43 protein-coding genes and 1 pseudogene are annotated in these 43,954 nt (G+C 50.8%); 27 read left to right on the plus strand and 17 right to left on the minus strand.

Going from position 1 to position 43,954, the window contains the following annotated elements:
• Positions 1-219: 219 nt before the first annotated feature.
• On the plus strand, positions 220-858 hold the full coding sequence (locus IAE30_RS27780) for a TetR/AcrR family transcriptional regulator (RefSeq protein ID WP_200547428.1): 639 nt from the start codon (positions 220-222) through the stop codon (positions 856-858).
• Positions 859-1,545: 687 nt separating this feature from the next.
• Here IAE30_RS27780 and IAE30_RS27785 read toward each other — a convergent pair.
• Positions 1,546-2,139, minus strand: coding sequence for a TetR/AcrR family transcriptional regulator (locus IAE30_RS27785; RefSeq protein ID WP_004181878.1), 594 nt, complete (start codon positions 2,137-2,139; stop codon positions 1,546-1,548).
• 331 nt (positions 2,140-2,470) lie between these two features.
• Between IAE30_RS27785 and IAE30_RS27790 the strand changes: the two genes are divergently transcribed.
• The 6 genes from IAE30_RS27790 (at position 2,471) to IAE30_RS27815 (ending at position 10,182) form a co-directional block, all read left to right on the plus strand.
• Positions 2,471-3,652, plus strand: coding sequence for an efflux RND transporter periplasmic adaptor subunit (locus tag IAE30_RS27790; RefSeq protein WP_200547427.1), 1,182 nt, complete (start codon positions 2,471-2,473; stop codon positions 3,650-3,652).
• A 9-nt stretch (positions 3,653-3,661) separates the two neighbouring features.
• On the plus strand, positions 3,662-6,769 hold the full coding sequence (locus IAE30_RS27795; protein ID WP_200547426.1) for an efflux RND transporter permease subunit: 3,108 nt from the start codon (positions 3,662-3,664) through the stop codon (positions 6,767-6,769).
• A 92-nt stretch (positions 6,770-6,861) separates the two neighbouring features.
• On the plus strand, positions 6,862-7,707 hold the full coding sequence (locus IAE30_RS27800) for a universal stress protein (protein ID WP_200547425.1): 846 nt from the start codon (positions 6,862-6,864) through the stop codon (positions 7,705-7,707).
• Positions 7,708-7,719: 12 nt separating this feature from the next.
• Positions 7,720-8,367 (plus strand): TetR/AcrR family transcriptional regulator, encoded by a 648-nt coding sequence (locus IAE30_RS27805; RefSeq protein ID WP_200547424.1) that lies wholly within the window; start codon positions 7,720-7,722, stop codon positions 8,365-8,367.
• A gap of 31 nt (positions 8,368-8,398) precedes the next feature.
• Positions 8,399-9,223: a helix-turn-helix domain-containing protein gene (locus IAE30_RS27810; protein WP_200681429.1), complete on the plus strand. Its 825-nt coding sequence runs from the start codon at positions 8,399-8,401 to the stop codon at positions 9,221-9,223.
• 266 nt (positions 9,224-9,489) lie between these two features.
• Positions 9,490-10,182 carry a hypothetical protein gene (locus tag IAE30_RS27815; RefSeq protein ID WP_234472886.1) on the plus strand — a complete coding sequence of 231 codons (693 nt, stop codon included), beginning with the start codon at positions 9,490-9,492 and terminating at the stop codon, positions 10,180-10,182.
• A gap of 105 nt (positions 10,183-10,287) precedes the next feature.
• On the opposite strand, the pseudogene IAE30_RS27820 reads toward IAE30_RS27815, so the two are convergent.
• Positions 10,288-10,629: pseudogene (locus tag IAE30_RS27820) on the minus strand (SOS response-associated peptidase family protein); the annotation flags it as partial.
• 380 nt (positions 10,630-11,009) lie between these two features.
• Here IAE30_RS27820 and IAE30_RS27825 point away from each other — a divergent pair.
• From IAE30_RS27825 to zinT, 11 genes are all read left to right on the plus strand, one after another.
• Positions 11,010-11,345: an RAQPRD family integrative conjugative element protein gene (locus IAE30_RS27825; RefSeq protein ID WP_200547422.1), complete on the plus strand. Its 336-nt coding sequence runs from the start codon at positions 11,010-11,012 to the stop codon at positions 11,343-11,345.
• On the plus strand, positions 11,345-11,587 hold the full coding sequence (locus IAE30_RS27830) for a TIGR03758 family integrating conjugative element protein (protein ID WP_200547421.1): 243 nt from the start codon (positions 11,345-11,347) through the stop codon (positions 11,585-11,587). Before IAE30_RS27825 ends, IAE30_RS27830 begins: the two co-directional genes overlap by 1 nt.
• A 31-nt stretch (positions 11,588-11,618) precedes the next feature.
• Positions 11,619-12,020 (plus strand): TIGR03745 family integrating conjugative element membrane protein, encoded by a 402-nt coding sequence (locus IAE30_RS27835; RefSeq protein WP_200539408.1) that lies wholly within the window; start codon positions 11,619-11,621, stop codon positions 12,018-12,020.
• 13 nt (positions 12,021-12,033) lie between these two features.
• Positions 12,034-12,399 carry a TIGR03750 family conjugal transfer protein gene (locus tag IAE30_RS27840; RefSeq protein WP_200547420.1) on the plus strand — a complete coding sequence of 122 codons (366 nt, stop codon included), beginning with the start codon at positions 12,034-12,036 and terminating at the stop codon, positions 12,397-12,399.
• Positions 12,396-13,052, plus strand: a complete 657-nt coding sequence (locus IAE30_RS27845; RefSeq protein ID WP_200547419.1) for a PFL_4703 family integrating conjugative element protein — start codon at positions 12,396-12,398, stop codon at positions 13,050-13,052. The genes IAE30_RS27840 and IAE30_RS27845 overlap by 4 nt, the downstream gene beginning before the upstream one ends.
• Entirely contained in the window at positions 13,052-13,972 is a 921-nt protein-coding gene (locus IAE30_RS27850) for a TIGR03749 family integrating conjugative element protein (protein WP_200547418.1), read from the plus strand. Before IAE30_RS27845 ends, IAE30_RS27850 begins: the two co-directional genes overlap by 1 nt.
• On the plus strand, positions 13,962-15,494 hold the full coding sequence (locus tag IAE30_RS27855) for a TIGR03752 family integrating conjugative element protein (protein ID WP_200578545.1): 1,533 nt from the start codon (positions 13,962-13,964) through the stop codon (positions 15,492-15,494). The genes IAE30_RS27850 and IAE30_RS27855 overlap by 11 nt, the downstream gene beginning before the upstream one ends.
• Positions 15,495-15,505: 11 nt before the next feature.
• Positions 15,506-15,922, plus strand: a complete 417-nt coding sequence (locus IAE30_RS27860; protein WP_200547416.1) for a TIGR03751 family conjugal transfer lipoprotein — start codon at positions 15,506-15,508, stop codon at positions 15,920-15,922.
• Positions 15,922-18,786, plus strand: a complete 2,865-nt coding sequence (locus tag IAE30_RS27865; protein ID WP_200681430.1) for a conjugative transfer ATPase — start codon at positions 15,922-15,924, stop codon at positions 18,784-18,786. Before IAE30_RS27860 ends, IAE30_RS27865 begins: the two co-directional genes overlap by 1 nt.
• Positions 18,783-19,178, plus strand: coding sequence for a hypothetical protein (locus IAE30_RS27870; protein ID WP_200547414.1), 396 nt, complete (start codon positions 18,783-18,785; stop codon positions 19,176-19,178). The genes IAE30_RS27865 and IAE30_RS27870 overlap by 4 nt, the downstream gene beginning before the upstream one ends.
• 464 nt (positions 19,179-19,642) lie before the next feature.
• Positions 19,643-20,329 (plus strand): metal-binding protein ZinT, encoded by a 687-nt coding sequence (gene zinT, locus IAE30_RS27875; protein WP_200539415.1) that lies wholly within the window; start codon positions 19,643-19,645, stop codon positions 20,327-20,329.
• Between the two features lie 70 nt (positions 20,330-20,399).
• Here the strand turns inward: zinT and IAE30_RS27880 are convergent, their stop codons facing one another.
• The 6 genes from IAE30_RS27880 to IAE30_RS27905 form a co-directional block, all read right to left on the minus strand.
• Positions 20,400-20,921 carry a Fur family transcriptional regulator gene (locus IAE30_RS27880; RefSeq protein WP_200539416.1) on the minus strand — a complete coding sequence of 174 codons (522 nt, stop codon included), beginning with the start codon at positions 20,919-20,921 and terminating at the stop codon, positions 20,400-20,402.
• 147 nt (positions 20,922-21,068) lie between these two features.
• A complete protein-coding gene (gene aztD, locus IAE30_RS27885) occupies positions 21,069-22,325 on the minus strand; it encodes a zinc metallochaperone AztD (RefSeq protein ID WP_200539417.1) in 1,257 nt (418 codons plus the stop codon).
• A 59-nt stretch (positions 22,326-22,384) separates the two neighbouring features.
• A complete protein-coding gene (locus tag IAE30_RS27890) occupies positions 22,385-23,308 on the minus strand; it encodes a metal ABC transporter solute-binding protein, Zn/Mn family (protein WP_200547413.1) in 924 nt (307 codons plus the stop codon).
• Entirely contained in the window at positions 23,305-24,210 is a 906-nt protein-coding gene (gene aztB, locus IAE30_RS27895) for a zinc ABC transporter permease AztB (RefSeq protein WP_200539419.1), read from the minus strand. The genes IAE30_RS27890 and aztB overlap by 4 nt, the downstream gene beginning before the upstream one ends.
• On the minus strand, positions 24,207-24,935 hold the full coding sequence (gene aztA / locus IAE30_RS27900; RefSeq protein ID WP_200539420.1) for a zinc ABC transporter ATP-binding protein AztA: 729 nt from the start codon (positions 24,933-24,935) through the stop codon (positions 24,207-24,209). The genes aztB and aztA overlap by 4 nt, the downstream gene beginning before the upstream one ends.
• 205 nt (positions 24,936-25,140) lie before the next feature.
• Positions 25,141-25,644: a DUF2938 domain-containing protein gene (locus tag IAE30_RS27905; protein ID WP_200539421.1), complete on the minus strand. Its 504-nt coding sequence runs from the start codon at positions 25,642-25,644 to the stop codon at positions 25,141-25,143.
• Positions 25,645-25,724: 80 nt separating this feature from the next.
• On the opposite strand from IAE30_RS27905, the gene IAE30_RS27910 reads away from it, so the two are divergent.
• Positions 25,725-26,123: a MerR family transcriptional regulator gene (locus IAE30_RS27910; RefSeq protein ID WP_200547412.1), complete on the plus strand. Its 399-nt coding sequence runs from the start codon at positions 25,725-25,727 to the stop codon at positions 26,121-26,123.
• Between the two features lie 112 nt (positions 26,124-26,235).
• Here the strand turns inward: IAE30_RS27910 and IAE30_RS27915 are convergent, their stop codons facing one another.
• From IAE30_RS27915 to IAE30_RS27945, 7 genes are all read right to left on the minus strand, one after another.
• A complete protein-coding gene (locus tag IAE30_RS27915) occupies positions 26,236-27,423 on the minus strand; it encodes an FAD-binding oxidoreductase (protein WP_200547411.1) in 1,188 nt (395 codons plus the stop codon).
• Between the two features lie 72 nt (positions 27,424-27,495).
• Entirely contained in the window at positions 27,496-28,131 is a 636-nt protein-coding gene (locus tag IAE30_RS27920; protein ID WP_200547410.1) for an ABC transporter ATP-binding protein, read from the minus strand.
• Positions 28,119-28,973 (minus strand): ATP-binding cassette domain-containing protein, encoded by an 855-nt coding sequence (locus IAE30_RS27925; protein ID WP_200547409.1) that lies wholly within the window; start codon positions 28,971-28,973, stop codon positions 28,119-28,121. The genes IAE30_RS27920 and IAE30_RS27925 overlap by 13 nt, the downstream gene beginning before the upstream one ends.
• Positions 28,970-29,746, minus strand: coding sequence for an ABC transporter permease (locus IAE30_RS27930; protein WP_200539426.1), 777 nt, complete (start codon positions 29,744-29,746; stop codon positions 28,970-28,972). The genes IAE30_RS27925 and IAE30_RS27930 overlap by 4 nt, the downstream gene beginning before the upstream one ends.
• A 61-nt stretch (positions 29,747-29,807) precedes the next feature.
• The gene (locus IAE30_RS27935; protein ID WP_200539427.1) at positions 29,808-30,812 is read right to left on the minus strand and encodes an ABC transporter permease; all 1,005 of its coding nucleotides are present in this window, start codon (positions 30,810-30,812) and stop codon (positions 29,808-29,810) included.
• Positions 30,813-30,815: 3 nt separating this feature from the next.
• Positions 30,816-32,462 carry an ABC transporter substrate-binding protein gene (locus tag IAE30_RS27940; RefSeq protein WP_200539428.1) on the minus strand — a complete coding sequence of 549 codons (1,647 nt, stop codon included), beginning with the start codon at positions 32,460-32,462 and terminating at the stop codon, positions 30,816-30,818.
• A 34-nt stretch (positions 32,463-32,496) separates the two neighbouring features.
• On the minus strand, positions 32,497-33,213 hold the full coding sequence (locus tag IAE30_RS27945; protein ID WP_200539429.1) for an oligogalacturonate-specific porin KdgM family protein: 717 nt from the start codon (positions 33,211-33,213) through the stop codon (positions 32,497-32,499).
• A gap of 353 nt (positions 33,214-33,566) precedes the next feature.
• Between IAE30_RS27945 and IAE30_RS27950 the strand changes: the two genes are divergently transcribed.
• Positions 33,567-33,851, plus strand: a complete 285-nt coding sequence (locus tag IAE30_RS27950; protein WP_200539430.1) for a helix-turn-helix transcriptional regulator — start codon at positions 33,567-33,569, stop codon at positions 33,849-33,851.
• A 16-nt stretch (positions 33,852-33,867) separates the two neighbouring features.
• Positions 33,868-34,224, plus strand: coding sequence for a hypothetical protein (locus tag IAE30_RS27955; RefSeq protein WP_200539431.1), 357 nt, complete (start codon positions 33,868-33,870; stop codon positions 34,222-34,224).
• Positions 34,225-34,436: 212 nt separating this feature from the next.
• Here IAE30_RS27955 and IAE30_RS27960 read toward each other — a convergent pair whose 3' ends face one another.
• Positions 34,437-36,578: a TonB-dependent receptor domain-containing protein gene (locus IAE30_RS27960; RefSeq protein ID WP_200578546.1), complete on the minus strand. Its 2,142-nt coding sequence runs from the start codon at positions 36,576-36,578 to the stop codon at positions 34,437-34,439.
• A 756-nt stretch (positions 36,579-37,334) separates the two neighbouring features.
• Here IAE30_RS27960 and IAE30_RS27965 point away from each other — a divergent pair.
• The 6 genes from IAE30_RS27965 (at position 37,335) to IAE30_RS27990 (ending at position 43,258) form a co-directional block, all read left to right on the plus strand.
• The gene (locus tag IAE30_RS27965) at positions 37,335-38,204 is read left to right on the plus strand and encodes a DMT family transporter (protein WP_200539433.1); all 870 of its coding nucleotides are present in this window, start codon (positions 37,335-37,337) and stop codon (positions 38,202-38,204) included.
• 333 nt (positions 38,205-38,537) lie between these two features.
• Entirely contained in the window at positions 38,538-38,933 is a 396-nt protein-coding gene (locus IAE30_RS27970; protein ID WP_200539464.1) for a TIGR03757 family integrating conjugative element protein, read from the plus strand.
• The gene (locus tag IAE30_RS27975) at positions 38,930-39,907 is read left to right on the plus strand and encodes a TIGR03756 family integrating conjugative element protein (protein ID WP_370569513.1); all 978 of its coding nucleotides are present in this window, start codon (positions 38,930-38,932) and stop codon (positions 39,905-39,907) included. The genes IAE30_RS27970 and IAE30_RS27975 overlap by 4 nt, the downstream gene beginning before the upstream one ends.
• Positions 39,908-39,915: 8 nt before the next feature.
• The gene (locus IAE30_RS27980) at positions 39,916-41,370 is read left to right on the plus strand and encodes an integrating conjugative element protein (protein ID WP_200578547.1); all 1,455 of its coding nucleotides are present in this window, start codon (positions 39,916-39,918) and stop codon (positions 41,368-41,370) included.
• The gene (locus IAE30_RS27985) at positions 41,370-41,750 is read left to right on the plus strand and encodes a hypothetical protein (RefSeq protein ID WP_200539462.1); all 381 of its coding nucleotides are present in this window, start codon (positions 41,370-41,372) and stop codon (positions 41,748-41,750) included. Before IAE30_RS27980 ends, IAE30_RS27985 begins: the two co-directional genes overlap by 1 nt.
• A complete protein-coding gene (locus IAE30_RS27990) occupies positions 41,750-43,258 on the plus strand; it encodes a conjugal transfer protein TraG N-terminal domain-containing protein (RefSeq protein WP_200547399.1) in 1,509 nt (502 codons plus the stop codon). Before IAE30_RS27985 ends, IAE30_RS27990 begins: the two co-directional genes overlap by 1 nt.
• A gap of 27 nt (positions 43,259-43,285) precedes the next feature.
• On the opposite strand, the gene IAE30_RS27995 is transcribed toward IAE30_RS27990, so the two are convergent.
• On the minus strand, positions 43,286-43,693 hold the full coding sequence (locus tag IAE30_RS27995) for a hypothetical protein (RefSeq protein WP_200547398.1): 408 nt from the start codon (positions 43,691-43,693) through the stop codon (positions 43,286-43,288).
• Between the last annotated feature and the right edge of the window lie 261 nt (positions 43,694-43,954).

A 43,954-nucleotide genomic window follows, 5' to 3' on the forward strand; every position in this document is an offset into this window, starting at 1 on the left:
CGCGTAAGGTCGAATGGATTGCGACACGGGCTACAAGGCTGGAAGCTATCTCAAGAGGTAAAGTAGCAGACATGCTGCTTGCCGAATGTCTCAGGGCGTGAAGCAGACATATGCTCATCAAGCTTTGCAGCCTAGACAAGTTTGTCAGGTAAATCTGAGAAGGTGCTTTTAATTGTAGATTGAACGATCTACAATTAATTCTCACTTCTGGAGGATTAAATGAAAGCATCTGTTGGTAGACCCCGAGAATTCGACCCTGAAACATTTCTTAATACCGCGCTGGAATGCTTCTGGCAAAAAGGATATCGGGCAACATCAATGTCAGACCTCATGAAAGCCTCTGGCCTTGCAAGTGCCAGTATCTATAAGCTTTACCCTGATAAACGCTCAATCTATCTCGCGGCCTTACAGCAATACATGGATGAAGGTGTTTCCAGAGCAGCAGAACGCGATGCAGAGTTTTCTCCAGAAATGGCATTGCGCGAAACGTTAGAATTTGTAGCGCTTTTATCATCTTCTCCTGATGGAGAAAAAGGTTGTTTTACCATTGCCGCGGCCAGTGAACTTCTACCGGGTGATGCAGAAGTAAAAAGTAAGGTTCATCATAAATTCAACTCAATAATCAATCAGTTGGAAAAAATATTATGCAGGGGTCAGACGCAGCAGCTTTTTCGGTGCGATGAAAGCCCACGAACAATGGCAATAAGCATTTTTATGATGCTGGAAGGGATGCGAGTTTATGGGAAAATTCAGCCCGAAATTGACGAACTCAAAAAGAGTAACGAATTTATTGTCAGATCGGTGCTCTCAAACAGACATGAAGATGAGAAAGGCCTCTCCAGTCAGGCATCAACATGATGGAAGTGGGCACAATTGTTCGGCGTCGAAAAAGAAGAAGTACAATGGTTGTGCTCGAATGTGAAAATGGCATGGCTTTATGTGGTTGGGTCAATAACGGAAAGTTTTTCAAAAGACGCTTTCCATTGTCTGAGTTAAAGACATGTGTGCCTTACTCAAACTTTTGGCCTCTTACTTAAAGCCCCGGTATGCCCTTTTTCGGTGCCTGATACTGACGTCCGCTCCTTGCACAGGCTGTGTGAAAACTGCTTTGGTCGCTTAAACTGCCAAAAACAGGGTTGAAAACTGCTCTCATACGTAAAATCTGGCTCAGCCAGCCAGTTGGGCACTGCAAGATTTTACGTAGATGCGCACACTTCAGTTTTGGGGCAGGGTTTTCACACAGCCTGGGCACAAAGCGGACTGACGTAAGGCTAACGTCAGCTATGAGCGGACTGTTAAGCATGGTAAATCTCACATGCACCCTGTGGTGGGAGGTGCTCATACCATTATCTTTAATGGCCTGATACCAAAGCCTGTGAAATGCAGGCTTTGCTAAATTTCACAATTAACATCCGATGAAACGCTCAATAAGCCGAAAAAATACATGCAATTTTATCCAATGCAACCGTCAATCCTTGCGATCTACCTTCCTGCCAGGAACCTGAGAGCACCCGGAAACCTGCGTTTATAAAGGCCATTCTCTTTTCAGGTTTCGCTAAGTACGAAAGTGATCACTTTGCGTAACATATCCCTATCGAGAGCCTCTCCGAATGCGGGATTACGTACCGACCGCACAGCCATCCCTTCCAGTAAGGAGGTGATGATTTCGCATTTTGAGATGACGTCTTCTGAAGCGCCGCCCAGAATATTATAGAAATCCTGGAAGACGTCTTTATCGTATTCCTGGATCAAGTGCGCTATGGACGCATTGCGGGAAACCTCTGCTGAAATTTCCATTTTCAGCGCTGCGGTTCCTCTGTCTAAAAAGCGCTGCTCATCCGCAAGCGTGGCATCAACGAGCGCCTCGACGGCGTTTTTGGTTTTCATCGAGGATTTCACGTTAGAAATATAGGTTTCAATTTGACTCCGGTCTCTGGCGACGATTGCCTCAACGATCCCCTCTTTGCTGCCGAAGTAATGATAGATGTGACCGGAGCTCATTCCTGCTGCGGCTGAGATCTGAGACATGCTCGTTTTGTGAAATCCCTGAAGCTTAAAACACTCAACAGCAGCCTCAAGAACCTGCTCTTTGCGTCTTTTTGCTATATCAGAATCACCGCCATTTTTTTTAACAGACATACCTGAACCTTCTTGTCCTGAAAATTATCTTCGCGAAAGGTGGACATAAACATCACTGACCAGAAAATCAATTACCTAACAACGCAAGAAATTGATAAATATACATTTAAATCATATAGCACGCCGTAAAGACTAACATCATTTTCTGAATGTGTGGCGTGATTTTTGCAAAACTGTCAAGAGCCCCGCAATTAATAAAAACTTTAATCACAACTTTACATTTTTAGGTCGGTCGTTCAACCTACAACGCGCTATGCCGCAGGTTTGTGCGCTTAATCATACGCTAATAAAAGATTGGTCAACCAACCTAGATCACAATTTGGGATAAAAAATGTATTATTTTCATGATATTAAAAAAAGAAAACAGCTAGGCAACTTCATTAACCTGGCGTTAATGATCGGCGCTACGAGCCTCCTCAGCGCGTGTGATGAATCACCGGCTTCCACACCTGATGTAGAACCCCCCGTGGTAGGTGTGTATAAAGTCGAGCCCAGCAATGTCCGCATGCTGACGGAATTACCCGGACGCACCAGCGCCTATCTGATCGCGGAAGTCAGACCGCAGGTAGGGGGCATCTTATTAAAGAGGGATTTCACCGAGGGTACGGACGTAAAAGAAGGCCAGACCTTATATCATATCGATCCTGCGCCCTATAAGGCGACGCTTGCCAGTGCTGATGCAAGCCTGGAATCGGCTAAGTTACTGTTCTCACGATACAGCAAACTCGCGTCTTTAAATGTCGTCAGCCAGCAGAATCTGGATGACGCGAAGTCCCAGTATCTGCAGGCAAAGGCCAACGCCGACAATGCCAGAATTAATCTGAATTACACCGAAATTAAATCCCCGATTTCGGGAAGGATTGGACGTTCCAATGTCACCCAAGGAGCGCTGGTCACCGCCGGGCAGACAAATGAATTAGCCACGGTGCAGCAGCTGGATCCGATCTATGTGGATATTTCACAACCGGCATCGGCCCTGGTTCAGATTCGTGAGGATCTGGAAAGCGGTCGCCTCAAAAGCGATGACGAAGGGCGAGCAAAAATCAGCCTGGAATTTGACAACGGCACAAAGTACAAACAGACCGGCACTCTCCAGTTCTCCGAAGTCAGCGTCAATGAAAGCACCGGTTCGGTAACCCTGCGGGCAGTTTTCCCTAATCCTGATGGCGTTTTGCTGCCCGGTATGTTTGTGCGCGCGCAGCTGCAGCAGGGGATCCGTGAAAACGCCATTCTTGTGCCACAGAGAGGGGTGACGCGGGACACTCAGGGTAAAGCGGTCGCGTTAGTGGTGGATGCTGACAACGTTGTGGAACAGAAGAATCTTACAACGGATCAAAGCATTGACGGGAACTGGTTAATCAGTGCCGGACTCAAGCCCGGCGAGCAGGTCATTGTCGATGGTTTACAGAATGTGACTCCTGGAATGATTGTTAAGCCTGTTCAGGCTGCAAAAAATTCATCCGAAGGCAGTTTATCTAAGACGTCAGATCACAAAGATAATACGGATATTTAAGGGAGCAGCATGTCCAGATTTTTTATAGATCGGCCTATCTTTGCATGGGTCATTGCAATCATCGTCATGATCGCAGGCGCGCTTGCAATTTTAAAGCTACCCGTTAACCAGTACCCCGATGTTGCACCACCGGCAATTGGCATAACGGCTTCCTATCCGGGCGCTTCGGCGCAGACCGTTCAGGATACGGTGACTCAAGTCGTTGAACAGCAACTGAACGGCCTTGATGGCCTGCGATACATTCGCTCTGAGAGCAATTCAGACGGCAGCGTAAATATTGTTGTGACCTTTGAGCAGGGTGTTGACCCGAATACCGCACAGGTTCAGGTTCAGAACAAACTGCAGCTTGCCACACCAATGCTTCCTCAGACCGTCCAGCAGCTGGGTATCCGCGTCTATAAGTACCAGATCAACTTTATGTTGGTAGCCACGCTGATTTCAGAAGATGGCCGACTGGATAACAACGCACTGGGCGATTTGATTGTATCGCAGCTGCAGGATCCCCTCAGCCGTACGTCAGGCGTTGGCGACTTTTATGTCTTGGGCGCTCAGAACGCCATGCGTGTCTGGCTGGACCCGATCAAGTTAAACAACTACAAGTTAATGCCCAGTGACGTGATGGCCGCCATACAGGCACAAAACGTTCAGGTCTCCTCCGGTCAGTTAGGCGGGCGGCCTTCAGCAGATACCTCAAGATTAAACGCAACGGTAATCGGCAAAACACTCTTCACCAGAGCCTCTCAGTTCCAGGACATACTGCTCAAGGTAAATCCGGATGGCTCACGCGTCTTATTAAAAGACGTTGGAAACGTCATGCTGGGGTCGGATAACTATGACTTCAATGCCAAGCTGAACGGTCACCCCAGTGCGGGTATTGCTTTGCGTTTAGCCACTGGCGCGAACACCATTGACGCCGTCAGCGCCGTGCGTTCAACCCTGGATCAGTTAGCTAAAACGCTGCCGCCGGGCGTTAAAGTGGTGTATCCGTACGATACCGCTCCGGTGGTAAAAGAGTCGATTAAAGGCGTCGTGCATACGTTAGTTGAAGCGATCGCCCTGGTTTTCCTGATCATGTTCCTGTTCCTCCAGAACTGGCGCGCCACGCTGATCCCGACGCTGGCCGTGCCCGTCGTTCTGCTGGGCACCTTCGGCATCATGTCAGCCTTCGGCTTCACTATTAACATCCTGACCATGTTTGGTCTTGTGCTGGCAATTGGCCTGCTGGTTGATGACGCAATCGTGGTCGTGGAAAACGTCGAGCGAATTTTATCTGAAGAGGACATCTCGCCGGTTGAAGCGACCCGTAAATCTATGGATCAGATCTCCGGTGCGTTAGTCGGCATCGGGCTGGTGCTGTCCGCCGTATTTATACCGATGGCGTTTTTCGGCGGTTCCACAGGCGTAATTTATCGTCAGTTCTCGTTAACCATCGTTTCTGCAATGGCGCTATCCGTACTCACCGCGCTGATCTTCACGCCCGCACTCTGTGCAACGCTGCTGAAGCCAGTCGGTAAGGATCATCATGATAAAAAAGGATTTTTTGGCTGGTTCAACCGCGTGTTCGAAAAAAATGCGCGCCGGTACGAAAATGGCGTGTCCCGGGTAATTACCGGCAAACGCCGGTATTTAATGCTGTTTTTATTCATTGTGGTGGCTTTAGCCGTGCTGTTCCCCAGACTGCCGACCTCGTTTTTACCCGATGAGGACCAGGGAACGATGGTTGTTCAGGCTGAGTTACCTGCCAACGCCACCATGGATCAGACCGATGCCGTGCTGGATAAGGTGCAGAAATATTTCGCCGAACAGGAGAAAGGCAACGTTCAGGCTGTATTCGCCGTCAGTGGCTTCAGCTTTGCGGGGCGCGGCCAGAACTCTGCGCTTGCCTTTGTGCAGCTCAAGCCCTGGGATGAGCGCAAGGATACCGTTTTTGATCTTCAGCGCCGGGCTATGGACTACTTTGGCACAATAAAAGAAGCCAGGGTCCTGGCTTTTGCACCGCCGGCAATCATGGAGCTCGGCAACGCCACGGGGTTCGATGTTTTCCTGCAGGACTTTAGCGGACACAGCCATGCCGAGCTGATGAAGGCTAAGGAAAAAATCCTCTCTGAAGCCGCTAAAAATCCGGCACTCAGTATGGTGCGTGCTAACGGTAAAAACGATGAGCCGCAGTACAAAATCGAAATCGATGATGAAAAAGCAAGCACGCTCGGTGTCAACCTGGATGACATCAACACCACCATGTCGGCTGCGTGGGGCTCTTCTTTTGTCAACAACTTCCTGGATCGCGGACGTATCAAGCGCGTCTACATTCAGGGTCAGCCTCAGTCCAGGATCACGGAGAAGGATTTCAGCCAGTGGTACGTGAGAAATTCGTCCGGTGAAATGGTTTCATTTGCCTCCTTCGCTTCCGGAAAGTGGGAGATAGGCTCACCTAAACTGGAGCGATACAACGGTGTACCTGCTGTGGAGCTTCTGGGCCAGCCGTCACCGGGTTACAGTTCAGGCGATGCCATGGCTGCAATGGAAGACATTGCAAAAGATTTACCTTCCGGAATGAAGCTCTCCTGGACGGGTCTTTCCTATGAGGAGAGATCCTCGGGTTCGCAGGCTCCGGCGCTGTATGCGCTGTCAATCATCGCCGTTTTCCTGTGCCTTGCAGCGCTCTATGAAAGCTGGTCTGTACCTTTCTCGGTAATACTTGTCATTCCACTGGGGGTTATTGGTACCGTGCTTGCCACAATGATGCGCGGCCTGGAAAACGACGTTTTCTTCCAGATTGGCCTGTTGACGACGGTGGGACTTTCCGCCAAAAACGCAATTCTGATCGTCGAATTTGCCAAGGAGCTGTACGAGAAAGAGGGGAGGACCTTATCTCAGGCGGCCATTGAGGCAGCACGCCTCCGACTGCGTCCGATTATTATGACGTCTCTGGCATTTACCATGGGGGTCATACCGCTGTTAATTTCCAGCGGCGCAAGCTCAGGAAGTAAACATGCCATCGGTACGGGCGTAGTAGGCGGTATGGTGACAGCGACGTTCCTTGCCATATTCTTCATCCCTCTTTTTTACGTTTTAGTGAACAGCCTTAAAAAGCGTAAAAATAATACTGACACATAAAGACCATCTGAACCGGCTGGCAGGAAATCCACATCCTGCCAGCCGGACAGTTCCTGTAAACGTAAATAGCAACGAAAGATAATGAGGTATTTATGCTGACAGACTATTCAAACATTACCGTATTTTTTGATGCTTCCCCTGAAGGATTGAGCGTACTCGCCAGATCTGGAGAACTAGCCGGTGTACAGAATTCTCATCTGATAGGCGTAACGTCAATGCGCCATGAATCTGGCGTCCCGGAAGAATCGTTTTCACGAGGGGATGCCATCATTGAGGTAATAAAAAAGCATCAGCTCTCAACAACCAGTAAATTACTGGAGCTGCATCATGGCATACAGGATATTTCCGATAAGCTGGGCGTGCAGGCTGAACTTCGCGTTATACCGTCGACGGAAGATAATAAAAATGCAATTCAGCATGCTTTATTCAGCGATCTGGTCATTTTTAATTATCCGAGCATGAGTGGATTACCGGAGGGAATGACGATCAACTCGTTCATTTCCTACTCCGGCCTGCCGATAATTGTCGTTCCTGACAGCTGGCAGGGGGAGGGGATCGGGAAAAGAGTCACCATTGCGTGGAACGCCAGCCGGCAGGCATGGCGGGCCGTATCTGACTCTCTTGGCCTTTTAATCAGTGCGGAAGAAGTTCAGCTACTGATTGTGGATGCACATCACAGTCAGGGCCTTCACGGTGAAGACCCCGGCGCTGATATGGCGGCTTACCTTGCTCGCCATGGTGTCAGTGTCGACCTTGTCAACGTCGAATCCGACAGAAGAGAGGTTGCCGATGTCATTGTTGAGCACACGACCGCACATGGTTCAAACCTGCTGGTAATCGGTGCATGGAGCCGGCCACGTCTGTCCGAACTGATCCTGGGCGGTACCACTAACAGCCTCCTTAAAGATGTGCGGCTGCCCCTGTTTATATCCCGCTGACTGGAGGTTAACTTGGTCAGAAAAACCAAGGAAGAAGCTTCCATCACAAAAGAACGCATAATAAAAGCGGCGGAGGAATGTTTTTGCGAACACGGCGTTTACCTGAGTTCTTTCGATATGGTGGCGAAAAAAGCAAAGTGCACCCGGGGAGCTATTTACTGGCATTTCCGGGATAAAAACGAGTTGCTTTACCATGTCACTCAGAGTTTCAGATGGCCTTTAATGGCCGAGCTGAAAGGGCTGTCGTCAGGCGATGAGCATATACTGAACGCGCTTGTTTCCATGTTTAGGCGCTGCATTAATGATTTATCTACGGAAAGTCAGGTGCAGCACTACCTGAAATTAATGATTTATCGCTGTGACGAGGCCGAAACTTACAAGCCATTGCAGCTCAGCCTCTCAAAATTCATGTGTGATTTTGAGCAGCTAGTAAAAGATGCGATGTGCTTATCCATAAGTAAAGGCGAAATAGATGGGGAAGACAAGTCCGTAATCATAACAAATATCTTGCTTTACTCTTTTTATGGTGCCGTCAGAAAATTTTTTATCACGGGGAAGTCCCAGAAGCCATTAACAGAGTTTATTGAAATCATTGACCACATTCTGGGGGAGTTCGTCATTAACAATAAGAATTATGTTTTAGATGAGAGCTCTGACTAATCCTGCACCTTGCTATTCTGAGAGGAAAACCGTGAGAAAATTCACGCTAGAATTATTACACTGGATAGAACAAAATCTGGGAAGCTCCCTGACGATACAGAAGATCTATCGTAAGTCCGGATACAGCAAATGGCACATCCAGAGGCTGTTCCGGGAAGAGACCGGCATGCCATTAGCCACCTATATTCGCAACAGAAGACTCGCCAGGGCGGCTCAGGTACTGAAGTTAACGAACATGCCTATCATTGAAATTGCAGAAGCGCTGGGATTTGGCACACAGCAGGCATTTACACGGGTCTTCTCAAGGCATTTCAGAACGCCACCCAGAGTATACCGGGATAGCCGTATGTGGAACTTTACCGGGATCATTCCCAGTTCGACAATGTTAAGGCATCCCCTGCCTCCACCTGATTATGTGAGTCTGGACATCAGCCTCAGCCATCACCACAGTTTCACTAATGATGTTGATTTTCATAGCATCGAATGTATTAGCGATAAGATTACCCGCTTGTCTAATCTTGAAATGACAATGCTCGAACAAGCTGAAACCATTTACTCGGTTGTCCATTGCGAACCTGTAGGCAGATTCGGTGATGCCAGGCTTAAGATGTTACTGTGCGACACTACTCATTCCGACGAATTAGAAAGTATCAGGATGGCAGGCAGTTACCTGAAATTTAATCTGCTTGGTAGTTACGACGAATTCAGGCACATGATTTCAACAATCTATCATTTTGAACTGCCGTTAAGAGAAGAAGTCCGGGCTGAAGGCCCGGACCTGCTGGAAATTAACAGCATAAAAACTTCTAATGGTTATAGTTATTTTTCAGGGTGCTACTACATTCCGGTCGCATAAGAAAATAGCTCTCCGGACTCTGCTGTTCACTAAGTGAGTCAGGCTCAGTTATTTATCGGGTTCGCTTATATCAGCGGGTGAAATAGTGGCCTGACTAAAAAAGCGAAATCACGGGTTCGTTTTATTGTAAATAACGCACTGAAATAAGGCTTGTTAAGCAAGGTGATATTTATTCATATGAACCTTTATACGCTGTGTGCAACGGCGATTAATATCCTTATGATTTCAATGAACAGATTACTGATGACATATTGATGATACAAAAAATGAAAGGCAACAGAAAAAGTAAACTGAATAAAAAGACCAACTTTACGGAGTTCGACATGATTCCCTTTGTTTCGCTTCTCACCCGAGAATGTTTATTCCTGCTATTCGCATCGGTTTTTATCCTGCTGGCAATGTCAGCCATCTACGTTGACGTTTACTTTATGGACAACGCTCTACATGAAAATTCCGTGACTGAAATCCTGCAGGAAATCATTCTGGCAGGCATCGCCGTGCTGTTTTTCTGGTGCGCGACAAAGCGCCCTGAGATCCGCGGCGGACTTATCCTTATCGGGGGTTTTTACTTATGTATGCTGATCCGGGAGCTGGACGACATCTTTGACATGATCAGGCACGGCAGCTGGCTCTGGTTTGCTCTTACAACCGCCGTCGTGTGTATTGCACTTTCCGCGCTCATACCCGCAAGCACCGTTACAGGGCTGACTGATTTTATTCAGCACCGTTCGTGGCTGATGACTGCGATGGGGTTGATCATAATATTAATATTCTCACGTATATTTGGCATGAATCAGCTCTGGGAGCATCTTATGTCTTACGGGTATAACCGGGAAGTTAAAAATCTGGCGGAAGAAGCGACTGAATTACTGGGATACAGCGTATGCTTTCTCTCCTCAGCGCTTTATCTGGGAGAAACGCGTGAAAAATTCACTGCTCTTCGGAAAAGCTGGACCTGATACGGATCAGCGCGGACTGTCATTTTAATACGGTTAGCTATCAAGATGACGAGGGTGAAACTTGTCTTCGTCATCACATTTTAATATCCAAACTGACCCAAATTAGGGCTGTTTCCTTTCTTCTTCCTTCACCCACTCAAACCAACCATCGGCAAACACCACGGCGCGGCCGTTGTTCCATAGCGGTTTAAACATACGGCTCGATGCGGCGGTTTCTCCCCGCGCATTGATGAGCGGCTGCTTGTCCCACCATTCGGGTCCGTAACCCCAGTACACCGAATCTATTTTCAGTTCCTCGTCGCGCTCGCTCAGCAACAGCACGTTGGTTCCGGGCGCTACGTTATAACGGCCGATGGGTTCTGGATCGTGCGCGTAATCGCTGTCGGCTGCGCCAAGGGCGTCAAGGTAAATGTCCCGGCTCTGATACTGCGCAAACCTTCCGCACATAATTTTTCCCCTCCCTTTCTGCACGATACCTGTTAACGCGCGCTGTGCCTGATTTTACTCATCATTCAATATTAGTCGGCGAAACCGCAGATTAAATTCTGCGTTCGGGGAATTAATTTAATGTCTAACGCTGGTTTCCCCATATCAGAGCTGGACGGAGGCACCTGAAACTTGTTTTCAGATGCCGGCCGTCAGCAGGCAAGGCGCATCGCGCCGCGTCAGATCATCTATTTAGTTACAACAATCATTAATATCTGAATCAACTTCCTCCGGCATTTGAGCTGCTTTCTAAATTTTTATTTTTCCAAAAAGAGTTAACGGCTGAACCCGGCTGCCAGATTTCGCATGCTTACCGCACTCAACAACCACTGGAGGTGCATATGAAATCTCTTCGTCTGGCAACACAACTTCTGTTATGCGGCGGTGTGCTGGGCCTGACCTTTCTCGCGTCCTCTCCGGCGTCTGCATCTGAGAAAGACGAGCTGGCATCCGCTCAGCGAATGATCGTCCAGGTTCAGGCTTCGCTGGAACGGGCGCGGGTTACCGCAGCACAGGCTGATCCGTCAGAGCGTGGCCGCTATTTCTTCGATTATCAGCGGGCAAACGACGACCTTAAAACCATCAGCACAGGCATTGATCGCTATCTGGAACCCACGCGTGCCCAGCCCCGCGATTTGTCTGGCGTGGCAGGAAATTATCGCCGGGAGCGTCCCTGATGGCAATGACCGCTGCACAGGAAGCAGCCTTTAAAGCGGCTTCCGGAAATGTGGAACCCAATCTGCTGCACCTGCTCTGTCTCGGGCTGCTGATTGCATTCCTCTTCTTCTGGGCAGCATGGGCAATCGTGGATGTCTACTCAGGCTGGACAAATCAGCGCCTGAAGGAGGGCGCAATGGGCAAAGCCGTAGTTCGCTCAGTCTTATTGTTAGTCGTAAGTATCTGGATGTTTTGTAGTTAACCCTAAACCCACTCTTTTTACAGGTGAAATCATGTCTAAATTCGTATCAGCAGTAACCCGCGTGACCGCTAAAGCCCAGACTAAAGCTAAATCAGCCTGGGCACGTATCCTGACGGCTGGCCTGCTGAGTGCTCTGGCTGCCAGGCCAGCTCTTGCCGATCTGCCGACGGTTGAAGGTCCAACGTCGAGCGGCACGGGAACCGGCCTGATGGGAACGCTCAGCGGTCATGTGCAGGATGGACTCGTTCTTGGTGGTCTCGTTCTGTGCGGTTTTGCATTCTTTAAAGTTGCTGAAGCTGGTCTCGTAACGTTTGGTGAAGTTCGTAATGACCGTGCCTCCTGGACCAAATTCGGGTCCATTGTTGTTGTCGGGGTTGTCATGCTGGTCGCAGTTATCTGGCTGCTCGGCAAGTCTGCAGAAGTTATCGCGTAAGGGACAGCCCCAGATGGCGACCATTAAATTTTTACCGGATCGCCTCAATGCTGAGCCAGTCGTATTTCGGGGGTTTAATACCCCCGAGTTAGGACTGACAGCACTAATTGGCATCTTATCCGGCTTCATACTTTCCCTGCCCTTCGCGTTACTTTTTGGCTGGCTTGCCATTCCAACCGGCGCTCTGCTTTTCCCACTTGTATTGATTGCGTTTGGCGGCAAATGGCTTGCCAGCAAAAAACGGGGAAAACCAGAAAATTATCTCTGGCAGCAATTCGAGTTAAAGAAGCGCCGCATGGGATTGGGGGATTTCAGATTGATTATTGACTCGCGGGGCTGGTCCCTGCGACGCAGCAAAACCCTCAGGAGTATCAGATGAGTCGTTTTCGCCACGCGGTTAAGGGCCGCGATCAGCATATTTTTACCCTGCGGGCGGCCTGTGTCGTATTGCTGCTGTTACTAATTACAGCAATGGGGGGCTGGATGCGGGCACCTGAAAAGCTGACCATCCACAATCCGCCTGATTTGCGCAAGGGCAGCACGCGCCCGTGGTGGGAAATCCCCCCTCCGACCGTGTACGGCTTTACGTATTACATTTTCCAGCAGCTGAACGCCTGGCCCAAAAACGGCAAAGTGGACTATCCCGCCCGCATTCAGTCGCTTTCAGCTTACCTGACGCCACAGTGCAAGGCATTTCTTGAAGAGGATTCAAAGGTTCGCGGTGAAAAAAACGAGTTAACCGACCGTGTGCGCGTCGTTTACGAAATTCCCGGACGTGGTTATTCAGGTGAGAGCGTGAAGGTCATCGATCGTGATAACTGGGCGGTGAAACTCGATCTTGTTGCCGACGAGTACTACCTCACCGAACCGGTTAAACGCGCGATGGTGCGCTATCCGCTAAAAGTCGTGCGCTGGGACGGCGACTCTGAATCTAATCCATTTGGCATGGCGCTGGACTGCTATGAAGGCATCCCGCAGCGTCTTTCCGCCGCGCCTGAACAGCCGAAACCAGAAAGAAAGGGGATGTTCTGATGTTGAATCCATCTTTTACCTCAGGATCGCGTGCATGCCTTGTGGCGCTGTCACTGTCCCTGCTGCCGGTGGCAGCGATGATTTCCGCACCGGCGCAGGCGGACGAGCTGATGAAATGGGAGCGCGTGCCGCTGCAGATCCCACTCAAAACGGGTCAGGAACGCGTGATTTTCGTTGATAAAAACGTGCGCGTGGGTTTTCCGCCGGCACTGAACGGCAAACTGCGCGTACAGAGCACCGGCGGCGCGGTCTACCTCAAAGCTGACAGCGATTTTCCTCAGACGCGCCTGCAGCTGCAGGACATGGAAAGCGGTGAGGTTATTCTGCTGGACGTCCATACAACGGCCACCGCGTCAGCCGAGCCGGTTAAAATCGTTTACAGCGGCGACGTCAGCACCCTCAGCAGGGCAACCGCCGGCACCGGGGAGAAAGCCGCCAGCGGCAGCAACAGCACGCAGGCGAAGCGAAAAAAAGTGAGTTATAAAGCTCCCGTTCCGGTACTGCTGACGCGCTACGCAGCTCAGAATCTGTATGCACCGGTGCGCACCGTTGAAGCCGTGCCGGGCATTCATCCCGTTAATCCGCACCTGCCATCACGCATTACGACGTTATATCCCTCTGCTCCTGTGACCGTGTCACCGGTAGCGGGCTGGGGCGTGGCCGGTCGCACCGTCATTGCGCTGAGGATCCGCAACAGCTCATCGCAGAAGGTTGTACTCGATCCGCGTGAGCTGCAGGGCCGGTTTGTCACGGCAACGTTCCAGCACCGCTGGGTGGGTGCCGCCGGCACGCCCGAAGACACCACTACGCTGTACCTGGTCACCGCCGGTCGTCCTGATGACGCGTTTGTACGTGAGCCATCCGTAATCCATAAGGCTGCTACCCGCCCGGCCCAGAAGGTGATCCGCTATGAAAATTAAGTCAAACGGACTGGTTAAAGTGCTGGTTCCGGCCATTCTGGTTGGCGGCGGATTCATTGCGGTGAAAAGTTATAACAGCAAGCCACAGGAGCCCGCCGCGCAGGCAACACACGCGCAGACAGACGATGCGCTGAAAAACCTGTCTCCGCAAGAGCTCAAAGCGCTCGGCATCGAGGGCGACACGCCGCAGGATACGCTGAAAACCATCGTGGGCTCGCTAAACGCCGTTCGTCAGCAGCAGGATTCTCTTAACAAGCAGAATGCCAGACTGCTGGACGAAAATGAAAAGCTGAGGGAGCGCAATACCAACGTTTCCGGCCAGGTTAATGAAGCGGTTCAGGGCGTGGAGAAGAGCTATCACGAGCGTGAAAGCCAGATGCGCCAGCAGCAGAACGTCCTGACGTCAAAAATCAACGAGCTGACGAATAAACTGCAGAATGCCGGTAAGGGTATTGCAGACAAGGCAAAAAATACTGACAGCGATATCCCGCTGGGTCTGGGCCTTGACGGTATGGGTGCCGGCGGTGGCAATGCCCCGGCCTCCGGCAGTGATGGCCTGATGTGGGTCACGCCCCAGGACAGCCCCTCCACGTCCTCGGCGCAGAAAAATGGCGCGTCGGGCAGCAGTGCCGGCGGTTCACAGTTCCCGACGTCGTTTCTCAGTGAAAACGCCCTGACGAAGCAAAAAGGCAGCTATGAACAGCAGGTAAAGGGTTCCACCGCTGAAAAAGGCGCGGAAGAGGAGGCCGAACCGGTGTATACGCTTCCGGAGAACTCCACACTGATTGGCAGCCGCGCCATGACGGCACTGCTCGGTCGCGTGCCGATCAACGGCACCGTAACCGACCCGTATCCCTTTAAGGTACTCATCGGAAAAGACAACCTGACGGCCAACGGCATTGAGCTGCCGGACGTTGAGGGTGCGATTGTCTCCGGCACCGCCTCCGGCGACTGGACCCTGTCCTGCGTGCGTGGTCAGGTCAACAGCGTCACGTTTGTGTTTACCGACGGCACCGTACGGACTCTGCCGAAGCCGGACCGCAGCGGCAAAGGCGGCAATAGCAGCAACCAGAACGGCGGTAAAGAGACCGGCACCAGTGGCGGCATCGGCTGGATTTCTGATGAAAACGGTATCCCCTGTATTGCCGGAACACGCAAATCCAATGCATCCAGTTACCTGCCAACAATTTTTGGTTTGTCTGCAGCCGGCGCGGCGGGTGAAGGATTGAGTCAGGGCCAGTACACAACGCAGAACAATGTGAATGGTATTACCGGCGCCATGACTGGCGACGCCGGAAAGGCGGCGCTCGGGAAGGCTCTTTCCGGCGGTATGTCTGAAACAACTGACTGGGTCAAACAGCGCTACGGACAGACTTTTGACGCTATCTACGTACAGCCGGGTGCAAAACTTGCCGTACACATTACCCGCGAGCTGGCGATCGATTACGAAGATAAGGGCCGCCGTGTGCGTTACGACTTCACCCTGCCTGGCGAAGACGGCAGCACCGGCGGACTGGACTGAGGAGAATGACCATGAGTATTACTACAAAATTCGGGGTTTTCATGATTATTGCAGCCAGCACGCTTGCCGGCTGCTCAACAAACAAAGATGAAATGCTGCCGCCGGGCAACAGCAACATGCTGGAGCTGTGGAAAGGTACCGACGGTGAATCAGGCGTCTCGCGCGGCAGTGAAGCCCGCAGCACGCTGCGCCGTGGTCTTTCTGACAGCGAGCAACAGGCCGCACTGAGCGAAGATCGCAGCTACAGCCGCACGCAGGAATCCGAAATCAGCCAGCAGTTCCCGCGACTGCCTAATCCTGACATGGTGATGTACGTGTTCCCTCATCTCGCACAGGGAAACACCCCCGTGCCCGGTTACAGCACCGTTTTCCCCTTCTATGACCAGACGCAGTACGCCATGCCTGGCGAACGTACGGAGGCGCTGTAATGTTCGGACTCTTTAAAGGGAAATCCCCTGAAAAAAACCGCCGCTTATCTGACGTTTCTGAGCAGGCCGGTCCGGAGCCCGTTGTCCGTCCCGGTAAAATGTCACAGGCCGATGAAAAACGCGTTTACTCCCATAATCCGTCCATCGTTGATTATCTGCCGTGGGCAGAGTTTCTGGATGAGGAGCAGTGCCTGCTGCTTGATGATGGTATCTCAGTGGGTGCCGTCTATGAAGTGACGCCGGCGGCAACCGAAGGCCGTCCTGACGAGCGACTGGAGCAGATCCGCGACGTGGTTGAAGATGCGCTGCAGGACAGCTTTGACGACCTGGCGAGCAATCCGTGGATCGTTCAGTTCTACTGTCAGGATGAAAATAACGTCGATGCCTACCTTGACCGTCTGCGCGGCTACGTCAGGCCGCACGCGCAGGGCAGCGGGTTTACCGAGGCGTGGCTTAAGGAAACTGAGCAGCATATGCGCGGGATTGCGCGTCCTGAAGGTCTGTTTGAAGACAAGCTGATCACCGGCCAGCCGTGGCGCGGGCAGCAGCGGCGCACGCGCATGGTTATCTACCGCTGGGCGACAAAAAACAGCGTTGATTTGATGTCACCCATCGGCATGCTGAATCAGGCGTGTGAGCGCCTCTACAGCGCCTTTTCCAGCGTCAACATCTACTGCACGCGCCAGAATGGCCTGCAGGTTCACGCCTGGCTGCTGCGGATGTTCAATCCTGCGCCCGAGGGCATGAATAAAGAAGCATTTTACCGTGCGGCGGCCTATGAAGACAGCCGGGATACGCCTGCAGGCATGATCCCTGTAGAGAATGATTTCGCCGAAACCCTGCTGTTCACGCCGCCACGTTCTGACGTTGAAAACGGCGTGTGGTGGCTGGATAACATTGCCCATTCCGCCATTTCCGTGGAGCGCCTGCGTAAACCCCCTGAGCCCGGCACGCTCACCGGCGAAAAGAGCCGGGGTGAAAAGAAAATTAACGCGCTGATGGACACGTTCCCCGAAGGCACCATGCTGTGCATGACGGTTGTCGCAGAGCCGCAGGACACGCTGGAAGAGAAATTTAACCGCCTGGCGAAAAACGCTATCGGCGAGAATACCGAGTCGGGTCGCGTCCGTCAGGACGTCGCGGCGGTAAAGGATCTGCTGGGAAACCGCCACAAACTGTATCGTGCGGGCATCACCTTTATCCTGCGGGCAAAAGACATGCCCAAAATGAACCGCAAGCGCATCGAGCTCAGCACCGTACTGCTGAACGAAGGGCTGCAGCCGGTACGCGCTGAACATGAAACCGGCCCGCTTAACACCTGGCTGCGGGCGTTGCCTATGTGCTTTAACCCGCAGCATGACAAAAAAAACTGGTATACCCGCCTGACGTGGGTTCAGCACCTTGCCGGGCTGCTGCCCGTCACCGGCCGCGAAACCGGGACCGGTAACGCCGGATTCAGCTTTTTTAACCGTGGCGGCGATGTGCTTGATTTTGATCCCCTAAATAAGGATGACCGCTCTCAGAACGCGCACATGCTGCTGTTCGGACCGACCGGCGCAGGTAAATCCGCCACGCTCTGCTCGATGCTCTGTCAGCTGATGGCCGTTCACCGCCCGCGCCTGTTCATTGCGGAAGCCGGTAACAGTTTCGGTCTGACCGCTGACTACTTTGAAAGTCTGGGCCTTACGGTTAACAAGGTCAGCGTCAAACCCGGCAGCGGCGTATCGCTGCCCCCCTTCGCTGATGCGCATAAGCTGTTTGACGGCGACGCGCCCGCTCCGGCAATTGATGAGAGTGACCTGCCGGAAATTGAAGACGATCTGGATGATGATGAAGAGAGCGGTAAGCGCGACATTCTGGGCGAGATGGAAATTTCTGCCCGAATGATGATCACTGGCGGCGACCCGAAAGAAGATGCCGCGCTGAAGCGTGCCGACCGCGCCATGATCCGCGAAGCGCTGATTATGGCCGCACGTAAAACTCTGGATGAAGGCCGCCAGATGCTGCCGGGCGACCTGCAGAATGCGCTTAACGCCATTTCACTGGAGACTGAGAGTGGCAGCGGGCAGGTGCGTAACGAAACCCGCCGGGCAAAAGCGGCTGAAATGGCGGAATCCCTGGGCATGTTTACGCAACACGGAAGCTTTGAGGCAGAGCTCTTTAACCAGGAGGGCTCTCTCTGGCCGGAGGCTGACGTTACGCTGATTGACCTAGCACACCTTGCCCGTGAAGGGTACGAGGCGCAGATGGCGCTGACGATGGTGTCGCTGACCAACACCATTAATAACATTGCCGAACGTGACCAGTATCTTGAGCGCGACATTGTTTTTACCGTGGATGAGGCGCACGTTGTGACGGTTAACCCACTTCTCGCCCCCTATATGACCAAAGTGGTCAAGATGTGGCGTAAGCTTGGTGCATGGCTGTGGCTTGCCACACAAAACCTTGAGGATTACCCGAACGCTGCCGGCAAGATGCTGAATATGGCGGAATGGTGGATCTGCCTGACGATGCCGAAAAAAGAGGTGGAGGATATTGCCCGCTTCCGGACGCTTTCAGAAGAGCAAAAAGCCGTACTGCTTTCCGCCAGTAAGCTCTCACTGTGCTATACCGAAGGCGTGGTGCTCTCGAAGAAAATTGAAGCGCTGTTCCGCGCTGTTCCACCCAGCCTTTACCTCGCGCTAGGGATGACGGAGAAAGAAGAGAAAGCCGAACGTAAAGCACTGATGCGTAAACATAACTGTTCTGAGCTGGACGCTGCTATTCTCGTAGCGAAAAAACTGGATCGTCTTCGTGGATTGATGACGGAAGATGCCGCCGGGATGGACGAACACAACGATAAGAGAGCGATGCTGACCGCATGATTAAACTTAAGTATGCGCAACCTCTGACCCAGCGCCCTGCGCCGGATGAAACGCCTGTCCCTGTTATGTTCAGCCTGCACCCGCAGGGTGAACCCGCGATGACCGCAACGACGGCCGAGCGACTGACCGCAATGGAGAACGCGCTGAGGTCAAGGCTGCAACCGCCGGTCACGATCACCTGTAACCCGCATCGTATCGGTAAGAGCAGCTGCGTGTCGGTTCATCTTGAGGACAGCAGGGGCAAGCGTGCGGACATTCTGCTGACGCAGGAAGGTCGCGCCGGACTCCCGCTGGATCACGAATTTGATTCACCGCGCTGGCATGTAAATGTGCCTGACGCAGCGGATATGGTTTTCATGACGCTATGGATCAACAACATTTTTTCTGACTGATTTCAAAATCAGCATGTAACCGGCCTAAAGGCCGGTTTTTTACGCTTTATTCTATGGGAATAATATCTTGCTATGTCCTTTAGGAGTGAACGCAACTTGAATTCATTTTCATAATTTATAGCTTCTGTAATCGCAATAAGTGTTTGTTAAGCTGGTTCTTAAGGACTGATCCAAGTACGTGGTGAATCGAGAGCGGCATGCTATGCGAGGTCCTAAGAGATACTGCAGTGGAAACTAAGATGGTTTGCTGAATTAACCGACAAACAAGTCAGTTTATTACATGTCAGTGTGGCAAGCCATGGTATCTAGAAGCAGGACAGTGGCAATACTTTTAGCAAAACCGGGCACATACACCTTTCTTTCTGGTGCATCAGGGGCAATCAATACTTTAAGTGAAGTTTGCAGGGGTAATTGAAATGTTATAGCATAACATTTCAATTGGTAACCAAACTTAAGGATTTGTTGTGTTCATTAAAATCAATACCTTATCCATTGTCCTGTCAGGATTGCTTACTGCCGGGCAGGCTTTCGCTCATGAAGGTCATTCTCATGAGCATGCACATGGTCACAATCATGCTCATTCGCATGGCGCACCCATGACAGAAAAAGAAGAAAAAGCTTCACATGGCGTCTTCGATGATGCTGATGTTAAAGACCGGCCTTTAACTGATTGGGAAGGGATGTGGCAATCTGTCTACCCAATTCTTTTATCTGGTGAAATGGATCCTGTTTTCCAGAAAAAAGCGAAAGAAGACACCAGTAAAACGGCTGAAGAATTTAAAGAATATTATAAAAAAGGCTATACAACGGATGTAACTGAAATAGGCATTGAAAATGGTGTGATGGAATTTCACGTCGATGGGAAAGTGAATTCCTGTAAATATGATTATGCGGGCCACAAAATCCTGCATTATGCATCAGGAAAAAAAGGGGTACGCTACCTCTTTGAGTGTAAAGATGCCAATTCGCATGCACCGAAGTTTGTTCAGTTCAGTGACCACACCATCGGTCCGCGCAAATCTGCACACTTCCACTTGTTTATGGGTAACACTTCTCAGGAAGAGATTCTGAAAGAACTGGATAACTGGCCGACATACTTCCCTTATCAACTTACCAGTGAACAGGTAGTTGACGATTTACTTCATCATTAAGTTAAAAATGCGTTCACAGGGCATGCTTTAGCGAGCATGCTCTCGTGCTCATTATTTAAATGAATTTAATTCAGTTATGAGATTTACAATTCTTGCAGATGACATTCAGTTCAACTGCATTGCAGGTAAGTTGATGACCTAGTCCACTGAGTAGATGGGTAATACTTAACTGACAAAAGTTATCCGTCAGTTCTTCTATCATCCCGCATTCAGAGCAAACAGTGAATATGCTCAATATTTTGTTTGACTGAAATCGCCTTACAATAAATTTAGATTGACTTTGCAGTTTAACTGCCAGGCCAGTTTCAATAAGGTAGTCGAGCACTCTGTACACACTCGTTGGCTTAGTATTTTCTTTTTTTAACCTTAAAAAATCCAGTATCTCGTAAGCAGTGATGCCTTGTGATCCAGATCTTAAGATAAGAATGAAAATAATTTGTCTTTTTAATGTGAACTTTAATTTTGAATGCCTGAGTTTATTTATCAGACTGTTGATTTCAATCTTCTCAACACCACTCAAATGAATATCAAACTCATTTTTTAGCGTGTCATCTAAAGAGAGGGTGCCCTCTTTTTCTTCATCAGAAATCAAAGAAACTCCTCATTTTAAAATTAACATTTCAAGGGTGGTGTGTTCATAACACTTTGTTAGATGAACAATGAATTTTTCTATAAAGATGAAGTATAGGTTTTGTGAAAGAGGCCTCCTGGAAGGCCTTTTTCAAATTACTTAAGGAAATTAATGAGCGTGTTCATGATCGTGGTGATGATTGTGATCATGATGATGCTCTCCATCATGTTTCATTCCAGTACCGCCTACGGCAACGATGTTGAATGGATGGCCTTCAACTTTAATATCAGTTATTTCTTTTAAATCCGATGTTCCTAATACATGGATTTTACTCTGCAAGGGATCCGTAATGAAAATTTTATCATCCGCGACTGCAATACGTGGTCGTGGATCATTCCAGTGCCCATCCATAGAGTAAGCATCGGTTACTCGTACAGATTTCGTGATTTGACCTTTAATCACATCAACCTGATTTAACTTACCATCTTCGGTAAAGACATAGGCAAATTTCGGATGTACCGGGTCTACTGCAAAATGAACGCGGCGGGTAGGTAACTGAACAAGGCGGAAGCTCTGGGTGTCAGACGGGTCGATCAAAAGAATACGGTCCGGACCATAGTTCCCGATAAAGTACTGCATACCCTTGCCGCCAATCATAGTAGATACGCTACCTTTGGGAAGATTACTGGAATAGGGCAGATGTCGGATTTCAGGCTTGTCACCTTTCTGGGAAACCAGAAGTATTCCGGTTTCGCAAGAGAGCGCGTAGGTGTCACCAGATCCTGCAGAGCCGTGTAAGCCCGGGCACAAAATGTTTTCGCCAGCTTTTTTACTATCAAGTCCAACAATTCTGGCACCAACAGGACGTTTTGATGCGTCCTCGGGATTAGGAACTGAAATTACGGCATAGTTATCATAGGGCACGGCTACACCATGATGTGGCGCACCAACGAAAACCCTTTTTCCATCATTGAAGCCTTCCAGCATTGATTCTTCGCTGTAGACGAGAGTGTACTGTTCACCATCGAACCATTGCGCCACTTTTCCCTGGCGCTCTACAAAGTGACCAGGTTTATTACCCTTGATTTCGATTTTAAGTAATTTAGCGTTGCCAACGTCAATGTCTGCATGGTCACCGTGATCATGGAATGAAATTCCTGAAGAAATTACAGATACCGTATTAGCTTTACCCTGCACTGCATATACCGTTGCGCCACTTTCACTACGATAAAGAGTCGCTGGCCCTTTAGTTGAAAAAGCATCCAGCTTTTTTCCATCAACAGCATCAATTACATTAACCATCGGTTTATCGTGATCGGATACAAACAACCGCCATGCTGAAACATTTTCATCTGCTAATGCCATATTTCCCATTGTGCTGATTAAAGCAGCAGAAATTGTCAGAGGTAATAAAAGCTTCTTCATATCAAACTCCATTGTTTTATAATCTTGATTACAGTTTTTTGCGTGACATTAATTTGGTTTTATTCTGTGGCCAGCGCATCAACGATTGTCCTGGTGTTATGTTGCATCATTTTTATATACGTTGGTGCCGGGCCTGCGGTCGTAGAAAGTGCATCGGAAAAGAGTGTTCCCGAAACAGGTAAATTAGCCTCTGAGGCGATCTGCTCAACCAGGCGAGGGTTGGAAATATTTTCAGAGAAAACTGCGGATGCTTTATCTTTTTTAATTTCTTTTAAAATTCCAACGACATCAGCAGCGGAAGCTTCCGATTCGGTTGAAACACCCTGCGGTGATAAAAAATGAATGCCATGCTCATGTTCAAAATAGCGGAAAGCATTATGGCCTACCACTACAGTACGGCGCGATTCCGGTACTTTTTTTATCAGGCTGTTAATTTCAATGGCCAGAATATTAAGTTTTGCATCATAAATTTCTGCATTTTTTTGATAACCGGCACATCCTTCTTTATCTACAGAACAAAAAGCTGCTGCAATATTTTTTATATAAACACGAGCATTTGCCAGTGACTGCCAGGCATGAGGATCAAAAGGAGCCGCATGGAAAACTGCCTTACCATTATTGAAGTGATAATGACCTCCGGAAGGGTCACGAAGGATTTCAGCGCCTTTGGTAACTTCTGTCACTGTTGCTTTACTGTCACTGGCCTGAATCAATCGTGTGATGAAACCTTCGAACTGCAAACCATTAGTTAATACGACATCAGCTTTAGACATGGCAATTGCGTCAGCCGGTGTTGGTTCATAAACATGCGCATCGCTGTCCGGACCAACGATTGTGCGTAGGGAAATACGATCCTGGCCCACATTTTTTGCTAAATCGCCAAGAATAGAAAAGCTGGCTACAACATTCAGTTTTTCGCCGGCTTGCGCATGCGCAGATAGTGATAACAGTATGGCAACAGCCAATGAGGTTGAAGATTTCATAACGACTTACTCCGTTCGTGAGGACGTGTGTCAGGTTTATTTAGAGAACGACGAACTACCCGTCGTTTTTGGTTCATCACGGCCAGAGTAGTTAAAATGAGATAGATAACTCCATTGGCCAGAATAATGGCTGGACCTGATGGTAGTGAATAGTGAAAAGAAATAAGAAGGCCGCTTATGCAAGAAATCATACCCAGCAGAACTGCAGTAAGGCATAAACTGATGACTCTTTTTGCCCAGAAGCGCGCTGTGACGGCCGGCATGATCATCAGACCCACAGAAAGCAGCGTACCCAGAGCCTGATATCCAGCAACAAGGTTTATTACTAACATAGCCAGAAACACGCAATGTACCGGTAACCCCAGGCGGGAGACGGAGCGCAGATAAAGTGGGTCCAGGCAGTCAGCAATGAGCGCACGCCAAAAAAATGTCAAAGTTAACAATGACAAGACGCATACACCGATCATGAGTAATAGCGCTTCATAGTTGAGGGCCAGTACGCTTCCAAACAGCACATGCATCAAATCAACACTTGATCCACGCAAAGACACAATCATTACACCCAGCGCCAGTGATATGAGATAAAGGGCTGCCAGTGATGCATCTTCGTTTTGAACGGTAAACCGTGAAACCATTCCTGCGCCTAATGCGACTATTAGCCCTGCTACCATGCCCCCCAGAGTCATAGGAATGATTTCCAGTCCGTAAAGAAGAAAACCAATTGCAGCTCCTGGCAATACAGCATGAGACATGGCATCACCAACAAGGCTCATCCGGCGGAGTGTCAGAAACACACCCACAGGACATGCACTCAAAGAGAGCAGTAGCGAGCCTGTTAATGCGCGGCGCATAAATCCAAACTCAACAAATGGATAAATCAAATAGTCATAAACGGACATCATTCAGGTGCCACCTTATTGCTCGTCAGTTCCTCATGAAAGCAAAAGGGCAGGGGCAAATGACTGTCCTGCAGAACCTTACTGGTTTCCCCCCACGCCAGAAGTACGCCATTGACAATTATCGTTTCGGGAAAGTGTTGCTTAACTAACATAGGATCGTGGATTACGACGATTACCGTCCGGTTATCGGAGTGCCAGGTTTTAATAAGTGACAGCAAAACCTCTACGGTTGGTGCATCAATTGCGTTAAAAGGCTCGTCCATCAAAATGAGACTGGCATCCTGCACAATCACTCTTGCGAATAAAGCACGCTGAAACTGACCCCCTGAAAGCTGGTTAATCGGAGTATCTTCAAAACCTTTAAGGCCAACAGAATTCAGGGCATCGCTGATACGCATTTTGTCTTTCCCTGAATGCCTTTTAAGCAACCCCCGGTCCTGCCACAGGCCCAGCGAAACCAGGTCCTGCACGTTTGCAGGGAAATTGCGATCGAGTTCAGAGGACTGAGGCAGATAGGCGATACGTACACCAGGCTTAGAATGGCAACTGCCTGCTATCGGGCTGAGAATTCCCGCAATACCCTTCATCAATGTCGACTTTCCAGACCCATTGGGTCCAATTACCGCGGTCAGGCTCCCTGTCAGAAATGAGCCTGAAACAGCTTCAATCGCAATGTTTCCATCATATCCAAGGGTTAATTCCTGCAAACTTATGGCAACTTCTGACATCTTAAAACCAACCTGATCCTCAAGAGTGGTGCATATGTTATAACATAACATTTCAAAATGTAAGTAAGTTTACCCCTAAGCGGAAGGTCTGACAGTTAGCAGCGTCAGATAAGAGACATTCCCATTCAGGGGTTAAACCAGTCGTAGCCGTCAAAAATCACGTTCTCCTAACTCTTGACGAATTTCGGACTGAGCAGCTGCATGGTTATGAATTTTCAAATAATAAAGGGATTAACAGCTGAGACGCTATACAAAGACCTATCCCGAATGACAGGTGTGTCAAAAAAGTCATCAATCTGGCAAGCCATGGCCGGGGCGTGCGCGATGCTGCGAGGCCGAAGCCGAAAGCAGGTTGCAGAATAAAAAACGGCGCCATCATGGTCAGGATGCCCGTTACTGTTCCTGCCAGCAGAGGAGCCTGGCCGAACCAGTCTTTGCCGCTTATCGCCAGTGGTATGCATGCGAAAAGAATGCCCGTCAGGTAATGAAAAACCCACCCTGAAACAATTTCTCCCCAAACGCGCGGCGTTGTCATGATGGTGTGATGCACAAACTTTCCCTTCAGGCACCACAACATCCATCTCCCGACCAGCGCATAATTGAGCGGCGGGATCTTTAAAATGCGTTTCTGAAACTGTGACCACGTATCCATAACCAGCGTTGCGCCAATGCCTGCGATGAGCGTTTTTGTGACAAGTAAAGCATCCATAATCGGTTTCTCATTGAGTAAATGTTAATCTGACAGGCAGTTTGCAACTTAAAGTCAGGTTTAAGTCAATGCCCTAAGAAATGGATATCAGGGAAGTGTCAGACATCACGGGCGTTCAGCCCTCCACGCTGCGTTTTTATGAAAAAAAGGGGCTTATCCGCTCTGTAGGCCGGAACGGCCTGAGGAGGCAATATCATGAGAGCGTATTAGGTAAACTTCAGCTGATAGCGCTGGGGCAGGCGGCCGGCTTTACGCTTGATGAAATTGTTCCCATGCTGAATACGTCCGGATCGGTTGCTCTTGACAGAGAAATGCTTCTAAACCGGGCTGCGGAGATTGACTGGGCCATAAGTCGGCTCCGTCAGATTAGCAGGGGGCTGAAACACGTAGCGCGCTGCCACAAAGCGGAGCATGGCGAGTGTGAAGAGTTCCGGAAAACCGTGAAGAAAGGACTCAGGCTTATTCACTGGCCAGAGTGAAACGAACGGTCAATCAGCAGAGAGTAAGGAAGCTTTTAGCCTGAAGTAACTGACAGACCACGGCCTTCTCGTGTTAATGAAAAGGCAGAGGCTTTAAAAATGCTGCTGAAAGCTATTGTGCGGCGGGAAAATGAAGGGTGGAGAAGGCCGGAAAGTCGTCAGCCGTTTTGCCCAGCAGTCTGTCGGGGGAATAGTCATGAAGCAGAGCCGATCGCGACCCCTGCAGAATTTCTTCTGCTCCCAGCCTGCCAAGAAGCGGAGCCAGCGTCATGCCGCTGTGGGTGACCATCAGATACACGCGCTTATGTGGTGTGACAAAACCGATGCCGGGAAGCCCGTCAGCCGGTCGCGAACGCTGTCCGACCGCGATCCGCTCAATTTTTGCAGAGCGGGTGTTATCAAACAGTCGACGCAGCCTGTGCAGCATTTCCTGACCTATGTAGCCTTCAGCAGGGACAGACGCCGCGGGGTCAGCGAGGTGATCCAGGTCAGGAGCCTGAAGCAGCAGCCGGCCGCCTCCGTCTGGCCGGACGTTAAGCTCTGGGGTGATCAGGTTGGCACTTAACTGCGTAAGCTGTGGCGTGGTCACCGCCAGAAAACCACAGGCAATCCGATTGGGCTGGTTGGGATCCACCATGGCAAGCTGGAGACCAAGTCGCGACATCAGTTCCCGTGACCACCGGCCCGTAGCCAGCACCAGGCTGTCACCTTTCCATTCTGAACCGTCATCAAGGTGCAGTATCACTCCCTTTTCATGTTCAGCGATATCCCTGACGCCGGCATTGATATGAAGTGCTGCCCCGTACCGGCGCGCTTCAGCCCACTGATGCGCAAGGAATACCGAGGGATGAAGCAGGCACTCTTCCGGAAAATGCCAGATGCGGTCTGCGCGGGGATCGATCCGTATCTCCGGCACCCGCGTTCTGAGTTGCGCCTGCGACAGCTCCTCTGCGATGTAGTCTGTCTGACGCAGGCGGGTAACACGCGCGGTGAGTCGCTCCTGCTGTGCGCTGTTCGTTGCCCACTCATAGGTTCCGCTCTGCTGCAGCCACTGGCCTTCAGAGCGGGAATTTTTTTGTAGCTCAGCGTGTTCACGCATCGCCGCCACGTTCAGCGCGTGATAGCTTGCGGGATTTTTACCGTTCGAATTGATCCACGCGAAAGTCGTTGTGCTGGTGCCGGCCCCGATGTCACTCCGTTCGAAAACGGTCACATCCGCACCGCTGGCGCTGAGAGAGCGGGCAGCCGAGAGTCCAAGAGCTCCGGCACCCACAATGGCAACGCGTTTTTTGTTCGTCAAAACAGTCTCCTTCAGGCAATCAAAATACAGAGTGCAGGCTCATGAATGACGGTCCTTCTGCAGTCAGGACGTTCATAGCTGCCTTATTTCATCAGATACAGCCTCTACGAGCTCGTGATCGTGACTTATCATCAGCACGCCACCACCACTGCGGGTGTATCGCTTAATCGCATCCATCAGCGTAGCCGTCGTAGCCGGGTCAAGCATGGAAGTCATCTCATCCAGGATAATATATTCCGGTTCAGCAGCAAGCGTTCGTGCCAAAGCCGCCCGCTGCAGCTGCCCGTCGGACACCTGTGCAGGAAAGCGTCTGAGCAAATCGGCAGTCAGCGCCACATCTGAGAGTATCCGGTCGATATCCACGCCACGGCTTGCGGTCTGCAAAATGGTCTTCTGCAGCGTCAGCCGGGGATCACAGGAGCGGCGGGGTGACTGAAACACCATGCCAATCTGTCCCCGGGTCTGACTACCGGAGCGGCTGCGTACGTTACCGACTGGCATAGTGTTACAGGTCACCTTTCCGCTTACCGGCACGACCAGTCCGGCCATGACGCGCCCGAGTGTCGTTTTGCCGCGTCCGGACTGACCGGTCAGACCCGTAATTTTGCCCGGTGGCACCGTGAGGCTCACGCGATCAAGCACCCGCCAGAGGCTGCCGTCAGGACGTTCAAACTCAACAATCACATTACTGGCAATCAAACCCTGCATTCAGTCCCCCCGGGCATGGCAATACGCGATTCATAGCTATATTCATCGGATAGGTCGGTCAGTTCCGGCGGCACGCCGCGCATCCTGTGCAATCCATTGCGCGGCAGAGCTGCCAGCAGATCACACGTGTAACGGTGTTCTGCTCCGCCGTTAAGGAGCGTGCCTGCAGGACCGGATTCGATAATGCGTGAGGCATAACATACGCTCAGCTCGTCAGCGATACCGGTATCGAGCAGCGTGCTGATATCATGCGTGATAAGCATGACCGCCGCGCCCTCGCCGGCAATCTGCCGCAGCAAACGGAATATTCCCTCTTTGCGGGCAGGATCCAGCGACGCGGTGGGTTCATCTGCAATAATCACGTCCGGCGCGCCGGCCAGTGCGAAGGCGACGGCGGCACGCTGGGCCATACCCCCAGAAATTTCATGCGGATAAAGCTGCAAAACGTCAGGTTTTAAATCGACGGTTGCCATCAGCTCTTCGGGCGTGAGCGGGCCTTCCAGCACCTCAACGGTTTCTGCAAGCTGCGCGCCCAGCGTTCTGACGGGCGTCATAAACGTGGCGGCTGACTGCGGGATCAGCGCAATATGTTTACCCAGAAAGCGAGACTGGCTGCCAAGGATGTTTTCCTCACGATAAAGAACGCTGCCTGATACGCGCGCCTTGTGCGGCAGCAGGCCCGTAATGGCCTGCGCGATAGTGGACTTGCCGCACCCTGACTCACCAATCAGGGCATGGACCTCTCCTTTCGCCACGTCGAGGTTTATCAGCGAGGCAGCATGCACCTGGCTACCCTGCGCCAGCGGGATCCTGACCGTTAAATTTTCGATTTTCAGCGTCATCGCAGCGTCTCCTGATGACCGGTGATACGGTTTTTAAGCATGCCGCCAATCAGTGAGACTGACACCGTTGTGGCAATCAACAACAGGCAGGGAAACAGCAGCATCCACCACTGGCCGAGCAGCAGTGCACCCTGAGCTGATGACAGAAGCGTACCGAGTGAGGGCATGTGCGGCGGAAGCCCCAGCCCGAGAAAAGATAGCGTGGACTCGTGCCAGATAGTGTGCGGGATCAGTAAAACCAGGCCGATTAGCGTCTGTCCCAGTGCGGCAGGAATGAGATGAACCCGGATGATACGCCAGCGGTTCATGCCGGAAAGCCATGCGGCCTCAATGAATTCGGCGTGACGGACGCCGATAATCTGCGCCCTGACTACCCGGGCAATATAGGTCCAGTGCGTCAGGGTCAGGGAGGCAATAATCGCTATGACCGAACCCTTAAACAGTGACACGATCAGGATGCCAATGAGCAGGTGGGGGAGCGCATTAATACCGTCCGTAATCCGCATTATAATACGGTCAACCCAGCCCCCGCTCATGCCTGCCAGCGTGCCGAGTACCACGCCAAAAAGACAGGACGTTGTGGCCGTTACCAGAGAGATTACGAGAGAAATGCGCAGCCCCTGCGCTACGCGGATAAAAAGATCGTGACCCTCTGCATCGGTTCCAAACAGTGCATCTTTACCCGGAGGCAGGTCCGCCATACTGAAGTCGGTTATCAGAGGATCAACGTGGCTGACCCAGGGAACCACGATGGCGTAGCCGGCAACCACCATAAATGTCATCCAGGTGAGGATGGCTGAAAGGCCCGGAGGCGTTCGGGAGAGAGAAAATATCTTAAGCATCTGCGTCAACCCGCGGGTCCAGAATAACGAAAAGAATATCGGCGATGAGGTTGCCCAGCAGGACAAGCACCGTTACCGCCACCGTCAGAAAGGTCAGCAGCGCAAAATCGAGTGACTGGGCACTTCTGACCAGTGCGCTGCCGAGCCCGGGCCAGGAAAAGATGCTTTCAACCAACACGGAGCCCGCGACCAGCTCCGCCAGTCGTGATCCAACCAGCGCGACAAAAGGCGGGAGCGCGGTCGGAATGATGTGATGGCTGACGATGCGCGAAAAGGGAATACCCCGGACGCGGGCTCCCCGGATGGCGTCTGAATTCAGTACATCCGTCACCGATTCCCGCAGGCTGAGTATCAGCCACGGCAGCTGTGTTAAACCCAGCACCAGGCCTGGCAGTAACAGATGCATCAGCGTAGAACTCAGCGTCGCCGCCTGCCCTGGATAAGTCAGCCCGCCGGTGGGCAGCAGGTTGAATGAGATGGCAAAGATACCCAGCATAACCAGCGCCAGCACAAACGGGGGTATCGTCTGCAGAATGATGGCAAAAAAGCTGATAAACCGATCGGCAAGGCCGCCGGGTTTCAGCCCGGCAGCCGTTCCCAGAATAAATGAAACGGCCGTACTGAAAACCAGTCCGGTGCAGCCTAACAGCACCGTCCACGGCAGCCGATCGCTGATGACAGCGGTAACGGGCTGCTGGTAGGCGCGGGATATACCCAGGTCTCCTGAGCATACCCCGGTTACCCATTCCCACCAGGACGCATACCAGGTCAGATCAAGGTGCAGTACAGCCGACAGCGACGCCTGTTGTGATGCCGTCATCTCGGCGGCAAGCCCACCAAGATAAGCATCAAGCGGATCGTAGGGGCTGACGGTGGCCAAAGCAAACTGCCCCAGCGTGACCAGAATGAGCAGCGGTACAAGGAAAGTAATGCGCCTTGCCACCATCAGCAGTACGGAACGACGGCGGCGATGCCACCGTCCTGATGAGAATGCCATCTGCTACTTTTTCCAGGACTCAATGGTGAACCAGGGGCCAAATCCGATGTTATGGGAATGAGGCTCCAGTGTGACCTTGATATTTTTGTAACCCATTTCACGCTGAACGTAGATATGGTCAAGATAGACAAGCTGCAGCATGGCGGGCTTGCGGTGATATTCTTTCTGCAGTTCGCGATAGAGGCCGGCCTGCTTGTGAGGGTCTGTTTCCGCACGAGCGCTGTCGAGAAGGCGGTCTATGACCGGATTGCGGTAATCAGAGGCGTTATCCCAGCTTGCGCCTACCCCTGGCTCTGCGTATTTAGAGTGCAGGATGTGGTAAACCTGACTGTCCACAGAGTACGGCACGCCGCTTCCGGCCATCACGGAGGTGCTGGCATAAACGTCCCGTGTGACTGATTTTGAATCCCGCGCCACCGGCGTGACCTGAATGCCGATTTTCTTCAGGTCGCTCGCGACCATCAGCGTCAGATCGCGGCGGGAGCGATCGCGATTCGGAAAATAAATGATATCAAAAGCCGCACGCTGGCCGTTACGCACCCGCACGCCATCCGTACCCACCTTCCAGCCAGCATCATCAAGGATTTGCTTAGCCTTTTCGGGTGAGTAGCTGAACTCTTCTGCCGGATCGTAAGCCTCACCAAAGAAGGGGGCCAGGTAGGTAGAGTTGGCGGTACCGTGCCCCTTCAGCGCGTATTTGACCATGTCGGCCCGGTTTACGGCGTAGTTGACCGCCAGACGGATAGCATCATCTCCCGTTACCGGATTGCCGGCGGGCAGGCTGACAGCACGCCAGTCTCCGGCCTTCACGGAGAAGGTTTCGTATTCTGGCGCTTTGAAGGTCGCGGCAAGGTCGGCCGGAAGCGCGGTGCCGTCGCCTTCACCGGCTCTCAGCTGCTGCGCACGCGCATTTTCATCAGCGGTATAACGCAGGACGATTTTCTGCACCTGCGGCTGAGGTCCCCAGTAGTCCTTACGGGCGGTCAGGATCGCCTGATCGGGTCGTAACTCAGTTAATTCATAAGCGCCAGTGCCCACCGGATGCGTATTCAGCGGGGAAGCTTCTGCCTTACTCAGGTTAGCAAAATCAAACGCTTCGGAAGGGGCGATGCCATTGATAAGACGGCGATCAAAGTTTGCCATTGGCTCTTTGAGCGTAAACACCACGGCATCGGAGGTGGCCTCGACTTTCTCAACGTTATCCCATGTTGCAATTTCAGAAGACGCCGAGCGCGGATCGATAAAGGCCTGATAGGTCGCGACCACATCCTCTGGTCCAAATGACGTACCATCTGAGAACTTGATCCCCTTACGCAGCGGAACGGTCCAGACCTTATTTTTTTCCGAAGCCACTGCCGGGCCGGAGGCAAGGGTAGGGATCAGATCAGGCTGTCTGTCAAAGACGCCGGCTTCAATCCGGTACAGCCCCTGATAAAAGTGAGATTCACCGCTCCGGCCGTGGCCCAGAAGAGGGTTGTAATGCCCCAGTTCAAAGCGCTCAATAATCACAACCGTATTCTGAGCCTGCGCTGAGGTATCTGCTGCTGCAGCAACGCCTGATGCAAATGACGTAGTTACGGCCAGCGCGAGCGCGCTGTAAATAAATGCTTGTTTTAACATATTGGTTTTCCTTTGGTGGCCGAACAGCATTATTCAGCCACTGGTCGATTCAGCAGGAGGGAAATCAGAAGCTGTAAGTCACACCCACGCGGAAGCGCGTCTGACGCTCGTCGGTATACTTGCTGCCAGGAATGTTGGCGACAGCCACGTAGGGTTTCCAGTTTTTGTCAACGGCATAGGAGACCTTGACGTCGTGCGTCCACTGGTAGTCTTTGTTGTTTGCAACGGGCGCAAACTCTTTGGTGTCGGTTTTGTGGTATTCCAGCTCGTACTCGATACCCCAGTTGCCCGGCAGGCGATAACTCAGCACGGACGTAATGGTCATGCCTTTTTCCTGCGTATTTTTTTCAGTGTTGATATTTCCGCTGTAGCGCTTATAAAACGGGCGGAAACGAAGTGACCAGTTCAGGTCATCTGTGAAATACACGTAACTTTTTACGTAGGGACGATAGTTGGTGTAATTACTGTCTACGGCGAGATTAAGACCGCCCTCAAGGGCAAAAAGTGGATTAAAACGGTAGAGATAGCTGGGTACGGCTTCCCAGCCATCGCTCACGTTTTCGTGGTAAACGTTATCGCTGCGTGCGCCGGAGTCTCCGCTTTTCCATTTCACTTCCGAAGAAATACCAAACCCGTTGCTGAAGCGATGTGCAATCAGCAGGCGGTCTTTATGCGTGTTCTCTGCGGTATCTTTAACTTCATGGCGATAATCAATACTTACCGCGCAGGCATTAGCAGTGAGAAGAGAGGCGATTGCAAAAGTTACTGCCCTGATATTCATCAATTAATCCATTTTTTAATTTAAGTCACTCAAATTCAGAATTTTTATATGAAGTACGCAGTTTCATCGCTGATGGTACGGATGAGCACAAACCTCAATGCGAAACGTTATAACATAACAATTAACCACATAAAAAGACGTTTGCTTACAATCATTGGCAATAATCGTTATCTTGCATGGTAGTATTTTGGTTAATTTTACATATATATCAATGTATTAAAGATTAAAAGTGGTTTTAATAAAAACGTCACATTCATGTAGTCATTTACAAACGATTTAGCAAATTAAAGATTGAATTATGCTTTCAATCGTATAATCTATATATCTATAGATTGTTTGAGTGAGGCTCAGCTATGGAATCAGATTTGAAGGCGGTATCACTTTTTTTTCACGCCTTGTCTGATGAAGGTCGAATGCGACTGGTCATCCTGCTCGAAAGCGGTGAGAAAAGCGTGACTGAACTTACAGAGTTGTCTGGTGAAAAGATGGTGAACGTCTCTGCAAGGTTACGGGACCTTCTTCACCACCGACTGGTCGTCCGCCGCAGAGAGGGGAGGAAGATGTTTTACAGCCTCGCCGACAAACATGTTGCCGATATCATCCGCAACGCCTGTGAACACATAAACGAAGACCATTGATATTCAGGAGTCAGTAATGTCCAGCTGCAACGAAAAGCATCACGTAAACCACAATCACACTCACGGCACCGGCTGTGGCCACATCGCCATTCAGCATGGCGATCACGTCGATTACCTCCATGATGGCCATCTGCACCATCCTCACGGCGACCATGTGGATGAGCACGTGCTGGAAGTCAGTGCCAGTAATCCCGACGTATGTACACCAGAACACCATTGCTCAGGGCATGCACCCGATCACGTGCACGGCCCGGGATGTGGCCATGAGGCTGTTCCGCACGGTGACCACGTTGACTATCTGGTAGACGGACATTTGCATCACCCTCATGGCGAGCACTGCGATAATCACGGGCCTGTGCAGATTATTATATAAAGCATTAAAAATTGTGCCATTATCAGATCGCTGGCAGTTTGTTTGTTGGAATATTTAATCATCTGAATAATTGATTGTGCATGAAAAAGAAATTTTAGTCCGGCGAATCTTACTATTAAATTTTTTATAAAAGATTATTTTAACGATGATGCAAACTGCACCTCCCGCTATGGAGGTGCAGTGGTCATCCGACTAATACACTAATAAGGAGGTCAGAAATTATATCTTAACCCAAGAACAATATTTCTGCCGCGCAGGGGAGATTTCTCTTTAATAAATGCGCTGTGAGCATAAGCTAAAGTATTGGTCAGGTTTGTGCCTCTGAGATAAATCTCTCCGTTCTGAAAATCTCCGACTTCGAACGGCCGGGATAAAGTCATGTTAAGCATGTTATATCCAGACGTTTTTGTTTCATATGATGCATGTCGGTTTTGCGTAAATGTGTGGTAAAACTCGACTTCACCGTTAAAGTTCACGAAATCATGATATAAACGTACGCCCAGACGAGCCGGAGAGACCCTTGGTAATTTATCATTTTCGCTTTTGAGCTCAGTATAAACATAATCCCCGAACAGACTCGCGCTGGTCTGATAATCAAAATAGTGTTTTACCTCGCCGTCCACGCCCATGAACACAACATCTGCCGGCGTATACATCAAGTACATAAAGTCTCTGCCCTCAGCCTTATCAAGCAGCCTTCCGTAAACATAGTTATGGATATCCTGATAGAATCCGCCCACCTCAAAGGTTGTATACCCTTTCGACTTCCTGAGAGTCAGGTTCACTGATTTTGCTGTTTCTATCACTTTCGAGTGATCATCAATCCAGTCATTATTAATGAGATTTCTTCCGGTAATCAGTCCGGCTTCAAGCGTATTTGTCGACAGATTATTACCAAATGTGTAAAGCTCACGCACGCTTGGCGCGCGTTGCGTTCGGCTGATATCCAGTGAAAGGGAATAACTGTCATCAAAATGCCATGTGGTACCAAAGGAGAGTGACAGCGGGTTAAGATCAGAATCGTTATAAGCGAATTCCCGCCAGAAAGGCCAGTCGATATTTGTATGATTAAATTCTTTTCTGGCACCCAGTTCAACATCAAGCGGGCCCAAGCTTTTCTTTTCAGAAATGAAGAAGGCATGACTGTCAGAAAGGAAATTATGTCTCAGCCTTCTTGGCGCACCTTCAGGAGCGGGAACCTGTACGGTATTATCATCAAGTCCACTGAAAAAAGATTCAGTATATTGGTAACCTATCATTCCTGAAAAGCCATATACAGGAACGTGTGTTAACTCAATCTGAATATCTCTTACTTTATTATTATAGTTTGCGAATAAGGTTCCACCATCGATTTCGTTGTGGTTGTAATTTGTGTGCGAGAAACGAACCCTTGCATGCTCGATTCCAGGTAAAATTGAATCATAATCGGCACGAATATCATAACGCTCGCTGCGCAGGTCGATGAACGCTGTATCTGAATCGTCAATATCTGCAAAAGGATCCACATCACCGTTGTGTAACGCGCAGTGGAGCTTCGTGCTGGCGTGAGTATGACAGATATTATTTTCATGAGTATGGCCAGGCAAACCATAGTTATTACGTTGTAGGGTGTAAGCGGCACCAATATAACCTTTTTCAGTAATCCATGATGCGCCTACAGACGTACTTTTATTATTAGAGTAAGAGTCTTTAAGATGATTTGACCCATAGGACGATGGAACCCGGTAATCACTTGCGTCATGGCTGCTCCCCTCAACGTGAAAAGCAAAATTACCGGCTCCGGCTGTTATGCGACCTACTCCGGTTTTTTCATGATCGCCGGTACCATATCTTAATTCTCCTGAGCCTGTAATGTTGTCATCAGGTACTGATTTCGGCACTTTGCTGTCAATGAGATTTATTGCCCCATTTAATGCATTACCACCATAAATAGTTGCAGCCGGGCCCTTGATGATTTCAATTTCATCAAGAAGCAGAGGATCGGTTGCAACTGTATGATCGGGTGAAATTGACGATACGTCGTAAATTGTTGCTCCGTCAGAGAGCACGGCAACCCTCGGTAAGGTCTGTCCTCTGATGACGGGTCGGGAAGCTCCGCCGCCATAGCTGTCCAGATGTATACCGGGTAATCCTGCAAGCGTTTCACCCAGTCCGCTTTGTCGGCGATGGATTAGCTCCTCATCCTTGAGGTATTGCACAGACAAAGAGTTTTTATACTGTCGTGTCAGTGATTTTCTGGCATCAGATTCTTCACTTCGGTTTTCACCAGTAACTATAAGGTCATCATCATTACCTAAAATCTCATCGTTTCCATATGCATTGCCTGAAAGAAGCACGAAACTTACAACAGTCACGACATTCCACTTCGTGTGTTTCACTGGTTTAAAACTTGTACTGATCACTTATCCCTCTGAAATTTCCGGATTCAACTCTTCGCATGAATTCTTTATTTTCCCCCACAAGCACTGGTGAAAAAATAAACAAAAAGTTAATGTCTATTCGTTTGGGTATGTCATAACATAACAATTGAAAAGTTTAGAAATCATCACTTACATTTTTAGTTATATCTCTATTGGGTTTCTTCTGAAGTGTATCCGGTGGAATCTGCGGCGTTTAGATTAACGCAGTTCGTTTGAACGACATGTGATACAGGCGTATGCCGACTGGCAGATGTGTTTAAAATTTAATCATTCCATTGGGCAATCACAGGAAAAGGCATGATAAATTGCTTACCAGCTAAATTTTCCACGCAAGCAGGCAGCTGAAATCTAATAGCATAGCCCCTTCAAACCTAACGACTGCCATATTGTCCGCGTGCTCACTGATAAAAAGAAAGCACATATGTTCAGGTTCAAACTGCCACCTTCCATAGCACGGCTCCATTCGTTTCCTGTTTGCAGTTTGTGCAACTGCTTCTTCGACCTTGCAAAAATTGGCCGATTGAGAGGTCACACATTTTAATGACCAGATCCGCCAACATTGATTAGTACAGCAGATGAAGCTTCATCCAATCTGCGCTATTATGAATCGAATATTTCAATAAACTGTCTTGTGAAATTTATTTTTTAATTCTTGCCAGTTCTTCAAGCCGCATCTAACGGATTCGAAAAATGAACTTTTCTAAACAAAAACAAGCGGATGGGTTGCTATTTTGTACAACCTTTATTGCCGCCTTTGGCTGGGTATGCTCTCGTGAGTCTGTGGCTGAAATGCCAGTCCTTGCATTTATAGCGATCCGTTTTTTGCTAGCCAGTGTGGCGTTACTGCTGCTGAGTCGACCTGCTGAATTACGTAATATGATGCGCAGCCTAAGAGCCGTAATCCTTACTGGATTTTTGCAGACAGCGAATATTTTGTTGTGGATATACGCGGTTGCCACTACAAAAGCATTAGGCGAGGGCGCATTCATAATGAGCTTATCAATGCTGTTTGTCCCCCTGTTTGCCTGGCTGATACTGGGAAATCGTCCAGTGATCGCGTTCTGGATTGCACTGCCAATAAGCATGTCTGGACTGGCATTACTCACTTTAAAACAAGGACTCACTTTTGAAGTAAGCCAACTGCTGTTTCTGGCTTCAGCTTTATTGCAGGCGGTCTATTTCTGCTTCTGCACACGCTTTGCTGCCACAGTTCCGGTTCAGGCTCTGGCTGCCTTCCAGCTCGGCTGTACGGGCATCATCGCTCTGTTACTCTCTTTACTTTTTGAACAATGGCCGCAGCAGGTTAGTGAGTCTACCTGGGGATGGCTGTTGTCCAGTGCCTTTATCGCAACGAGCCTTCGGTTTTGGTTGCAGCTTAAAGGGCAAAGCATGACTACGGCGGCAAATGCTGCATTGATTATGATCATTGAGCCTTTGTTAACAGTGCTGGCAGCAACTCTCTGGTATGGTGAAAAAATGACTTGTCAACAATTGACTGGATGTGTGTTGATAATAGTTGGGCTGGTTTATTATCGCTTAAGGCAGGCTAAAGGCGCGTAATAATTATAAGGATAAAGCACTGAATATTCTCTAGTCCGTAAGGAGTTTAGAATGGCGAAATTGAGGCCTGTTCAGATAATACATGCAGGTTTGTTTTTAATAGTGGCCTGCTCCCCATTGATCAATTCATAATCTCATTAGCTTCGCCTGCTTTAGGCAAAAAGCTGACCTCGTTGCTTAACGTCATGACTGCGGTAGAGACAGTTTCACTAACCGCTAACATCCGTTTTAATTCCGACCTCAGTAATTTTCAAACTCGGAAAAAGAGTTTACTGCTGAAAGCCTGACCACGCGCTGCCACTCTGAAGGCCTGTTACCGTACGGAGATCCGCTATGCGACTCAGGCTATTACACTCACTTTTCCTGTTTATACCGTTTCAGCTGATGGCCGGCAACGTTGTGTATACCGATGCCGAACATCCCCCTCAGAACCTGACTGAAGAAAGCTCTGTTGTCTGGCTTGATGGCCCCGACCGCCTGCAGGACGCCATTTTCGGCAAGCTGCCTTCAGATCCTCAGCTGGCCGCTCAGCAGGCCCGCGAAATCATTCAGTCGCCGCAGTGGCCCGGACAGCAGGAGCAGATTGCTCAGGCATACCGGCAGGTTGTACATGCCTGGAAGATCGGGCTGCATAAGTTCCCCGCCGTCGTTTTTGATGATAGGGATGTGGTTTATGGCACGGCCGACGTTGCCCGGGCTGCAACGCTTCGTAGTCAGGGGGGTAAATGATGCGCTTCTCCCCCGGAACGCACTTCAACGCCGCCGGTATTGCCACCGTGCTTGTAGCAGCCGCGACTCCGGCCACGGTTTCCGCCATTAATACTGCCGGCATCATTGCCAGCGCCATTACCCAGGACTGCATCAGCTGGCGCGTCAGCGGCATCTGTTACTGGCTGATGTGTACGCCCTTTGGCTGTTCGGTGAAAACCTCCGTTAAGGTGACGCACTTCATTCCTGAAGTGGTGGTGTCCACCTACACCGGCCCGGGAGGTAATCCCTGGACAGAGATGGCGTTTATGAGCGGCGCGTCCGGTACGATCGATAACGCGCTGACCAGCGGTGCGCCAGCCGGCGGCGGTAACGCCGCCGATATCAAGACGCCCGGGCAGCGCAAGTCGAACATCAAATTCAAATACGCCGATGCGATAGGCCACCCTGCCACCTCCGTCATAGGCGGCAGCATTGCCGGTTATTCGTGCGATACCGCCGCCACGCCATTTAATCCCTACTTTCTGAGCACGCTGGATTCACTTGTCTGGCGATCGGGACTGCCTGAATCGCTGTATCCCGAGGCGCTGGTTCCAGGCCAGCGCGAACTGGGCAGCCAGGTCAGCGCCAACATGTGGGGCAATATTTATCCCCGATCCGGCTTCGTCAGCCAGACAGACGATGACAAAGCCTCCGCCGTGGTCGCGCAGCGGGTAGCCGACATTATCACCCGCTCCGGGCAGCCTCACGTTTATCAGGTACTGAAAGGTACACACAAAGCCGGCTACTGGCCGCCCGGAGAGGTGAAAGAAAACACGGGCACGGCGAATCATAAATGGCAGCGCCTGTCGCCCACGCTTTCAGCTTCCTGCGCCGTCTTTCCGGACGGCGCGTATCCCATTGCTCAGGACGGCAACGAAGCCTATGCGCTCTGGCAGCCCTACAGCTGCTGCAAGCGACGCGGACAGACCTTCCTCTATTCAACTGACTTCTGAGAGGCACAATGTCACCAGTTCAATTTAAATCTGCCGCGCTTGCGCTGTGCATCACGTCCGCAGCGGCATCCGCGCAGGCGGCTGATGATAACCGGTCCGGCGCATTCGGTATTTCACTGCCCTCCGTGAATAACAGCGCCATAGGCTACGGCAAGGACGTCAGCGGCGCGGTTTCTGACAAGCTTTACTATACGCTCGGCGGCGGCTCTGTCATTTCGCAGCCGGCAACGCGCAGCAGCATGCGTAAAATCGGTATGAGCGCAGGCTGGAGCAGCGACCTGATGTGCGGCAACTTCGACCTGAAAACGACCGTCGGTAATCAGCTCAACGGGGTAACAAACGGCTTTAAAAACCTTATGGGCGACGTGGTGCAGAACGCCACCGGTGCCGTCGCCAGCCTGCCGGCAATGATTATCCAGCGTGCCAATCCCGGCCTGTACGACATGCTCACAAACGGCGTGCTGCAGGCAAACGTCTCTTTTGATAAAGCCCAGCTCAACTGCCAGAACATGTCGAAGCGCATGATGGATTTTGCCGGCAATAACAAATGGACGCAGGGCGCGGTCATGGATGAGTACCGATCGCTTGTTAACAGTGGAGACGCTGATGCTGTCCGCGTGAATAACTCAGCGGACAAGCTGCAGGGCAACTCAGGCCAGAACTGGATCGGCGGACAGAAACGGGGCGGTCAGGGGCAGCAGGCCATCCGGCCAACGCATGATTTAACCGCTGCGGGATTCAACATGATGAACAGCCTGCCGGTACTGAGTTCTGACTCAGTCAGCAGCAACAGCTGTAACGGGGGGGCCTGTGGAAAATATGCCAGCGCTGAAGAAGCGGCTAAAGCTGTGGTGCAGGTCGTGGGGGACAGCTCTCTGCGCACCTGCAGCGACGCATCTCAGTGTACCAGCGGCGATGACGAACAGCAGCCGGGTGCCACTCAGGCCGGCACCGGATTTGCGCCCATCCTGGAAGAGACCACCAAAGAGAACACTGAACAGCTTGTAAAACTCGTTAACGGCACCGAGCAGCCTAACGCGACGAACCTGGCAAAACTCAAAACCGGCAGTTTACCCATTACTGCAGGCGTCATCAGAGCACTTCAGAGGGATCCTGACAACGCCGCCCTGACCGCCCGCCTCGCCGGCGAACTGGCGATGGCGGATACGGTTGAAACCGCGCTGATTATGCGCCGCATGATTGTTACCGGCATGTCTGAGCCTAACGCTGCCGCGCAGAATGCGGCCATTGAGGAAGGCGATCGTCGCGTTGCGGCCATCGATCGCGAGATCACCGCATTACGCAACGAAATGGAGCTCAAGCGCGAGCTGTCCCGCAATTCTGTGCTCACCATTATCGAGCGGGAAAACGGGCGCGTTAACAGTAACCCGCAGACGCAGAGCGATGACAGCACCGACAACCGCATTAACCGTCTGGCCGTTCCTGAGACGGAAAACAACTGATGAGAGCGCATCCTGTGAAAATCGAAAACGGGGCGCAACGCGCCTCATTTTTCCGCCGGCACCCCGTGCTGTTTCGCGTGCTGTGTACTGCCGGTGCTCTGCTGGTATTCCTGCTGGCCGGGCTCATTGTCGCGGACCAGGCTGTAAGGAATCCTGCTCAGGCCGCTGCATTTCGTGACTGGATGGAGCATGCCCGCTATGGCTGGCTGATGTGGCGCCTGGCGGTTTATGGTGCGCTGGCGTGGGGTTTTGTGAAAGTATTTCGTGCGCCCGGCTTCGGCCCGCAACACCGCCAGCCGCTTATCCGCATTGCGGCCGTCAGCGTCATTTTTGCCGTCGTCTGTGAACTGGTGCTGCTCGGCGGCACGGGAGCGTCCTGATGCTGACTAACAGCTACCTGGAATATTTCCTTACCCTGCTTGGCTGGGTGGTTAACAACGGACTCTGGAATATTCTCATCACAACGGGTCTGTTTGCCGCGCCTGTCGCTTTCCGGCTTATCGGCATCTGGCTGAAAGTACGTGAAGAAGGTGAAGATGAGGGGAATAAAGGTGCCCTGTCCATACCCCGAATGGAGCATGCGGTTTACACGTCTTTTCTGGTAATGATTGCCTGCTGTATGCCGCTGATGAACGTCGATATGAGCACGATCAAATATGACACGTCACGTGCGCAGAGCTGCGGGACGTGGACGCCAAAAGCGCCCGACGACACGGGATATTCACCGGTTATATCGAGCATTAACGATCAGACTGCTGCAGCGCCGGTCTGGTGGTATCTGATTCACAAGCTGGCAAAGGGCATCACGCAGGCGTCTGTTGCCACAATCCCCTGCCGTCCGGACATGCGTCAGCTCCGCTTTGAGGTTCAGCACACGCGGATTAACAACAAGGCTCTTGCGGAAGAGCTGCAGGACTTTACCAACGACTGCTATTCGCTCGCGCTGTATATGTGGAAGCGTCATGATCAGGGGCAGACGAAAGACAAAGCCACGCTGCGTGATATTGAGTGGATAGGCAGCAAAACCTTCCTCAGTAATTATTACGGCAACCTGCAATCGAAAACGCCACGGGCGGAATTTGCCTGGAATGAGAGCCGTGACAGCGGAAGGCCGGATACCGGCCGCGGTGGCTACCCAACCTGCAACGAGTGGTGGAATAATGCTGACACCGGACTGCAGTCGCGCGTCGTCGATCAGGCTGACCCGGGACTATGGACCCGTCTGTCGGCCGCTATGACCATGATTGGTGGCAATGCGGCTGACTATAAGGAGGCCATTATCCGTCGTCTTGTCAGCCCTGAGAGCCTGACCGTATCACAGGGGGGACACGTCTATGCCGGCTACGGAGGCAACGCCGATTTTACGCTTGATAACTCCGTTTCCCGTGTGGCTGCGATCGGCGGTACCGCTCTAGGCAGTCTGGCAGCGTTCCCGGCATTTGATGCCATGCGCCAGGCGCTGCCAATGGTGCAGGCTGTGTTACTCATGGCGGTGGTGGTGATTCTGCCGCTTATCCTGGCGTTCTCAGCCTATGAAATTAAAACCGTCATTACGCTCACGTTTGTGCTTTTTGCCCTTAACTTCCTGACGTTCTGGTGGGAGCTGGCTCGGTGGCTCGACAGCTGGCTGCTGACAGCGTTATACAGTTCTGACACACACAGCAGCTTTAACATGGCAGGTTTTCAGAACAGTTCGGATGACCTGATCATGAACTTTGTTATGGCCACGATGTTTCTTGTACTACCTGCAGTGTGGATGGGGGCTCTGTCATGGGCGGGTATCAGAATGGGCAGCACTTTAGACGGTGCATTTAAAAGTGGAACCTCTCAGGTTCAAAAGAGTGGGGGAGAAGCTGTTGAGAAGGCAAAAGGGGCAATGAAAATCTAATCAAACCGACGATTAGTTTAGCATCGACTAATCGTCGTCCTCTCTGTCTAACCTTGAAGCTGTCACCGTAATATTGTCAGGACCGCTGTAGAAACCCTCTCCATCATTGCCGCTTCTGAATTGCCCGCCTGCAGCACAAGAACTGTTAGATGACGTAGAATCCAAATCATCTGATCCACTTAGCTGGATGTGGCGAACCATATAAACAAAAGCAGCAACAATCATGATTACGGCGCCGAATGCGAATCCTGCAACGATGGCCAGCGTCATTAGTAAAAGAACAGAAAAAGGCACAACAGATTTTCCTATCGATGCCGGTATCTTTTTCCTTTCAGCCCAGGCAGCAAAGCGATCATCAGCGTCAAGGTAGACGCGAGATAAGCGCTTCCAGACAGACGCAGCTTTTGTTCCGCGAGCATATGCGGTTGAATTCATACGCACCTCAATTGAATTTGCCTTAAGCTGACGATACCGAAAGTTAATCAGAATTGCACATTGAGTTAAAACGCTAGCCTTTAGTTACAACACACATAAATACATCTATTAACATCCACACCGAGCCGAACCTGAACCCCCCGCGCCCCTCTCCGCCAGGACCCGCGCCGTACCTGCACCCCGGTTGCCCCCCACTGACCAGCCGCCGCCGCGCCGCCCGGGGGGGCGGGTAGGGGGTTTTTGGGTTGGGTTTTTTTGTGT

Source organism: Pantoea sp. S61 (assembly GCF_016625145.1).
In the GTDB taxonomy this organism is placed as follows: domain Bacteria; phylum Pseudomonadota; class Gammaproteobacteria; order Enterobacterales; family Enterobacteriaceae; genus Pantoea; species Pantoea rwandensis_B.

Coding starts and splice junctions, on each gene's coding strand:
- IAE30_RS27925 (WP_200547409.1), bottom strand. CDS start 28,973: ATGACGCTGAAAATCGAAAATTTAACGGTCAGGATCCCGCTGGCGCAG.
- IAE30_RS27860 (WP_200547416.1), top strand. CDS start 15,506: ATGAGTATTACTACAAAATTCGGGGTTTTCATGATTATTGCAGCCAGC.
- aztB (WP_200539419.1), bottom strand. CDS start 24,210: ATGATGTCCGTTTATGACTATTTGATTTATCCATTTGTTGAGTTTGGA.
- IAE30_RS27970 (WP_200539464.1), top strand. CDS start 38,538: ATGCGACTCAGGCTATTACACTCACTTTTCCTGTTTATACCGTTTCAG.
- IAE30_RS27940 (WP_200539428.1), bottom strand. CDS start 32,462: ATGCTGTTCGGCCACCAAAGGAAAACCAATATGTTAAAACAAGCATTT.
- aztD (WP_200539417.1), bottom strand. CDS start 22,325: ATGAAGAAGCTTTTATTACCTCTGACAATTTCTGCTGCTTTAATCAGC.
- IAE30_RS27780 (WP_200547428.1), top strand. CDS start 220: ATGAAAGCATCTGTTGGTAGACCCCGAGAATTCGACCCTGAAACATTT.
- IAE30_RS27795 (WP_200547426.1), top strand. CDS start 3,662: ATGTCCAGATTTTTTATAGATCGGCCTATCTTTGCATGGGTCATTGCA.
- IAE30_RS27985 (WP_200539462.1), top strand. CDS start 41,370: ATGAGAGCGCATCCTGTGAAAATCGAAAACGGGGCGCAACGCGCCTCA.
- IAE30_RS27790 (WP_200547427.1), top strand. CDS start 2,471: ATGTATTATTTTCATGATATTAAAAAAAGAAAACAGCTAGGCAACTTC.
- IAE30_RS27990 (WP_200547399.1), top strand. CDS start 41,750: ATGCTGACTAACAGCTACCTGGAATATTTCCTTACCCTGCTTGGCTGG.
- IAE30_RS27945 (WP_200539429.1), bottom strand. CDS start 33,213: ATGAATATCAGGGCAGTAACTTTTGCAATCGCCTCTCTTCTCACTGCT.
- IAE30_RS27870 (WP_200547414.1), top strand. CDS start 18,783: ATGATTAAACTTAAGTATGCGCAACCTCTGACCCAGCGCCCTGCGCCG.
- IAE30_RS27840 (WP_200547420.1), top strand. CDS start 12,034: ATGGCGACCATTAAATTTTTACCGGATCGCCTCAATGCTGAGCCAGTC.
- IAE30_RS27835 (WP_200539408.1), top strand. CDS start 11,619: ATGTCTAAATTCGTATCAGCAGTAACCCGCGTGACCGCTAAAGCCCAG.
- IAE30_RS27930 (WP_200539426.1), bottom strand. CDS start 29,746: ATGGTGGTTGCCGGCTACGCCATCGTGGTTCCCTGGGTCAGCCACGTT.
- IAE30_RS27850 (WP_200547418.1), top strand. CDS start 13,052: ATGTTGAATCCATCTTTTACCTCAGGATCGCGTGCATGCCTTGTGGCG.
- IAE30_RS27965 (WP_200539433.1), top strand. CDS start 37,335: ATGAACTTTTCTAAACAAAAACAAGCGGATGGGTTGCTATTTTGTACA.
- IAE30_RS27920 (WP_200547410.1), bottom strand. CDS start 28,131: ATGCAGGGTTTGATTGCCAGTAATGTGATTGTTGAGTTTGAACGTCCT.
- IAE30_RS27950 (WP_200539430.1), top strand. CDS start 33,567: ATGGAATCAGATTTGAAGGCGGTATCACTTTTTTTTCACGCCTTGTCT.
- IAE30_RS27830 (WP_200547421.1), top strand. CDS start 11,345: ATGGCAATGACCGCTGCACAGGAAGCAGCCTTTAAAGCGGCTTCCGGA.
- IAE30_RS27855 (WP_200578545.1), top strand. CDS start 13,962: ATGAAAATTAAGTCAAACGGACTGGTTAAAGTGCTGGTTCCGGCCATT.
- aztA (WP_200539420.1), bottom strand. CDS start 24,935: ATGTCAGAAGTTGCCATAAGTTTGCAGGAATTAACCCTTGGATATGAT.
- IAE30_RS27980 (WP_200578547.1), top strand. CDS start 39,916: ATGTCACCAGTTCAATTTAAATCTGCCGCGCTTGCGCTGTGCATCACG.
- IAE30_RS27845 (WP_200547419.1), top strand. CDS start 12,396: ATGAGTCGTTTTCGCCACGCGGTTAAGGGCCGCGATCAGCATATTTTT.
- IAE30_RS27995 (WP_200547398.1), bottom strand. CDS start 43,693: ATGAATTCAACCGCATATGCTCGCGGAACAAAAGCTGCGTCTGTCTGG.
- IAE30_RS27935 (WP_200539427.1), bottom strand. CDS start 30,812: ATGGCATTCTCATCAGGACGGTGGCATCGCCGCCGTCGTTCCGTACTG.
- IAE30_RS27800 (WP_200547425.1), top strand. CDS start 6,862: ATGCTGACAGACTATTCAAACATTACCGTATTTTTTGATGCTTCCCCT.
- IAE30_RS27815 (WP_234472886.1), top strand. CDS start 9,490: ATGAAAGGCAACAGAAAAAGTAAACTGAATAAAAAGACCAACTTTACG.
- IAE30_RS27905 (WP_200539421.1), bottom strand. CDS start 25,644: ATGGATGCTTTACTTGTCACAAAAACGCTCATCGCAGGCATTGGCGCA.
- IAE30_RS27785 (WP_004181878.1), bottom strand. CDS start 2,139: ATGTCTGTTAAAAAAAATGGCGGTGATTCTGATATAGCAAAAAGACGC.
- IAE30_RS27975 (WP_370569513.1), top strand. CDS start 38,930: ATGATGCGCTTCTCCCCCGGAACGCACTTCAACGCCGCCGGTATTGCC.
- IAE30_RS27865 (WP_200681430.1), top strand. CDS start 15,922: ATGTTCGGACTCTTTAAAGGGAAATCCCCTGAAAAAAACCGCCGCTTA.
- IAE30_RS27910 (WP_200547412.1), top strand. CDS start 25,725: ATGGATATCAGGGAAGTGTCAGACATCACGGGCGTTCAGCCCTCCACG.
- IAE30_RS27825 (WP_200547422.1), top strand. CDS start 11,010: ATGAAATCTCTTCGTCTGGCAACACAACTTCTGTTATGCGGCGGTGTG.
- IAE30_RS27955 (WP_200539431.1), top strand. CDS start 33,868: ATGTCCAGCTGCAACGAAAAGCATCACGTAAACCACAATCACACTCAC.
- IAE30_RS27890 (WP_200547413.1), bottom strand. CDS start 23,308: ATGAAATCTTCAACCTCATTGGCTGTTGCCATACTGTTATCACTATCT.